Source organism: Vibrio genomosp. F10 str. ZF-129 (genome assembly GCF_000287055.2).
In the GTDB taxonomy this organism is placed as follows: domain Bacteria; phylum Pseudomonadota; class Gammaproteobacteria; order Enterobacterales; family Vibrionaceae; genus Vibrio.
On the sequence record NZ_AJYQ02000030.1, the window covers coordinates 1 to 57671 of the forward strand.

The following is a 57671-nucleotide window of genomic DNA, read 5'->3' on the forward strand; positions in this document are numbered from 1 at the left end:
CCCTCTATTTGTTGAACATGAGACTATCATCACCTCTGCTGGAGTAGCAGCTTCACTCGATTGCTGTCTGCACATAGTGCGCCGTTTGTGTAGTAGTGAGCTTGCGAATGATCTCGCTCGTAAGATGGTGACTGCACCATCTCGTAATGGTGGGCAGCAACAATACATACCAGCACCAGTCAACATAAAACCCCTCACAGAGACAAGTATTAACCTTGTGATTGAGCAGGTTGAGCAGAGTCTCATTCACTAGATGAACTCGCTGAGCGCTGTGCGATGAGTAAACGTACCTTTACACGCCAGTTTAAATCCACCTATGGTTGTACATTTGGTGAATGGCTGCAAAATCGACGTTTGGTGTTTAGCCAACGTCTATTAGAAACCACGAAACTATCGATACCTCAAGTTGCAGAGCAAGCGGGTTTTGGCTCTGACAGTGTATTTAGAAAGCACTTTAAATCTGCTTTTCATGTATCGCCGGTTCAGTGGCGCACGACTTTCAAGCAATAGAATTCATTTCATTGAGGGCATTTTTGCGTTACATGCTACCGCCAGCATACCTTTGGACATAATGTGCTAGGCCTATTGAACTAAAACATTTCTATCGGATTAGGAAAAGTATTCTTCATACTCTCCTTCAAACTTTTCCATCGACATTTTTTTTACATTGCTGCTGCGATACTGGCCATCAACCAATACCAATAAACTAACTATTAGGCCTATTGTTGATGACAAGTTTAAAAATTCTGCCTTCTCGTCGAATTCCAATGAGTATGACTACCCTCATTGTATTGTGTGCTGTGTATTTTGGTACGGTGATGAATTATCCCGTTCTCAAAACAATTTTTCATCTCAGTGCTGATGTTTCCAACCCATTTTTTGCGTACACTGCGCCTATACTGCTCACTTGCGCATTCATCATCATTTTTTCACTTTTTGCATGGCCTTATTTCTTTAAGCCATTCATGTTTTTCGTCGTACTCACGTCAGCGGCAGCCTTGTACGCCGAAATAAATTTCCAAACACTGTTTGATTCCACGATGATGGAGAGTGTTTTCGAAACCAATTCATCCGAAATCTCTTTTTACTTCAACATTACTACGGTGCTCTATTTGTTAGGTTTTGGTTTTCTACCTTGTGTTTTTTTAGCATTTGTTCGCATCACTCCTCATCGCACATGGATGAAAGCCGTCATTTCACGAGTGAGTCTTGTTTTCGTTGCCATTGTAGGAATCGGCCTCATTGCAGAGACTTGTTACAAAGACTATGCATCTGTCGGTCGTAACAACCACTATTTAAATAAAATGATTATTCCGGCACACATTTATAATGGCGCAAAATATTTAAAGAAAACGTATTTAGAAACTAAACTGGAATATCAAACTATTGGTGCCGATGCTCAAATGGCGGCAGCACCTAATGGTAAACCAACTCTTATGGTTATCGTTTTAGGAGAAACCGCCCGTGCTATGAACTTCGCTTACAATGGCTACGAACGTGACACGAATCCTTACACGAAAAATATGGGCTTAATCGCATTTCAGGATGTGTCTTCATGTGGTACTTATACCGCACTCTCTGTGCCGTGCATGTTCTCCAATATGACTAGAGGTTCCTATGATAAACCTCGTGCAGCAGCACAAGATAATGCTCTGGATGTCCTTCAACACGCTGGCGTCGACATATTGTGGATAGATAACGATGGTGGTGATAAAGGCGTAGCTAAGAATCTGACATACAACACTATTAACTCTTCATTAAAAAATGAGGACTGTAACGGTTCAACGTGTTTTGATGTCGCGATGCTAAAAGATGCCAAAACTTTTATCGACAATGGCTCTCACAACAAATTACTCGTATTACATACGATTGGCAGCCATGGTCCGACATACTGGCAACGATATCCGGATGCTCAAGCGCCATTCCAACCTGCTTGTAACAGAAGTGATATAGAAAACTGCGATGACAAACAGATTGTGAACGTATACGACAATACTCTGGTTTACACCGACTATGTGCTGGCACAGGTTATCGAAGAATTGAAAAGCGTTTCAAGTGACTACAATGTCATGATGACATACATTTCAGATCATGGTGAATCGTTAGGTGAGAGCGGCCTTTATCTTCATGGCACTCCATATCCAATTGCACCAAAAGAGCAGACTCATGTTCCTTGGTTAATGTGGATGCCAGATCAATACGCTGAGCAAAAAGGCATTAACAAGAAGTGTCTGGAGGCGAAAGCACAAAACAGTAGCCTATCACACGACAACTTATTTCATAGCTTACTGGGTTTATATGGCGTTGATACGAAAGCCCACGATTCAGAATTGGATATAACGCAAAGCTGTCAGTCTATCTCTTAGCAATCATTCAAGAGTGTTTATAAAATGCAACAAGAAGTAATCATAAAACGAACGGGTATTCATCGTATCTTTTATACCTTCATTCATAGTTTTAATGGGTTTAAGTGGATCTGTAAAAATGAGACCGCTTTTCAACAAGAGCTGATGTTATTCATACCACTAACGGTATTCGCATTCTGGCTGAATTTACCAATAGTTCACACCCTAATGGTAATGCTGAGTATGGTGTTTGTTTTATTTGCGGAAATGGTCAACACCGCAATCGAGGCAGTCGTAGATAGAGTAAGTTTGGACTATCACGAGTTATCTGGCGTGGCTAAAAACATTGGCTCTGCTATCGTTCTCCTTAGCATGGTCTGCTCGCTTACAGTTTGGGGGACAGTATTGTATCTACGGTGAAAAAGTCCTCTGTCTAAATACTGGTATTCGAACCGTCATTTTATTAGAAATAACAGCGCCGGATTAATTTATTCGGCGCTGTTGTTTGACATCACCTATCATCGTACCCCATTGTTCATTTCTGCTAGCCATGTTTTGTTACACAGAAGCGGGTCAAGTTATTGTATAGTTCGAGATAACAGACATACCTCTAATCTGGCGGTATTGATGGCTGGCTTGTATAGCGCTCAAATTGATGTGATATAAAAAATAAGATAAGTAATGTAAGCGTGAAGATGAAAAAAATATTATTGGTTGAAGACAATCGGGAAATTGTCGGCATTTTATTTGATTACTTCGAGAGTGAAGGAATGGTTATCGATTATGCAGACAATGGCGAGCTAGGGTTAAAACTGGCTTTGGAAAACACCTTTGACGTGATTATTCTCGACCTAATGCTTCCTCGTATGAGTGGTTTGACTGTCTGTGAAAAACTCAGAGAAGCTGGAAACGTCACTCCTATCCTTATGCTTACTGCACTTGATAGCCGGGAAGATATGCTAAGTGGATTTAAGTATGGTGCCGATGAGTATGTAACGAAGCCTTTTGACCTCGAAATACTTGAAGCTCGTCTGCTTGCGCTGATAAAACGTTATCGAAGAAATGTTACGGATACTTGGCTTGAATTTGGTAGCTTGCACATAGATCAAAAAACACATCAGGCGTATCGTGATGGAATCCGATTAACTTTAAACCCAACCACTTACGCCATCTTAGAACTGCTTTGTCAACGTGCCCCTGACGTGGTGGCAAGAGACGAAGTTATTAATATGCTTTGGCAAGACAATGAACCGGATACGGACATATTACGTAGCCACATCTACAACCTTCGTAACCAGTTAGATAAGCCATTCTCGTCTCCTATGCTAGTTACCGTGCCCAAGATAGGCTTTCGTCTGGAGAATCTATAATGCGCAAAACCAGTTTATCCAGCGCTCGAACGCTAACCAGTCAGTTAGCCATATTTTTTACGTCAGTCGCACTCATTATGGGCTTGGCGAGCTATATCATCTTCTATGCGGCCTTACACTGGTCAGAAGATAAGGTAGGAGAGCGACGAATTGAAATCGACAAGAATGAAGCTATACAGCGCTTTATGAATGGAGAAAATGGTGAAATTGCCATTGATGTTTTAACTCACGCGTATGATGACATCAACTTAATTCCAACTAGCTATCATCATTATTTAAAAGATAAGGATGAATTCGTAGGTGAAGTAGGTATCGGAACCGAGTCACGAATGCTCTACTTAGGCCATTATCTGAAAGATGGATCTAAGAAGCCAGTCATTTTGCTGTCTGATATTAATCAGATAGAGTTCGGTCCATACGAAACCGTGTTTGCTAGCGTAATCGTCATTACCAGTATTGCCGGACTGCTTGTTATTTTTGGTACATTATTATCTCGTTTGTCTCAACATCTCATTGCGCCCCTGAATGATTTAACCAATCAATTGACCGAACAAAGTGGCAACTCTGCCCATGTATTTGATATTCCAGCGGGGGGAGCACAGGAATTCCGAATATTAGCAAACCAGCTCAATACCGATCGACGAGAAATTCATAGTCTAATAAAGCGTGAACAAGCCTTTGCCCGCTATGCCAGTCATGAGCTAAGAACGCCGTTAACTATTGTAAAAGGAGCAAGCAAACTCTTAGAGCGCGATAGTTCAACTGAATTCCAAAAGCGTCAGATTTTACGAATTAATGAAGCGACCACCCAAATGAGCACGATGGTAGACGCCCTATTAGGGCTGGTGCGATATGAACGTAGTCAAGATGACGCTGTAACCAGAGAAGTCAGCCAATCGGAATTTCAAACAATCATTAACAACAATAGCCCTCAAGCCAATGACAAAAATCTTGAAATCGAACTACTTTTTCATAGTTCTCCCAAATTAAAAGCTGCACCAGCAGTACTTAATATGGTAGTGGGGAATTTAATTAGAAATGCCATCGCGGCATCAGAAGAGGGTAAAGTCACACTTAACGTCTCTTCTGAATCAATAACAGTAGAGGACAACGGACCTGGTCTTAATAACTCTACGAATGACGAAGGGCATGGTTTAGGTTTAATGATAGTGGAAGCTCTCTGCCATCGATATGGCTGGGAGTTTTCGATAAAAAATAGAAAATCTATAGGGTGTATAGCTACAATTGCCGTAAAGACAACCTAACTAAATGTGCAATTAAGAACGGGTAAGTATGAGATATAAAATACAAAACAAAAAGCCATTTAGCCCCGATGTTTACGCCTTAATAGATTACTAGAACTAACTCTGCCAGTAGACTACTTGCTGTTACAAATATCTTTTCTAACAAACTTTGGGGCAAAAGTTTGCTACAACAAAAGACAGACTACGACAAAAAGCATCGAAAAGTTTCTAACTTTATTGTTACTTCTTGCTTTGAGTTGGCCTATTGAGTGAAATTGAGTTTTGATCTTTATTGTCAAATCTTTGCTATAGCGTCACGTAGCAATCAGCCCTGCGTAACAGAAAAGTTTCAATCTTTGTTGTTCACCGACACCAATATCAGCGATAAGTGCAAGTCTATCTTGTGAAATTTGTTTGTGCTTACGTATTACCCTCAGTTGTTTACCAAAAGCTGCAGCTAAGTCTTTCATTTGTCTTCACCTAAAGACTATTCTAAGTTGCCGCATACATATCCACGGACTATTATCCTCATTTAAGTGTTATTCATCGCGGTGCCGATCCAAAATGATTACCTTACCTGCTTCTCTTAAAAAAATTTAGTCATAACTCCGCTGATTTTTTGGATTATCTATTTGCTAATTTTGAAAACGAAATACATCAATAATTTGCTGCCTAAAGTCACCAACGATATCAAAATAGTGGTTGTGAGTTTCAGCGTATTGATTCGTTGGACTTGTTATTTCTTTCTTTTCTTGGGGAGCTTGTGATGTATCCCATCCTCCCATATCAAGTGATTCTACTGGGCGAGTGTCGCTTGATGATTTTGGCTCACGCTTGTCTGTAACTGTCGATATGCAACTAGGCACAAAACCACGCAATACGACATTGTGTTCAGGGATCTCTTCATCGATTCGGTGTCCATATTTCATCAAGTTGGGTTCGGCTAAAATGTATAACCACGCCTCTTGGTTTTGTCCTTCGTTCACTCTCAGTATTCGACCTAATACCTGCCTGAAATAAAGCTCTGTTTTTACTTTGCTTAGGTGGCAACAGACTTGAAGCCTTGGAATGTCTGTACCTTCGCTGATCATTCCCACGCTAACGATCCAATCAATATCATTGCTTCTGAAATCATTAATAATGCCAGATGGGTCATCATGCTTATAAGTAACGACAACCGCTTTCTTGTTAAACTCATTGGAAAGAATCGCGTTTATTCTCATCGCATGTTCAATCGATGACGCCACAACTAATCCAGCTGCATTCGGCTTCTGTTCTTGAATAGCTTCTAGTTTTGCTATGCCCAATTTAAGCAGGTACCTCATGCAGGTATCATCGGTGATGATGCTTTGATAACGAGCAAAAGGTTCATCGAGGTACTTACTAATCGATGAGAAATGGCGCGATTCGAATTCTCTAGAGGTTGCAGTGATCTGGTCGTTATCCACCAAAACTATATTGGGTAAGCGACACACTCCATCTTTAACAGCTTGACTTAACCCATAAACATAATCGCATTCAATCTCTGTATTGACGTTGTTATAGCGCGATAGGCTAATAGGGGCTTTATCTGAACGCCATGGCGTACCGGTTAATGAAAGAGTGTATCGAGCATGAGATTGAATATGTTCAATGATCACTTTACCCCACGCATTCGCTTCCACAATGTTTAGCCCTGCGCAGTGGTGAATCTCGTCAAATACCGCCAGTACACGGTGGTTGCGTAGTAGTGTCCAAAAAGACTCATCAAGGAATGGCAAACTCTGATAGGTATACGAAGCACCTAGAGCACCGATCACGCCATCAAAGCGGCAATGAAGGCGAGACTGAAAGGTGCGCTCTAATCCTTGTGATATGGCGATGGAGGGTGAAAAACAGAGCACAAAATCAATATTCTCTTCTTCAAAGAGTCGGGATGCGACTTCTGCAGCCATGATAGATTTTCCAGCCCCTGGCGTAGCAAGGCAAAGAAAGTGTTGTTGATCTTGTTGGTAGCGGTTTAAAGCTAACTCTACGCACTCAGATTGCCATTGACGCAAAAGTGTCATGACAAACTTAGTGCCATTTTGATAGCTCGTATTTCACCGACCAGCTTTGAGCTCTGCATTTTAGTTTTACGCCTTACATCATGAAGGCTCTCTTTTAGATGGGGGAACTCTGAACTAAGGCCCTGGTAGGTTTCAAACTCATGTAAGCATGCCAAGAAGTCACTTTCACACTGTTCGAGCCTTTCTTGAAGTATGGTTTTAGGAAACGCTCGCTTGTTTTCACAAGATATATCGCTCCCGCTTAGACTAATAGTTTGATCATCCCCAGTGATCTCCCATGATGTTTGGGAAAATCGAACGGTCTTTTGGTACGTGGTTTTCTGGCATCCATCAATGGCTACTTTATTGAGTAGCTGTTTATTCACTAGGCGTAAGATGTGTCGGTATACAAAACGTCTTGCTGTTACTTTATCGATCTGAGATTCAGAAAGTGCCATGAAACGGTCTCTAAGTTCTAACACTGAAAAATCATCAAGTTGCTCTTCAACGAGTATTTGATAAAGCGGCTGAATTAAGGTGATTGGCTTGCTTGACATTTAGTTGACCAGAATTTCGAGTTAGATTTTAAATGCGGATTATAGTCCGTGGCTTTATATACCGCAACTAAGGATAGTTTTCGTTTTTACTTGGACTGAAAATGAAAGACTTAGCGGCTGAATTTGGAATGAAATTACGTAAAGTGCGCAAAGAAAAAGGCATATCTCAAGATAAGCTCGCACTGATTGCCGACATCGACAGAAGCTATGTTGGCCGTGTTGAACGTGGAGAAGTGAACATCACGCTAGAAAAAGTCTACGGTTTAGCGCAAGCTTTAGAATGCAATGTAGCAGAGTTACTGCCTGCTGCTTAGCTGCTCGAAATGTTCGGTCTGAATAGTAACTGATTTATCTAGATAACGTTACAGTTGGCATTTTCTCAATCGAAAATGCCCCGAAGTTTGTTACGACTCACATATGAACGCGGCAAGTTTGAGGGGAGCTCAGTTAGCCTTTCAACCACCCAGAAACGACAAGAGCCACTAGAAGTGGCTCTATTACGCGCTACCTGCGATCAATACTCAATGAGCGGAAGAGAACAGGGCTATCGAATGTCCTCGGTGGGCTGCTTTGCAATTACGCCAAGTTCAAATTGATGCTATTACTTCTGGCCAGACAGTAAATAGCAGCTCAATGAAAAAGCAGAGATACCCGAGGCTCTCAGGAATAGTTTACAGCCGTGAACCAAATGGAACAAGCTTACTTTTGCCCCATTCCTGCTTAGAACATAAAATCATTCATATACTGTTAATCGGATTTTCCCTACAAAAAGTAATTTGAACGGTCGGGTCTATCGTTCTATAACGAGTGCCAGTGAGAAGAATAACGCTCACTGGCGCTTTTGGTAGTATTTTGTGAAGAACGCTAATTAATATGTACACATTGAGAACTTTTTCGTAGGTGTAGAGCACTTTTACGAACTAGTAGTCTTCTTTTGTCAGATGCCATCCCGATCTATATTTGCACTTATAGGCACGCAAGCTAATACCCTGTTCTTCGTAGATGATCTCCGCTCTAAGCTGAGCTTCTCGTTTAGAACGATAAGAATCCTTGTAAAGCCCGTCTCTACCAGTACAACGGTCGCATTTTTTAGTTGGCGTTAGTCTATTCCTTGGAGACAAGTGCCAAAGGCCACACTTGGTGCAATTGTATGGAGTTAAATCATTATCGTAATTCTCCTTGGAATACTCTGCTGCATTTTTAGCATCTTCTTCGGTGTAATATTCAGATAAGGGGTGACCGGACATTTTGCTAAAGCATGTTTCACTTTTCATTCAGACCTCCTTAAAGCTCTACAACATCGATATCAGCTTTACGATATCTTGAAGCAAAGGTTCTAGGATTAAACTCTATTTGAGTTAGAGCATTCTCTACACCACATAGATTAATGCTCTCGCTGAATGTATATCCTACTTTGTTGGCGAAATTTTGGTAAAAACGACCTTGTGGGTCAATCATCAAGTATGACTCTGTCATCGTAGAGTTAGATTCTGAAAAGATAGGTAACCCCAGCCCACTGTGCCTTTCGACGAAGCTGTCAAACTGCCTTTTAGAGATGAGTAGTTCATCGTTACCATTTGGCATTACATGCAAAATTTTCCATTTGTAGGGCTTCAGTTCCATCATAAGCTCAGAGAAATCTTCGTCTAAATTAACGCTATTCACGACCGTATTAACCTTTGTCTTGATACCTTTTTGAGACTGGGTAAGGTTCGCTAATGCCCGCTTCAGATCTTCAGTTCCGAAAGAGTTTCCTTTTCTGTCTTTTCTCCCAATTTTGTCCCGAGTGTCTAATCTTTGGCTGTCAAAGCTAATTCCGATCATATCTAGTGTATTTTCAGGCAAAGCTAATTTACTGTTAACTAAGTAATGCCCGTTAGTTATGATTGATGTCTTAAAGCCTTTTTGTTTTGCCAACTTCAAAGCAGTGATAAAAGTGTTTCCAAGCATCATTGGTTCACCACCCGCAAAATTAAGGCGAACTCTCTCGTAACCAAGCTCGTCTTTTAAGGTTGGAGTGCCTTTGATGAAATAGTCAGCAAGGTTATCTAATAACGTAGCAACTTTTTGACTGGAACGATGGAGTTCATTAGGGCGTCCCCATTTGGCGAAGCAGTATTTACAACCGTAATTACAGACTTCTGTCAGGTGCCAATTGATGACTAGTTCTTTTGTTTTGCCAGGTTGGATAGTTGTCATGGTTTTGTTCCTCATGTATACAAGAGGCTCAATTATGAAAACATCAGCTCTGTGGAAGAATGAAAAGCAAAGTCCCCCCCCCCCCTTAAACCCAAGAGAGGAGGTCGCTTTAAAGTCTGTTTTTGAAGCTGAAAAATAAAAGAAAATGGGTGTTCAGTGGCGACTTTTCCAACCTTCGAATCGGTACTTCTACAGATTGCCAAAGCGCTTGGTGCTAATCGCAAGATGACTTCAAAATCGAAATCCAAGTTTAAATATGTCGATATGTCTATGGACAATTTGTCCGAGACCTGGGAAAGCATCTTGAGTGAAATTGCTGATGCTCTTGGGCTTGATGACGGTGTCAAAGACGATTTGATTTCTAATATCTTTGCTGATTACCAGATGCACAAGGCCATTGAGCTTGATATCTATTCTTCGAGGGCGACACAAAGAAAAATCATTTGGCAATACTTGGCAAGAGTCCTTGTACCCGCTCTGGCAAGGCATACAGTATTTTGGCAAATAGAATCAAAAATGGATGAAGGCATGCCTGGTGGAAGATTCTGGTATCTTCCTGCTGTTGACTCGCCGGTTGAACCTACCCAACTCTATCTTCCTGTTCCGCAAGTCTTGGATTGGTTAATTGATTTAATTCAAGACTCTAACGTAACTATTGCCAGTAACCTTGAAGACGATTTACGTATTTATGATAGTTCCGGCACAGTACTAAAGAACCTATACAATTGGCAAAAAGCAAAGAGTACTCCTGAGATTTCAAGTATTAATAATACGTTTCCGGATGAAGTAAAAATTCAGTTCTTAGGTTGCTTTGAACCTGATAAAAAGTCCCCGAAATTCGAACAGGCACTGGCGTTTATTGAAAAAAAAGGATTGCAGCCAGGCGTTCTACAGCATGAAATTGCCATCAATGAAGCTGATTTAAAACGAATCATAAATACGGAATGCTCAGTAGAGGAAGAGCAAGATTTCGTGCAAAAGCTGAAGTTTCGCTACCAGGCTCCAAGTACTAAAACAATACGTCGCAGATTGCTCATGGCCAGAGCGATTCAAGAGGGATATGAGCAACTAGTTAAATTCCTAACGCCCACAATTGATAAGTTATGCATTGACTTAAATGAGAACAAGGCACTTCAACTAGTCCAGCTTTATAACGACGTTTATAATCGTACACTTGATGCTCATCTAGAGAAGCGACATATAGACGGTAAACTAAGAGAGTTTGCTGAGAATGAATATTTCACAGAAAACCTTTCCCCTTTCTTGCGTTACGATTTATTGCTTGCTTTTACTTCAGACAATGAACAACCGGCTCTGTTGGTCTCTGATCAACTCAATAGTATTTTTAGTCGTCATGGTGAAGAAGATAACCTCGACAATATTTTACCGACATCTGAAGACGATATTAAGTTGATGGTGAATGTTATAAGGGAACAGGGACAGCAATCAAATAATTACTTTATTCAATTACAAGCCTTAGTGGAGAAGTTAGCGCAAAACAAAGCCCCATATAAGCAACTGCAAAAAATGGATGATTTTGAAGTTGTATATGGAGCAATGGGCCACCATTATCCCATCCCCAAAATCTGTGAAATGATAATAGGAAGATTGAATGAACTAGAAACGACGCCTGAGCAATCGATGAAGCGTATATTGCTAGAGCTTGAATATCATTTGCTCATCAAATTGTTTGATTCAAAGACAGAAGGAAAAGTCAGTGTTCTGATTGAGGAAGCGAAAGGAAATGATGATTATGAGTGCTCAAAAGCACAAGTACTCCGGTTTGAAGCATTTCACTTTATTGCTCAGAATAAACTTTCTGACGCAGAGAAAAACCTCAATATAGCTATTGATGAATGCAAAAAATACAGCTTTGGCAAACTTCGTGGGGACTTGGCGAGAGATGCATTTGCACTCGCTATCGCAAATCAAAAGCTTATTCCAAACAACCATGAGAAGTACTTCAGGGATATGATTCACTGGGGGAATTTAGATGGCACAAACAAAATTGATATTTATAATGTTTCGCGAGAACTACATGAATATTTTTGGGAAAGCCTATATAAGTTCTACCCTGGTTATAAACCACTCTTTGCTACCTCTCGCAGTGATTTCGAAGCCTTCAGTCGTGACATACTGCCATGCATTGAAAACAATAATCCTATTGCCCAATTACTCAAAAAGCACAAAGATCTTAAAAAGAAGCAATTGAAATATCCGCAAGCAGATAGTGTCATCATGCTTATGATGAAGATGAGCTATGAAATGCTAGGTAAACTAAGGTATTACAGGCAGAGTATGCCGCCTGAAGTCGAGAGTGAGATACATAGCGTTCTTATCGGGATAATTAAGGCTGTCCGGGAAATTGTTCAAGAATGGCCAGATATTGTTAATGTTTCTGATTTCAAACAGCAAACACCTCTGATGCTTGCTGCTCACAACAAAGATTACGAAACTGTAGAAGTATTGCTAAAAGCAAATGCAGATACTGATCTGAGAGACTTTACTGGCAGAACGGCACTTCATTCATCTGCTGCAAGTCGATGTTTAAAGTCTGCTTCACTTTTATTGGAGTTTGGTTGTGACGGAAAGGTTGTAAACGTGGATGGTTCTACAGCATTACATACGGCAGTTCGTTTTGGGGAGGTTCCGATCGTAAAACTAATAATAGAAAAGCAACCTGATCTACTTGAAATTAGAGATTCGAACGGAATTTCTCCTAAAGAGTTAGCCAGCAGAATTGCTTCTGATTATGATTTGTACCAGTACCTAAATGGCTACTTTAAGTCAGAAGGTAGAACAGTTGTATCTCACAGTAAATATAAACAATTACTGGATATATTATAAGGTCAAAAACAGGCACTACGTTCACTACTAGAGCACTCCAAAAACTCAGGAAAGTATCAGGTGATCTGCCTCTTGTGATACTAAACTCTCGACTAAATGAGTGTCTCAATACTTTAGCTAATTCATTTTTTGCTAAATTAGAATAAACGCAACTCAGAAATGTCCAGATGCGTGCTGACGGGGCATGAAACATAAAAATGGCCCATTTCAAGCTGGAGTTTTGTTCATACATATCTTATTACATACATTTTTCATACTAAAAGTTATCCATTCTTATAATTCTGTTGGCGGTGAATTCTGAGATGTATCACGAGGGTAAATTCAACATACCAAAAAGGTTTATAAATACTAACAAACCAATTTTATATCCATATATTGAGTATTTACTATCTTATTGATTTAGTACAAGTATAATGAGGTCATCCCAATTATTGAGTAATCAATTGACGCATGACACTTCACCCGCTAGTTAACGAACAGAAGCAATTGATATTGCCACCTGAGTTGGCACGAATATTTGTCGAAAAGCTAAAGGCCATGGACAAATATGATGAGGCATCAGAATACATTCGAAGAGAAGATGGCGAAGGTCCGATTGGGGGAGATACCCTTAAGGCAACAGAAGAGCATTTCTGTACTCGTTTTTCAAACTCTTGCATTCGTCTTCAATATGTAATGATTGACCCTGATAAAAAATTTGTAGAAGCAGCAAGTCAATTTAGTACATCTTTCTTCAATGGAGACGTCTGCCTGGTAGATATCCCTTGTGGTACCGGAGCAGGTTCATTATCTTTGCTCCATACCCTATGCGACTTACGCGACGCAGAACTAGCGCCGACCACAAAGCTTAATGTACACATTTACGCAGCAGACTACTCAAACCACGTTTCAGATATTTTCTCGGATTTGATAAATGCCTCTCTATCTCGGTTTGCTGCATGTAATATACATGTGACGTATGAGATTAATCATTGGGATGCGTTCGATATAACATCTACTTCTAACCTTGTTGATAACGTCAAAGCTATAAAATGTGAAGAATATTTTATTTTAGTTTCTGCATTTAATGGTATCGGTCATGACAAATATCAAGAGATCAAACCATCATTAGACTTAATTCAAGGTTCATTTGCTAATCGGAACTTTACTTTGATACATATCGAGCCAAGCTCAAAGAAAGGTATGAAATTTTTGGATCTTATTGAGGGGGCAGTATCTACAATATTTAAAGGCAAGATATTTAGTAAAATCATGAATATCAAACCACGTTTTGAATGGGTCGACCCAGTTAATGGTCGCGTTGTACAAAGCTCTGTTTCTGTTCATTTAAATACGAGGAGTGAGTAATGAGCGTTGCAAAGAAAATTGCAGTTCGAGCAATCAACAATTATAAGTATGTCTCGCCAATTACCTGCCTCGGAATCAAATGTCTACTGAACCAATTCGATGATAAGAGCATTGATTCGATGCTACCAAAGCTCTTAGACAGAAAGCTAAAAGTCAGTCATTCGTTTGATAAACGCAAGTATCAAATATACAAGGATGGTCTGCAGGATAAAACATATCGTTCGATGTATGTCCCTTCACCTACTAATGCATTAATTGAATCGACTTTTTTATATCGGTTATCCGATAGTGATTACGACGTATCGAAATCAGTTTTTAGCTATCAGTTGCCAAGATCCGGGGCCAAATCTTTTAGTAGTTTTGAAAACTACTTCAAGATGTACACCAAAATGAATGATGGGATAACCACATTCATGAATGATAATAAAAATGAAGGCGTTTTGATCGTTGATATTAAGAAGTTTTATTCATCTATAGATGATGGTAAAGCTCTAAATGAATTTGACAGACGTCACGGAAAGCTAAATTTATTACGAGATGCCGTGGTTGCTGACGACGGTGGTTTGACTATTGGAATAAACTTTTCGCATATAGTAGCACAAGAGTATTTACGTGAATTCGATAACCTTATGGTTGCTCAATTTGGTCAAAGATACTTTAGGTATGTCGACGACATTTCAATACCTTGTGACCGAGATGAATTAGACACTATCGTCGCTTATATAAAGAATTACTTACCACAAGAGCTTAGCGTCAATATGGATAAGTTAGATTTTATCACGAGTGAGAATTGGTCAAATTTAGTTGAAAGTCAAAGTGATCAAAATAATCACATCAAGTTTTTTGAAATAGTTAACCTATTCATTTCAGGTAACTTAGACCGATTAGATGCTCTAGAGTCTCACTTACGCAATAAGAATATATTTCTGCCAATTAACCGAGTGCGAAGTGATGTAACGACTCATAGCTTTGATTATTTTTTGAAACATATAAGCAAAATAGATATTTTCAGGACAAACCCAAGACGTTGGACGTTCAAGCATTTCGACCAATTTTTATTGAAGCGTAAAGAGTACCACTTAAACAGCCTAAAGTGCGTGATTAAAGGTTTTGGCCATGACCTAGATTCCAAGAAAGTAAAAGCACGGATTTGTATTAGAAATATCAACTTTCATTTAAGCAGCTTGTACTATCTGCTAAATGATGAAGAGCTGTTAAAAGTTGCGAAAATATTACCAGAGCATGAAGGACTGTACCCAGCGCAGTGCATTATTTCTTGTTTAGTAGAGCATACGTTTGAGAGTTTAGTTAAGCTTAGTGCAAAGCATGTGAGTCTCTTGGCAGAGCTTTGGATATCTCGCGGCAAAGTCCCTTGCCAGTTTACTTGCTCAATCGAGGATTCAGACTTTATAGAAAACATTACTTACTTAAAGTTAATGAATGTTATTACTTTTAATTTAGAAGAAGCCAAGTCGTGTCTTGAGAAAGAGTCTTCAGATTTTCTTTCTGCAGTCTTTGATAAAGAAACTAGAATAGAGGCGCCATCTGATTACAACGAAGAATTGCAGAGCTTATTGATTAAATACACTGAGCAAGAATTGAAAGCACTAATACTTAAACCCCTAGATGTTGCTTTAGAAGCCAATTATTCTCTAGAAAGTTATTCTTTGTATTAGACAAAAATTGTCGAGTACTGATTCTCCAAATAAAGAAGCCGAAATCAATGAGTTTGGCTTCTTTATCCTTGATATGATCAACAAAGAAGGATCGGTTAATCCACCAAACAAGGTACCTCTTTATTATAATCAAAGACACCTTCTGCAATAGCCATTGTACGGTGAATTTGCCCACCTATTTACAGAGGAGCAAAGTACACCCACAGCCATCTGCAACTCTTGACGTTATCCGAAGACAATTATTAGGACTGAATCTCTAAGTAAGTTTTGTCCAGGTGCTACTCAGCAACGTTCATCGCTAGTTTGTGATCACCAAGGGATTCTATCGTACTTTAATTACCAAGCGAAAATAACAAGAACTGCTTTTGGTAACAAAACTCGCCATCGAGAAACTCTCCTACTTCACAGGACATAACTGATTAACCAGAACCATCGAATATCTATTGTTGACCAATAACACTATAAATTTTTAGAAATCTTGTATTCAATATATTGGTTTCAACCAATATTGATTAGAATAATGCTCCTTTTTTAGAAATGCATAAACTCATTACAAACAACCAGTTGGATTTTTTCTAAATTCTAAGAATAAGGGTATGCATGTTGCTGTATAGCACCGAGTATATCGTCTGCTATTCCTGGTATGCCAAAGGGGAAGCCAGCGGGAGAACGCTGCGTTCAGCTCAATGAAGACAACCTCTGTAAATTATTTGGCAAGCCGGAACGTCCAAAGGTGTGTCATTTGTTTAAGCCTTGCCCGGACATTTGTGGCACGACAAACCATCATGCCATCACATTACTGAACGAGCTTGAACGACTCACTTAAACTTTTTTCTGTTTTGCTTCAAAAGCAGCCAACTGCTCTGGGGTGGCTTTCGGCTGATGGTTTTGTTTCCACTCATCATAAGTCATGCCGTAGACACGCTCGCGAGCATCATCGATATCGAGATCCAAGCCGCTTTGCTCCGCTTCTGCTTTATACCATTTACTAAAACAGTTGCGGCAAAAGCCTGCCAAAACCATAAGGTCGATGTTTTGAACGTCTTTATTGTCATCTAGATGAGAAAGCAAACGACGAAATACCGCCGCATCCAATTTGTCTTGATCTTGTTGAGATAGATTTTTGTATTTAAATTCAGCCACTTTTGATTCCTTCTTATTATGTGCTTTCTGATTATGATCTTTTGAATTAGAAACTCAAATAAAAAAGCGCTCAGACTTGAGATCTGAGCGCTTTGACATGACTAAATTGAGTAACCATCTTTAAGGTGAGTATTAACCTTGAATACCGACGATCAACCAAGGCGAATTCGGTTGCGTCAAATCACGCTCTAAATGCCAAATATCTTCGATGTCTTCTTCAACGCCTTCTACTGTGTCACGGTATCGGCCGCTAAACTGCAGACTCAACTGTGCTTTTGTTGCGTCACAGTCGGCGCGAACGATTTCAGCATCAACGTACATAACATCGGTATGTTGATCACCTTCTGCTTTAGCACGCTCTGCTTTGAGATCTTCAAACAAACTTGGAGAAACATATTCTTCAATGGTGTCGAGTTGGTTGTGGTTCCAAGCGCCTTGCAAAATGCGGTAGTGTTCACGAGAACCGTTGACAAACCCCGCTTGGTCAAAAGACGGCGGAAAGTTAAATGGAACATCATTTTGCGCGCCAAAACCAAAGCCACCTGTTGAGCTATTCGTTGCGGTATGCGATGCAGTTGTGTTTGGCTGTTGTTCAAAATTATGAACATTTGGCTGTTCAAACTTTTGGCCTGCTCCACCGTACGCCGGCTGTTGACGAGCCTGATTCATACTGCCTTGTTTGGCTCCAAGCATGCCGCGTAGAAAACGAAAAGCGAGAAATGCGATAAGCCCCATAATGAGGATGTCCATGAACTGGATACCTTCAAAAGCACCACCAAAGAATGCTGCAAGTAGACCGCCCGCTAAAAGACCACCCATTAGGCCGCCCATCAAACCACTTTTACGGCTGTTTTTTTGAGCTGCGCCCTGATCTCGGGTAACGTTACTGGTATTCGTTGTCTGCTGTTTTGGAGCCGGTGCGGTTTTAAAGCTCTTTCCGAAAGATTTACCACCACCAAATCTTTTCGCCTCTGCAAGCGGAGCTACAGCAACTGACACCATGATGAGTGCTATCAGTGAAAAAATCTTTTTCATGCTTTTCCTTAATGTAATAATTATAGAAGCACGTTAATCATAACCATTTAGTGAATTTATTAAAACAATCAACTCAATTTGTATGTATCAGAATATTGCAAAAACACACAGACTTAGTTGACGCTGTCCTATTGCTTCCCTAAAATATTGAACGTTGTTCATAATTGTAAATGTATCATGGCCCGTAGAAACGATCATACCCGCGAAGAGCTTATCACCCTGACTCTTGAAACTGTTAAAGACTTTTTAACGGACAAGCCCCATCACGATCTCAGCTTACGTAAGATAGCGAATTTGATTGGCTATGTTCCTAGTACCTTGGTTAATGTCTTTGGTAATTATAATTTACTATTGCTTCATGTCGTGGCGCAAACTTTAGACGAATTAAGCTCTGAAGCACGAACAGTGGTGGAAAAAAGCCGCGATACGCAAACTGCTCTTTATGAATTGGCTTATTGTTATCATGATTTTGCCCAACAGAATCCCTATCGCTGGCAACTCATTTTTGCTCATAACATGAATGGTGAAGCATTGCCTCAATGGCAATCGGAACGTATCGATAATATGACTGGTATGCTTGAAAGCTTGCTGGGTATTATGGCGCCTCAAAGAACTGAGAACGAGATCCTGCAAGCGAGCCGAGTATTGTGGTCTGGGGTACATGGTATTACACTTTTAAGTGTTGATGATAAGTTCTTTGCTTCCGCTCCTATAGACGGCAAAGAGCTGATTGAAAATTTACTGTCTAACTACCTATCTAATTGGTGACAATAAGGACCTGCAATGCCAGAGCATCCTCAATCTTCGTTACTAACTAAAAAGCGATTTTTACCTTATTTTGTCACTCAATTTTTTGGCGCTTTTAACGACAATGTATTCAAAAACACGCTATTACTGCTTGTTGCTTTTGCAGCAGTAGGCAGCCTACCGTTTTCAAGTAACTTATTTATTAACTTAGCTGCTGGGCTATTTATTCTTCCCTTTTTTCTTTTTTCCTCGACGGCGGGTGTATTAGCGGATAAGTACGAGAAATCACAACTCATTCGCATTACAAAGCTATTTGAAATTGGAATCATGTGTTTAGGTGCGGTTGGATTTATCACCGAGAGTTACTTTATTCTATTGGTTCTCTTGTTCTTGATGGGGACGCAATCGGCATTTTTTGGCCCGGTAAAATATGCATTGCTACCACAGCATTTAAAATCTGATGAGCTTGTGTCTGGTAACGCTTTAGTTGAAACAGGAACGTTTCTCGCTATTTTATTGGGCACACTCGCCGCTGGTGTAATTGCATCGACAGACCATGCGAAATACATTGCTGCATTGTGTGTCATTGCCTCAGCGATCATAGGCTACCTCTCAAGCCGAAAAATTCCAGAAGCACCGGCTAGCGCACCTGAGTTGGAATTTAAATGGCAGCCCATCAAACAAACAAGAACAACATTAGCCATTGCCAAATCTGATCGCGTCATTTTCCAATCCATCATGGCGATCAGTTGGTTCTGGTTTTTGGGTGCCACCTACCTCACTCAATTTCCTAATTTCACTAAGCTGCACCTCAATGGTCAAGAAAGTGCGGTCTCCTTACTTTTGGCGCTTTTTTCAGTTGGCATCGCCTTAGGGTCGTTAGCTTGTGACAAGCTGTCCAATCATCGAATTGAAGTTGGTATTGTTCCGCTGGGCAGCCTAGGTATTAGCCTGTTTGGTTATTTAATGGTAGCGGCTATTCCTGAAGTATTACCTGAATTTACGAGTTTTATTGATTTCATAGGCTACAAGCCACTATGGCCGGTGTTTACTTACCTGCTTCTACTCGGAGCATCGGGGGGAGTGTTTATTGTCCCTTTGTACGCTTTATTGCAATTACGAGCCCAGCCTAAGCAAAGAGCACAAGTCATCGCCGCTCTGAATATTTACAATTCCCTATTAATGGTTGGCAGTGCGATATTGGGCATCGTATTCCTGAGTGTTCTTGAATTTAGCATACCTCAGCTATTTGGCTTACTCGCGGTGTTAAACCTGTTAGTTGCGGTTTACCTGTGTATTCAAGTCCCCGTTTTTGTCGTGAGATTTTTGGTTTGGATCTTAACGCACACCATGTATCGTGTTAAACACACCAATGTTCAGCATCTTCCCAAGCAAGGCGGCGCACTCATCGTGTGTAACCATGTCAGCTATATGGATGCCCTTCTTTTGAGTGCGGTATGCCCTCGCCTTATTCATTTTGTTATGGAAGAGGACTATGCAAATTTCCGTCCCATTAAAGGTTTTTTAAAACGAGCCGGTGTTATTCCAATTTCAGCCAACCGTAAAAGTTCTCTTAGACAAGCGTTTCAAGAAGTCGAAAAATCATTAAGTGAAGGTCATATCGTGTGTATATTTCCTGAAGGTCGCTTAACATCAGACGGCGAAGTAGGAGAGTTTATGCGTGGCATGGACATCATATTGAAGCGAAGCCCAGTTCCAGTTATTCCAGTGGCACTTAAAGGCCTATGGGGCAGCTACTTTAGCCGATTTAAAGGGCGCGCTTGCAAAGGGTTGCCTCGCCGATGTTGGTCTAAAATAGAAATTGAAATCGGGGAGCCTGTTGCATCGAGTTCCGCGACAACCCAACTTATGCGAGAAAAGGTGTCGCAACTTCGTGGTGAGTTTAAGTAATCATCAAACCAAAACGCTGGTAGAACTGCAGCCCGCCTTTTTGCCAGCTTTTATACCAGCGTTCAATTTATCTTAACGTTTGTTCAAATCATTAAGACTCGTTGATCCTATTTTTCTTATACACTACACACTCTGTTTTCAAATGACCGATTAATATGAATCAAATAAAACACCAAGTCCCATTTTGGCTAGCAGGCGCCTTTTGTTTAACGCCTTATGTTTCTTCTCCGACTGCTTTGATTATCGGTTTTTTCCTCGCCAGCTTTGGGCTTATTCCTAGCCATTTATCGATAGGGAAATTGACCAAAAAACTATTGGCCATTTCAATTGTAGGCTTAGGATTCGGTATCCAATTTGAAGAAGCGCTAGCAGTCACTAGTCATGGTATTGGTATTATCATGACGACCATCATAGGGACGCTTGTCATTGGGTGGTTTATCGCGAAAATGATCAGATTAGATAAAGTCACAGGGTACTTGATTGCGGCTGGAACCGCTATTTGTGGCGGAAGTGCCATAGCTGCGGTTTCGCCAGCCATTAAAGCCGATGATGAAAAGACGGGGTTAGCGCTGGCGACAATTTTCGTTCTTAATTCGATCGCGTTGTTTATCTTCCCTGTCATCGGCCACGCGCTAGGCTTAGATCAACACACTTTCGGTACCTGGGCTGCTATTGCTATTCATGACACTTCGTCGGTTGTCGGAGCCGCTTCTGCCTACGGAGAAGAGGCGCTGACAACTGCAACCACCCTCAAACTGGCGAGAGCTCTTTGGATCGTGCCTGTGGCGTTGATAAGTGCGTTGATTTTTAGCAATGAATCTAAAAAAATCACCATCCCTTATTTCATTGTGTTCTACTGCGTAGCGATTTTTGTCAGCGACTTATTGCCACAGTTTGAAGATATCTATCAGGGGATATTTGCTTTAGCAAAGCAAACTTTGGTGCTGTGTCTTTTCTTAATTGGGTGTGGTATTTCAGTGGAGAAGCTCAAAGCTGCTGGGCCAAAACCTCTACTCTATGGCATTGCACTGTGGGCATTAATATCCACAACGTCACTTGCATGGTTAATGCTAACGTAAGGATGAAGGGCTTTAAACGGTGTTTGAACATCATGCTTTTAACATACTGTTTAAACATCGTGCTTTAAAACCTGAGGTAACAACAACAGTTGGATGACAGTAAGATTCAAAGCTCTTCTGCTTCTATTTTCACTTTAGATAATGTCACTTTGTCGCTTTTCTTACGCTTTACATTAATAACAAGCCCAACCACACAAAGAAAGGCCGACAATTCCGCCAATGATCGGACTAACCCTTGTGTGTTTATCGCAACCGCAACCAATATAACCACGGCACTCAATAAAACAGCTTTCATCCTTCTACCTATATGCACTTTCAATCCATTAATACGTTCTATTATGAGTTGTCGCTATATAGAGAAGAAATGATGTTTTGGACTAGGTAATACCAAAATTAACTAAGTTCAGAACTTGCTAGTTCAAATATCCTTCAATCCAGTTGATGAAGGTGCGTATTTTGGGTCGGTTTTCACTGCCTAAAGGGCACAGCAAATCATAACCTAAGTGTGTATTCATACTAGGGTATGGTGTAACAAACTCGCCCGAATCAATCCTATCTTTGACAAAATGATAGCGGCCCATAGCAACACCAAGGTGACTTCTTGCCGCTTCAATCGTCATAATTCGCTGACTGACGCTGTAAAACCGTTCAAAGACATCAATATCTAGATGATTCTCGTTTATCCATCGCTGCCACGCGTTTGAGTCAGACGCATGAATAAAGTTGATTCGTTTTAGAGACTCTAATCCATCTTCATAAATATGATGCTGCTTAGCATACTCAGGGGTACATACTGGAATATACATTTCACCAAATAGCCGCTGTTTATGCACGTTCGGGGAGTCATCGGCAGCAAAATAGATAGCAACATCAGCATGAGTACTATGGAATTCTTGCTGCTGCTCATGAGCAAATATATTTAAGTTAAATTTAGGGTATTTTGCTTTAAAGTCACCCAAACGAGGAATTAACCAGCCATTGGCAAACGCATTCGATGTAGCGATGCTAATCTCACCAATCATGTCAGTCGTATTAATATCATTAATCTCAGAAAAAATACTGTGCAGAGACTTAGACAGCGTTGTATGAAATCGCTTACCTTCTTCGGTCAGCTCTAACTTACGTGTCCCCCTAATAAAAAGCTGAAAGCCCAACTCCCCTTCCAGTACTTTTATTCTATGGCTTACAGCACCTTGTGTAAGGTGTAATTCTACGGCTGCCAGAGTAAAGCTCAGCGTTTTAGCTGCGATGTTAAATGTATGCAGATTTCTTAATAATAATTGTTGATTTGCCATTATGCCCCCAGGATATCATCCACATATAGATTAAATTTTTTAATTCATAGTACTCTTAATTTAGTTTGTTCGCATCACTAAATAAGCTTCTAATACTCTTCGATTTAAGCACATAAACTAGAGAGGACTCTTAGTCCGCTCACCACATAATTATTAGTTTCAAACAAAATTTAGGGGTATACATGAATATTCTTGGGTATATGCAAAAAGTAGGTAAAGCGCTGATGGTGCCAGTTGCTACCTTACCAGCTGCAGCCATTCTTATGGGGATCGGCTACTGGCTTGATCCTGTGGGTTGGGGGTCAGAAAGCATTCTAGCCGCGTTCTTAATCAAATCGGGGGCGGCCATCATCGATAACATGGCTGTACTCTTCGCTGTTGGTGTCTCATTTGGATTAAGCCGAGACAAAAATGGTTCAGCGGCGCTTTCGGGCTTCGTTTGCTTCCTAGTCGTAACCACCCTTCTTGATCCTGGCTCTGTAGCGCAGCTGATGGGTGCTGACATAAGTGAGGTTCCTGCGGCATTTGGCAAGATTAATAACCAATTTATCGGTATTATCATCGGTATTCTTTCTGCAGAAATCTATAACCGATATTCAACCGTAGAATTGCCTCAGGCTCTCGCATTTTTCAGTGGTAAGCGCTTAGTACCAATCCTGACTTCTATTGCAGGTATGCTCCTTTCTTTTGCTCTTTTGCACATCTGGCCTTTTATTTACGATGCATTAATTCTATTTGGCATCAAACTGGAAAGTATGGGGGCGATTGGCGCAGGCCTATTTGGCTTCTTTAACCGTTTATTCTTATCTGTTGGTATGCACCATGCACTGTATCCTGTGTTTTGGTTCGATGTCGTCGGTATTAACGATATTCCAAACTTCCTTGGCGGCGCACAATCTATTGCAAATGGAACCGCGGTTATTGGTAAAACAGGTATGTATCAAGCTGGATTCTTCCCTGTCATGATGTTCGGCCTCCCTGCTGCTGCTCTCGCTATGTACCACTGTGCAGACGCGAAAAACAAAAGCCAGGTATTCGCAATTATGGTTGCTGCGGCTATGGCGTCATTCTTTACGGGTATCACAGAGCCACTAGAATTTAGCTTTATGTTTTTAGCTCCAGCACTCTATCTAGTTCACGCCATTTTGACCGGCCTTTCTTTATACATTGCAGCGAGTATGGAATGGATGGCAGGTTTTGGGTTCTCAGCTGGATTTGTCGACTTTGTCCTATCAAGCCAAAACCCACTTGCGAACAAATGGTACATGTTGATCCTTCAAGGTCTTGTGTTCTTTGGGCTTTACTACAGCATTTTTAGATTTGCTATCATCAAGTTCAACTTGCCTACTCCTGGACGTGGAGAGCAGATGGAAGATGAACAATCTACGTCAAATGCCGAAGGCTTAAGTGAGCTCACACAAGATTACATCGAAGCTATCGGTGGTGCTGAAAATATTCTAGAGGTAGATAACTGCATTACACGTCTGCGTTTGACCGTAAAAGATTCATCACTTGCTGATTCTGACAAACTAAAGAAGCTTGGCGCTGCTGGTGTAGTGAAAATCGGAAAAGGCGGCCTACAGGTTATCATTGGACTGGGAAAAGTGGATAAAGTTGCCGAGCAAATGAAAGTCGCTTTAGCGAACTAACTTTCTCAAGTATAGCGAAACATATGTGATGGCTTCACCTCCATCACATTCCCCCTGAAGTGCAGAAGCGGCTAGTCATCGGATTTGCACTTCATTTTATTTAGCTTCTAACTTGAACTTCTAACCATTGCTTTAATTGCTTACGGGACACTTTAATACCTGACGCGAATAATTCAGGCGGTATCAAATAGTAAGCAACTGGCCACTTAAACTTTTCTAACCTTTTTTTTAAAAAGACATCCATCTCTATTTTGGACGGTAAGCTTTCAGCATCAATAATCGCTACTGGTCTATAGCCAAACTCTTTATCAGTGACTGGAACAACAAAAGCTTGGTTTATCACTGGGTGACGGTTTAGCTCCGCTTCTATTTGCTCACAATGAATATTTTCGCCACCCGAGATGAATTGGTTATCAACGCGGCCAATAACCCGTAATTCATTGTTTTCCCAGCAACCAAGATCTTTGGTATCAAACCAACCGTCGTTATCGATGATCGGCGTGATATTCCCTTGAAAAAAATACCCTGCCGCTAACGTATCACCACCAACGAAGATCCGTTGATTTTCAATTTTTAGCTTCCTGTTTGGTATGACACTGCCTGCCGTCGAACTGTTATTCACCCGCTTTGCTGTGACCGTTGACGCTGCTTCCGTCATGCCATAACCAAGCCACGCATCAATGTGTAATTTGGCACACTGCGCTGTCAGGCTTTCTGGAATATGGCTGCCACCCAGTAACACGCGCGTTAAAGTCAACGGTTGTTTCATCTCGATCAATCGGCTCAATTGTGTCGACACTAACGATGCGTGGGTGACATCTTTAATGTCAAGGTTGAGATTCCCTTGCCCTACTTTTAAGCAGCCACCCGCAGAGAGCCATCGATACAAGATCGCCAATCCAGACACGTGATACAGCGGTAAACTCAAAAGCCAGGTATCGCCAAAGCCGTAATCAAATTCTTGCAATAGCCCACTGGCTGAAGCGAAGTGTTGAGCAAAGCTATGGGCGAGCGCTTTTGGGGCACCAGTAGAGCCTGACGTGAAAATGATCGATGCTATATTTTTGGTGTTGAATGAATCGACTGAGTTGTCTCCATCAACACTGATGCCGTTATCCGATTGATTTCCATTGATAACTAATCGCGTGCAGAGGGTATGCAGAGTCTGTTGCTCTTCGACTGTAAAGCTCTGCCAAACCGTGTCTGTTAACCAAACAAGCGGTCTTGCTTCTCGCTTATACAAACGTTCAAATTTTTGCTGAAGTAATGCCAAAGGTTGTGGCATGGTCAGCGCGCCGATGGCGCCAATATGGCAGCACGCCAAATACACGAACACGATTTCAGGCTGATTTTTACCAACGATAGTGACAACATCGGATCGCTCTACACCTTGAGCATTTAACTGGTGTGCATAAGCCAATACTTCTTGCCACAGCTCATGCCAATTATAGCGTCTGGTTGGTGTAACTAGCGCACAAGATAATGGGCTCTGTTGAGCCCATCTTTGAATGCTTAACGAAGTCGTTGACACTAGGATTGCCACATCACTTGTTGATCGCTGAGTTTGTAGATTGGCAATGTTGAACCAGGCCAAGCCGTCTCTAACTGGCACTGAAATAAATTTAAAGTATCGAGACCTGGAACTTCATCTGGCAATAGCCATAAAGAGAGACGCGCAAGCTGATCAAGCCCAAGACTCGATTCAATACTTGAGCTGATCACGGCTTGAATACCTAGTGTATTAGCCTTTTCAATCAGGTTAATGCAACGTGTAACCGAACCAATCAGAGTCGGTTTAATCACTATGGCTTTTGCACCGGTTAAGTCTTCTAAACAGAAATCACGTTTTTGAATCGCGTGCTGCAAGGTTTCGTCCCACGCGATGGCGATACCAGAGTCAATGGCAAACGAAAAGCTGTCGCCAGGCACCAGACAAGGCTCTTCTAAGTAGTGAATACGCTGACGCAGTGAAGGAGCTATGTACTTAGCGAATTTATGCGCTTTTTCGAGCGACCACGAGCGATTCGCATCTAAACGCAGTGACAGATCGGGTATCGATTCAAGCAATAAGCTGACGATCATGCCATCACGAATTGGTTCATACAGCCCCACTTTGACTTTGGCTACCTTTTTGCCTTCCATCGCGCTAAGTACCGGTAATACTTCATCAGGATCACCACTGCACAAAGGAGCAGAGCGATAATTTCCCTCTTTCGGTAACTCGCCAGCCAGCTCTAGTTCCGCCATTGATAACCCAAAGGCGACAGAAGGATAAAGTTCATCATAATCAGCATTCTGCCCAGCTACCCACAACTCAAGCTGTTTCTGAGCTTGCAGCCCTGCTTCTTCCGTTGTTTCGACACTAAAGCCAATTAAAGGAGAAATTTCACCTCGACCGACCCGACCATTTTCCGTCAGTTCCACGATAAACCCAACACGCTCTGTGAGCTTATGATTTCTTAGAACTACACCGCTATCCATAGGTAACTGATAACGATAAAGCTTAGCTGATTTCATATAAGATTCCGCTGTGATAATGCGCGAGCGCAACTAGTGCATAGACCATCAAACCAGGTCATAAGTTCACTCTTAATCGTAGATAGCCATTGTCTAAGAGTGTTTTTCTGCTGCGTTTTTTGAGATTATTTTGCTTAACGTACTAAAGCAAAACGTACTAAAGCAAAACAAGCATAGTCGGCAAAGTACGCAAAGGTGGTTTTATTCACATAAACACACCTTTGCTGACCAATGCTGTGCTGGCTTACTCAAATTTATTAAGGGTTACGAGGGAACTTATCAAAATCTGGACGACGTTTTTCATTAAACGCATTTCGACCTTCTTGGCCTTCTTCTGTCATGTAGAACATCATCGTCGCATTGCCTGCCAGTTCTTGAAGACCGGCTTGGCCATCACAATCCGCATTAAGGGCCGCTTTTAAACAACGAAGGGCCATTGGGCTGTGCTGAAGTGTCTCACGAGACCAACGAATCGCTTCTTTTTCAAGATCGTCAACAGCAACCACCGTATTCACTAATCCCATATCAAGCGCTTCCTGGGCATCATAGAATCGGCATAAAAACCATATTTCACGCGCTTTCTTTTGGCCGACAATTCTCGCCATGTAAGACGCGCCCCAACCACCGTCAAACGATCCGACTTTAGGACCCGTTTGACCAAATTGGGCATTTTCAGCCGCAATGGTTAAATCACACATCATGTGCAAAACATGACCGCCACCCACAGCCCAGCCAGCGACTGCAGCTATGACAGGTTTTGGACAAGTGCGAATTTGACGTTGAAAATCAAGCACATTGAGGTGATGCGTACCGCTATCATCTCGGTAACCACCGTAGTCACCACGAATCTTTTGATCACCACCAGAACAGAAGGCTTTCTCACCCAAACCCGTGAGGATAATAACGCCCACTTGTTCATCATAGCGAGCATTGGCCAATGCATCGATCATCTCTTTTACCGTTTGTGGGCGAAACGCATTATGAACTTGAGGACGCGCGATAGTAATTTTCGCAATGCCATCGGCGGATTTATGATAATGAATATCTTCATACTCGTTGGTGCAATCTTTCCATTCAACGGGTGCGTAAAGCTCTTCTTCGGTAATGCCTACTGTCTTTGCCATTTTAATTATCCATTTGTCCGATTCGTGCTCTGCTAATCGAGCATCAATTACTGTTTCGTGATCAATGACCGTTTTGTCATCAATAGCTATTTCGTAAAGTTCTTTATCTGTTGCGCAAATACATGTGGGCTTTCTTGATGCACATTATGCCCTGCGCCTGAAACAAAATTAAATGACAACCCGCTCGTGCGCGCTATCTGACTAAATTTATGGTCATTCTCACCGCAAATGTAATGCATGCGTATGGGCTGTTTTTTAAGTGCAGTTAACAAGTATTCTTGCTCGGCTAATGAGGTTGCAAGTAGCATCTGCGCAATTGCAGGGCCAAGATTAGCATTGCGCTTTAGCTGGAAGATTTGTTTCTGCTCATTGTTTAGTGAAGAAAAAACACCTTGCTGATACCAGTCGATTAACACCTGTTCAATTGGCTCATTATTGAAGCGATTTGCCCAGCCTCGATCATTGACCGCTCGTGCAAGCTTTTGGGCTGTGCTCTCTAATCCCAAGTGGCTCCCTTCTACGATGAGCCCTTGCAAATTAAGTATCGAAAACAAACCATTCGCCACACCGTGCATCGCAACCCTCCCCCCCATAGAGTAGCCAATCATGACCACTGGCTGGTTGGGCGCGAGTAATGCTGAAACAGTATTGGAAATCATATCGCAGCAATCGTCAAAGCCTGTACATGTAATATGTGCACTTTGACCATGACCAGGAAGGTCAATTGTCAGGCATGAGTATTCCGTTAGCTGTTCGATACTCGATTGCCAATCATCGCCATTTCCGAGTAAGCCATGAAGAAAAACCAATGTCGGTTTGGTTGTGTTACCCACATAATGATGTTCACTATGCAGCATGCCGTCGTTCACTTTATTTTCCACAATCTCAGCTCCATAGGCTTAGCTCCATTGACCAAGAGCCATAAAATGAGGGCCATAATCTAGGCATCATGAAGTAAACGGGAAAATTCGACGAGTTGTTCTGAGGCTTGATTCGAAGGCGTTATAACCTCGACAACCAAGGCACCACAGCCCTGATTAAGGTGTGTTGAGATACTGAGCAAACATTGAGATAGCGTATTTGGCCTATCGTAGGCCAAACCAAACTGCTTTGCTGCGTACTCAAACTGATAGCCATGAGGCATTTGATATAGGGCTTCTTTTTGCTGTTTGGGCACGGGTAATAAATCAAAAATTGCCCCGCCATCATTGTTGGTCACAACGATCACAACCGGGCTCTTTTGATGGCTTAATAACGCCAAAGAGTTCAGATCATACAGCAATGAAGTGTCACCGATAAATACCAGCATGGGTGTTGATAAGGCTCGTTGAACACCCACGGATGTCGCGACTAAACCATCAATCCCTGACGCGCCTCGATTAGTATGCACACGGAACGAGTCAATCGATGAAAACATATCAACCAAGCGCACAAAAAGACTGTTTCCGAAGAATAACGTCGCCTCTTTAGGTACGTTTTTTAATAATTCAGGTATAGCATAACTCAAGCCAACTTCAGTCAAACAATCACCATGTTCTAAAAACGCGTTTGCTTTTGTCGCGACCACACGGGAAAGAACTTGTAACGCATCGCCCCAACCAGCTGTTTCGCTTTTTCCAGACAATGGCAATTGAGATAGCTGATTGAGTTGCCATTGGCACCAGTCAGCGACCTCAGAGCGATAATGGGTTTGCTGTAGATGTGACTGATTATTTCGATCGGCACTTGGGTCTACATAAATGTAGTCACAAGATGAGGTGGAGACGTGCTGATCTAGCCACTGGTTTAAGCGCTTAGAGATAATTCGAGAGCCGAACTGAATAACGGCAGTACATTGATTCAATAAATTTTTTTCTGGGTGAGAGGCGCTTGATAATTGTAACCACACATCATAGTGTGCCCAATCACTACTCACCCCAGATTGTGGGTCACATAAAACCGGCCAACCCAATCGGTGCGCAAATTCAATAGCCGAGGCTGCCTGATCCCGTTCAACACGGCCAATGATCACTAAGCCTTTTTTTGAAAAAAGATCCGTACAAAACCGATGTGGATACTGAGCCTGAGTGCCATATTGTAGACAGTAAGGTTCGTGGCTTTGACGCCATCCAGATACCGTTTCCTGGTAATCTTTAAACAGTGTCTCATCGACCTCTCCATACAACGGCTCTGGAAAGGGACAATTGATATGAACTGCAGAGCCCTGTTGCGCTTGCTGGTGCATGACCTCATCGAGGCTAGAAAGAAGCCAAGGTAGACCGAACTGCTCAGATGGACTGGGTAGATTAAGCTCCGCGCGCGTATGCGGTGCAAAAATACCACGTTGCTCGATAGCTTGATTAGCACCGCAGCCCACCAATTGCTGAGGTCTATCGGCACTTAACACAACCAGCTTTTCCCCAGTCAATTTAGCTTCGGCGATAGCAGGCAGCAGGTTAGCTACGGCTGTACCCGACGTCACGATAATGGCAACGGGAGAATGGCTTGCCTTCGCTAGGCCCAACGCCAAAAACCCGAGTCCACGCTCGTCAAAATGAGTGTGAATATTGAGTTGCTGATTGGCATCGGCTTCGAGAGTTAAAGGGGTAGAACGAGACCCCGGTGCAATGCAAACTTCCGTCACACCAAATCGTGTTAATTCTTCGAGTATGACACGGCACCAAATACGGTTCATCACCGCTTGGTTGTTGATCATGATGCGACCTCAACCAGTGGCGGCGCATCGGAAAACAACGACAGTAATGTGGACATTTTTTTGTCTAGCTCTTGCCATTCATGGCTGGCGACAGAACCTGGAACAATACCCGCACCAGCGAATAATTGAACTTGCTCATTCACCACCAACGCACTGCGTATCGCGACGCAAAACTCGGCTTTTCTATGGCTCACATAGCCCACTGAGCCGGCGTACCATCCTCGAGCAAAGGGCTCATTATTGCGAATAAACGCCATCGACTCTTGTCGAGGAAGCCCAGCAACGGCCGCTGTCGGTTGTAGCGCACTTAGCAACTGAACCCCGTTGGTTCCTTTCGTTAAATGAGCCCGAATGCTGCGCTTCAAATGCTGCACTTTTCGTAATCGAATCAAGCGTGCATCTTGCTCCACATGAATCTCTTCCGAATGAGGGGTTAATCGTTCGACAATATCATCAACCACATATTGATTTTCATTCAAATTCTTTTCATCTTGCGCCAACCAATTCGCCAATTGCATATCTTGTGTGGCGTTGACTCCTCGGCCAATCGTACCGGCCAATGCTTCGGTATGCAGCTCTTGGTCGAATCGAGAATATAAACGTTCTGGTGTTGAACCCATGAAGCTATGCTTCTGGTCAAGAGACATCAAAAAATGAAAGCTATGGTGATTCTGGTTATAGCTTGCTTTGAGCAATTGCGCTGCGCTGACCGGCTTATCTAATTGAAGCACCGTCTTTCTTGCCAATACCACCTTTTTAAAGTCACCTGACTCAATACCATCAAGCACTTTATCCACCAAGTGCTGCCACTCATGCTCCGTTGGCGTATGATCAATATGATTAGTATGTGAGGATAATGACGGCAAGGGCACCACATCGCACTGAAGTTTGCGTAGTGACGTTAGCGTTCTATTGTTATCAGGTGTGATATTGACGGCAAGCGCCCAGGAATCATCAAAACGAATCAGTTCTATTTGCGGCAGAAAGAAAAAGGACGGCATACATCGACGATTTTTTTCAGTGTTACCATCAAAAGAACGCCCACCCCAAATTCGTTGATCCTCACCTAATATCGCATAAGCGGGGGCTGGATCCGAAAATGTGTACAACTGCCCCAGTGCAACCACTTCTTCACGAGTGTCTCTCGATTGCCAATAGAATTTGGGAAAAATAGGTTGCGCTTCCAACCAGTCGATAAAAGCAATGTTCGGGTTTTCCTCAAGAACTTGAACTAGACGTACTTCACCTTCTTTGGCGCACTTTACACGTTCAATAAGTTCACAAACTGCTTGATGAAAAGAAGACAATTCAACCTCGTATATCGATGATATTGCTATTATTAGACGGCTACTTTATTTACAGACTCCGTTCAAATCAAGGCTGTAGCTCTATTTTTACATATTCCTGTGATAAGAAACGTACAAAGATCAATCATCACCAAAATAAATACCAGATTTTCATTCTATCAAACCCGAAATTGAGATACTTTAAATATAGATTTGAATCATTTTTAGGGATTATGCAATGCAAAATATCGAGATGTCATCGAAACTCGATAATGTCTGCTACGACATTAGGGGTCCAGTACTCAAACATGCTAAACGCATGGAAGAAGAGGGGCATAAAATTCTTAAACTTAATATTGGTAATCCCGCCCCATTTGGTTTCGATGCCCCAGATGAAATTCTTGTTGATGTTATTCGTAATCTTCCGACCTCTCAAGGGTATTGTGATTCGAAAGGCATTTACTCTGCGCGTAAAGCCGTGGTTCAACATTACCAACGGAAAGGCATCCACTCTTTGGATGTGGAAGATGTCTACATTGGCAATGGTGTGTCTGAGTTGATTGTCATGGCGATGCAGGCGTTACTCAATAATGGCGATGAAATGCTAGTACCGGCGCCTGATTACCCTTTATGGACCGCTTCTGTTGCTCTTTCTGGGGGTAAAGCCGTCCATTATCTCTGTGACGAAGAATCTGACTGGTACCCGGATCTTGACGATATAAAAAAGAAGATTGGGCCTAAAACACGTGGCATTGTTTTAATTAATCCAAACAACCCCACTGGCGCGGTTTATAGCCGTGATTTTTTACTGGAAGTGATTGAAATTGCCCGTAAGCACAAGCTGATCATTTTCGCTGATGAGATTTACGACAAAGTTCTCTACGATGGTGCCACTCACACTTCTGTGGCGACGCTCACAGAGGATGTTCTGGTTGTGACCTTTAATGGGCTATCAAAAGCGTATCGAGTCTGTGGCTTCCGTGGCGGTTGGATGTTCTTAACTGGGCCTAAGCATCTTGCTAAAGGCTATATTTCGGGCTTAGAAATGCTCGCTTCCATGCGTTTGTGTGCCAATGTGCCGATGCAACATGCGATTCAGACAGCACTTGGTGGGTACCAGAGTATCAATGAGCTTATTTTGCCAGGTGGACGTTTATTAGAGCAACGTGACAAAGCATGGGAACTGATTAACCAAATCCCAGGCGTTTCTTGCGTTAAGCCAAAAGGGGCAATGTATCTGTTCCCGAAAATTGACACCAAAAAATACCGCATCAAAGATGATCAAAAGATGGTACTCGACTTCTTGATTCAAGAAAAAGTATTGTTGGTACAGGGAACTGGCTTTAATTGGCCAAAACCGGACCACTTCCGAATCGTCACTCTGCCTCATGTTGAAGACCTAGAAATCGCCATCGGACGATTTGAACGATTCCTTTCAACCTATAGCCAGTAAGTACACAGGCTAATAAGTACATAAGCCAGCAAGTATATGGGCTACCGTAGCGATACATCCCATTTCGGTGTTTCTAAATGGATACATTTTCATAGACTGAGAGAGTGTCCATTTTTGTTTAGGTGAAGTTCATATAGTCTAGGAAGTGTGGATCTTTCGAGCTGATTTTTACAAAAGTTAACCGCGAAAGATCCACACGCCCTAGCTCCCTAAGCTCAGGATAATTTAATGATATTCAAGGATGTTTATTATTATGAAAGAGAATGATTCCCCAAAAGAAAGCCACTTTTTCGCGCATCTCGCTCGTATGAAACTGATTCAACGCTGGCCGTTAATGCGTTCGATTTCAACCGAAAACATTTCCGAGCATAGCCTTCAAGTTGGGTTTGTCGCCCATGCTCTCGCCGTGATTAAAAATAAAAAGTTCAATGGTCAACTCAACCCGGAACGCATCGCCATTTTGGGAATGTACCATGACACCAGCGAAGTACTCACTGGCGACCTCCCCACCCCTGTTAAGTATTACAACGAAGAAATAGCCAAGGAATATAAAAAAATCGAAGCGGCAGCAGAAAAAAAATTGTTATCGATGCTACCAGAGGAGTTTCAACAAGACTTCGCTCCCTACCTTGTCACCCAAGAAGCACACCCTGAAGACGCGGCGATCGTCAAACAAGCAGATACAATCTGTGCTTATCTTAAATGTTTAGAAGAACTCAGTGCCGGCAACCATGAATACGCACTAGCAAAAAAGCGCCTTGATATCACACTAAAAGAACGACGAACCGAAGAGATGATCTATTTTTTGAATACCTTCGCTCCAAGTTTTGAATTATCACTGGACGAAATAACGTAATTGTCCACCGTTTGGGTAAGACTTAGCTACACTTTGATTAATCACTAAAAACTTTGATTACAAATTTATAGGTATTATGTGTCAATAACGAGCGACCAAAAATTACTACGGTTAATTAAGTACTTACCAATGGTCATCATTGGGCTTTCTCTTCTGGTACTCATTACTATCGTGTTATCAGCCAATCGAACGGCCTTAAAAGAAGATCTTGCCACCCTTCATACTGGGTTTTATCAAACACAGCGTGACACAATCCAATACCGAGTGGCGAATGTCATAGAACAAATTGAATTTGAAAAATCAAACACAGAGAACATCCTAAAAAACGATATCAAAAACCGGGTTGATGAAGTAGTAGCTGCGGCAAATAATATTTATGCTCAAAACCAACACCTCGACAAATCCATCGTCAGTAAAATGATCACCGATGCTCTAAGGCCGATACGCTTTAATAACGATCGCGGATACTTTTTCATCTATCAGCTCGATGGCACCAATGTTATGCACCCCATTTTGCCTCATGTTGAAGGAAAATCGCTTTGGGATTTGCAAGATGCCCGCGGCGCCTATGTCATCAGAGACTCGGCAGAGCTAGCACAAACACAAACCCAAGCATTTCACCGCTGGTGGTGGGTTAAGCCCGACGCCATTGATCAGGAATTTGATAAAATCGGCTACCTCTCACTATTTAAGCCCTTTGACTGGTTCATCGGTGCTGGTGAGTATGTTGTGGATGTTGAAGAGGATATTCAACATCGTCTAATACAGCGGTTTTCAGATTATAGTTATGGTGAAGGTGGTTACATCTTTATTATGAACAGTAAAGGCGAATTGATCTCGCATCCCAACCAATCCCTGATAGGGGTAGATAGATTGGATGCCCAAGATGGTAACGGAACGTATTACGTACAGGAACTGATTAATCAAGCGCGTAATGGCGGCGGCTTTGTCGAATACCAATCCAGTTATACCCCTGTTGGCACCATGACCCCCGATAAACTCAGCTATGTGAGTTACCTGCCCGATTGGGACTGGGTAATCGGCACGGGTGTGTATACCGAAAAAATAGACAGTTTTCTTGCAGAAAGAGAAGCGTTGATCCAGCAAAAAAATTCGGAAGAAGTATTGAAGATCACTTTTCTAGGCGTCGTGGTTTCTCTAGTATTGGCGGCTCTGTCTTTATTTATTGGTAATACGGTTGGCCGTCGATTTTTACGCTTACAACATAAGATTAACCAAGATTTCCACGAGTTAGAAGAAACCAAAAATCAGCTTCAATATCTCGCGCTTCACGATAGCTTAACTAAACTGCCCAATAGGGTCTTCCTCATCGATTTTATTAATCAGCAAATTAAGCAGTGTCAAGGGAATGGAAAATACACCGCCATCATGTTTGTTGACCTCGATGATTTTAAGAAAGTCAATGATGCCTTTGGGCATTCAACTGGCGACCAACTTTTGGCGCAAATAGGGGCGAAATTTGAAACCTTGCTTAACCAGAATGAAATCGTGGCTCGGTTTGGTGGCGATGAATTCGTCTTCTGTTTTTCTAACCTTTCTAATGTCTTAGAAGCGGAAAATCGAGGTCTCGAGATTTGTCAGATCTTCCAGGAAGAGTTCCTTATCGCCGGTAAAGTTATTTCATCGAGTTGCAGTGTGGGTGTCTCCATCTACCCGCAAGATGCTCGTGACGCAGAAGATCTTATTGCCAAAGCCGATACGGCACTTTACACATCAAAAGCCCGTAAGAAAGGGAACGTATTATTTTATGATGAGTCTATTAACCGCCAAGTCCAGTATGAATTAAGCCTTGAGAATGAGCTTCGCTGCGCTCTAAAACTTGGGGAACTCTACATGGTGTACCAACCACAAATCGACTTAAACACAGGGAAGTTACAGAGTGTTGAAGCACTGATTCGCTGGAATAATCCGCTGCTTGGTCATGTGTCCCCTGTTGAGCTTATCCGAAAAGCCGAAGAGATCGGGCTTATCCACGAAGTGGGTCTGTTTGTTATCGAACGCTCGTGCCAAGAGATCATCAATCACTATCCAAATGGTGATGACAGCCTTGCTCTGTCAATCAATGTGTCACCTAGCCAACTGATCGCCAAAAACTTCATTCACGATTTAACATCAACGGTGGATAAGCTAGGTATTGATCGACACCGAATCACGGTAGAAATCACTGAAAATGTGTTAATTAATGATTTGGAGATAGTGACGCCGATACTCAAACAACTTCGCGAGAGTCAATTCTCTATTTCTTTGGATGATTTTGGTACTGGGTTCTCATCACTCAGCTACCTGTCTAATTTGCCAATAACGGAGATAAAGATCGACCGAAGTTTCATCGATAAGCTATTGGTCAGCAAGCAAAGTGACGCCTTGATTAAAGCCATTATCGCAATTGGTGATTCACACTCGTTAAAAGTAGTCGCAGAAGGTATTGAGTCTTTAGAGCAATACCAAAAACTCAATGAATACCAATGTAATTTAGGTCAAGGATACTATTTTTCTAAACCTATCCTTATGAATGAGCTTGTAAACTACCGGAATGACCGTACATTAGCTTAGAGGTGAACGCTATTGTTATTATCGCAATCGGGAGCCATGTATTTCGGTGATAAGTATTTCGGTGATAAGCATCCAGGAAAAAGGACAGTAGGCATGGATACAGAGATCAGCCCTCTTTGGCAAGATAGACACGATGATGAACATAAAATTAGGCGCGATGATCACCGAAGCCCATACCAACGTGATCGAGCGCGAATTTTACATTCTGCGGCGTTTAGGCGACTACAGGCTAAAACTCAGGTACATGGTAATAGTGTGGATGACTTTCACCGCACCCGCTTGACTCATTCCTTAGAAGCGGCACAACTCGGCACTGGCATTGTCGCTCAGTTGAAAAAGAAACAGCCCAAATTTAAAGACTTACTTCCCTCAGACAGCCTTATCGATTCTCTCTGTTTAGCGCATGATATTGGGCACCCTCCCTATGGACACGGAGGCGAAATCGCTCTCAATTATATGATGCGTGATCATGGTGGATTTGAGGGTAATGCGCAGACCTTCCGCATTGTCACTCAGCTCGAACCTTATACCGAACATTTTGGTATGAACTTGTCTCGCAGAGCCTTATTGGGGCTGATTAAGTACCCGGCCTTTTTGAGCCAAACTCAAGCCAAAGCAAAGCCTAAAGCCACCTTTGATCAGCGCCGCTTAAAAGCAACCGACTGGCTTCCTGCTAAAGGTATTTATGACTGCGATAAGCATTTCTTTAATTGGGTTATCAAACCCCTTTCAAAAAAAGATCAGGCGTTACTGTGCGAACTTCGCAGCGCCCCTTTATCGAGCCACCAACACAGCAAAACTCGTTTCAAATCTTTAGATTGCTCCATCATGGAATTGGCTGATGATATAGCCTATGGTGTTCATGATCTTGAAGATGCCATTGCACTTGGCATGATTAATCGAAACCAATGGGTAGAAGCCGCAGCCAGTCGATTATCAGAATGCGGAGAGCCTTGGTTTGAAGCGCATATTGCCTCAATTACTGAGATGCTATTCTCAGGAAAACACCACCAACGTAAAGACGCTATCGGCGGCATGGTGAACGCACTACTCACCAGTGTCACCATTCAATCCGTCGATGCTGATTTTGAGACCCAGTTACTGGCCTATAATGCGTATTTAGATGTAAATATGAGTAAAGCGCTGAATATCTTAAAGCACTTTGTCAGCCAGTACGTGATTCAAATTCCGCAAGTACAGATTGTAGAATACAAGGGCCAGCAAATTATTATGGATTTGTTTGAAGCGCTCAGTACCAACGCGGAACGCCTACTTCCTGACGTTGAAAAAAGTAAGTGGCAACTCTCGAAAGGAGACCCTAGCCAAAAGCTGCGAGTGATCGCTGACTATATTTCCGCAATGACCGATGGCCACGCGCAGCGGCTTCATCAACAATTGTTTTCCAACACATAGAGTGAAAAGCTACAGACTAAGCTAGTCGTTAAGGCTACGGAGATAATTTCGCTCGAAAACCCCTTCTGGCATCTGATCTATTTGAAATTGAATCATGTTGTCAAAAGTGGCCAGTAGCGGTGAGAAATCTTGCTCTGGCTGCAAGATACTGAGTAAGTGATACCCAGCCTCCACTGTAGACAGGCTATTGTCACTCGGCGCTTTTCTGATACGGTAATTCCCTTTCAGCCCTTTAGGTAAATGCAGCATCGGAAGAGCGTGTAAGTTAGCGGACAATTGCCACATTTTATACGCTTTCTTCCATGTGCCATCCAGCAAAATGACTCGAAGTTTTGTTGGATTACCATCACTCCTTTCTTCCTCTCGGTCTTGTCCGGCATCATCGGTGAGTAATGTTGACACACAGCGTGATTGATCACAGGGGTACATAATGTAATGGGCGTAATCGGCATCATTCAATAACGCATTGAGTTGACGATCTTGGCTAAAGTCTTCACCAATAAAACTGTGACTGTTCCCCAAGGATAGCGTCAAAATTTTCGCCGTTCCCATCGGTCTTTGTACTTCGCTAGAATGTTGTAGGATGATCAATTCCACATTCGATGGTAGTCTTTTGATCCAACGACAAATACAAGCTTTGTGTGATTTTCCACATTCTAAACAATATCGGTACATATCTTGCGCGTTTACCTTCTTTTATCTGTCATCAGCATTATCTGCTTAGGCTTACAATTTGAGCCATTAAGCTCTTACGTCGAGTGGAATGCTGCTGCCATTCATTCTGGACAATGGTGGCGGATCCTAACAGGAAATTTCACTCACACCAACTTTGCTCATTGGGCCATGAATCTTATTGGATTATGGTTTATTGGCTTCATTTTTAAACCTAACCTTCTAACCCTACTCCTCCCTCTATTGCTAACCAGTATGGCCGTTGGCATTGGCAACCTATTTACCGACATGCAGATCTATGTAGGACTATCCGGATCGTTACACGGGCTGTTTGGCTACTACGCTCTGCGCGAAAGCTTACACGGGCGTAAGAGCAGTGGGTTATTAGTGTTCGGATTAATGGCGAAGATAGTATGGGAGTTCAGTTTTGGGGCGTCTACAGTGACCAGTGATTTGATTGATGCTCGTGTTGCCATTGAATCGCACTTATTTGGTGCTGTCTCTGGGCTTTCACTCGCTTATTTCTCTCATTGGTACGGTAGAAAAAAAAACGCCTAACCGTCATTCACTGTTAAGTGTTCTGGCTAGGCGTTTAAGCTTGAATGGCTGTTTTTTATTACATGGTTTAAATAAGCCATCGGCTTTAGTTAAACAATCGGCTTTTGCCCGCGGCTGATCAGTTTCATTAATACATTGTCTGCGGCTTCACCTGCAACGCCAGCTAATTTGTCGGTTAACTTCTTTTTCTGCACATAGTGAATAGACAGAACGGTTTTATCTTTACACGCTTCCACGACAACATCATCAGACGTTCTGATCTCATCAACCAAGCCCAGCTCTTTCGCCTGTGTACCAAACCAGTGTTCGCCAGTGGCCACTTTCTCAAGATCGAGTTCTGGGCGACGTTCACGAATGAAGTCTTTAAATAAGCCATGTGTTTCTTCCAGCTCTTGCTTGAATTTATCACGGGCTTTATCGCTGTTTTCACCAAACATGGTCAATGTACGTTTGTATTCGCCTGCTGTTAACTGTTCAAATTCAATATCATGCTTTTTAAGCAGTTTATTGAAATTGGGTAGCTGAGCGATCACACCGATCGATCCAACAATGGCAAACGGTGCTGAGATAATTTTATCCGCGATACACGCCATCATATAACCGCCGCTCGCTGCGACTTTATCAACCGAAATACTCAGTGGTAAGCCAGCGGCTTTAATACGATCCAGTTGAGACGATGCCAAGCCATAGCCATGTACCATGCCACCACCAGACTCTAAACGTAATAAAACTTCATCGCCTTCTCGCGCCACCGCCAAAATAGCCGTCACTTCTTCGCGTAATGACGCCACTTCTTTTGCATCAATGCTGCCATTAAAATCCAACACAAATAAATGCGACTCTCGTTTTGCATCCAACTCACCATTTTTGACGGCTTGTTTTATCTCTTTCTCACGAGATTTTGTTTTTTCTTTGTCACTTTTCTTCTCGGCTTTATCACGGGCTTTAAGAAAAGCGTCATCATGTAAGTGATGCTCAAGTTGTTCAACACGTGCTTTGTGCTGTTCGGTCAAATTAGTAATCTCTAGCTCACCTTTATCACCGCTGCCTTTACCACCAACGGCTTTAGCTATCACTAAAATCGCAATAATCGCGACGACGACAGTCGCAATCTTGGCCAAAAATAGGCCATAGTCCAACAAAAATTCCAATGTCATTATCCTCAAATGTACGAATTAGTGTATTGTTCGTTCTACTCGGTTATTGTAACCGTCTTATCGCATAGAAAAAAATAAAATCACGACAATAAGGAAGCTTACGGTGGATTATTCAGTTTCTGCAAACGCCCTCAAAGACAAAGTTATCCTCGTTACAGGTGCTGGCGCAGGCATCGGCAAACAAGCAGCCATGAGTTTTGCCGAACATGGCGCGACGGTAATTCTGCTTGGCCGTACCGTTAAAAAACTTGAGCACACTTACGATGAAATCGTTGAAGCGGGTTATTCTCAGCCAGCCATTGTGCCTTTAGACATGAAAGGGGCAACAAAACAGAACTACATTGATATGGCCGACACGATTCGAACGCAATTTGGTCGTCTTGATGGTGTTTTGCATAACGCCAGTATTTTGGGGGTTATCAGCCCTTTCGCTCAAATTGGCGAAGATTCCTTTGATGATGTGATGCAAGTGAACGTCAAAGCTCAATTTTTGATGACTCAAGCGCTGTTGCCATTGCTGCTGGAATCTGAAGATGCACGTGTCACCTTTACCACCTCAACCGTTGGGCATTCTGGCCGCGCTTACTGGGGAACGTATGCGATGTCGAAGTTTGCTACCGAAGGCATGATGCAAGTCCTTGCAGATGAGTTAACCGATTCTCCCGTTCGTGTTAATGCGATCAACCCTGGCGGCACTCGTACAGGAATGCGTGCTAAAGCTTTCCCTGCAGAAGATGTTGAGTTACTCAAAACACCAAAAGATATTATCCCTCTGTACCTTTACTTAATGGCGCCAGAAGGAAAAGACATTCACGGTCAATGTATTGATGCCCAGCCCAAATAACATAACACCTGTGTTGCTCTAAAAAATAAAAATGCCTTGTTACGCTTAACAAGGCATTTTTATTTTCTGCTTATTTTTTCTGCTTAATGCATAGACGCTTACCCATTTTACAAGGGTCAAGTGCACTCTCATTCCAATCTTTTTATTGCTGCTTTTAATACATGATATATACTGTATGTATATACAGGTGATTTTATGCGTGAATTGATAGAAAAACTCAAAAATAATCAGCTGATATGGCAAGGTACCCATACCCCCGTATCAGGTGAATACCTCTCTACGGGCTTCAATGTTCTCGATCAGAAGCTAGAAGGCGGCTACCCAAAACATGGCGTGGTTGAAATTCAATCGCTCAGTGGGATTGGAGAAGTACGCTTGATCCTACCTCACATAAAAAAAACAGAATCGAAACGATTATCTGTCTTTATTCAGCCTCCTGGTTATTTGTGTGCAGAGCAACTTGAAGCCGAAGGCATTGATAACAAAAACGTACTCATTATTTCACCCCACAATCACCAACAGGCGTTATGGGCGGCAGAACAATGCTTAAGAAGTGGCGCGTGTAGCCGAGTCTTTTTATGGAACACGGATCTTGAAGTTCATCAGGCAAGGCGGCTTCAAGTAGCCAGTGAAGAAGGCGACTGCTTGCAGTTTATTTTTCGCCCTCCACAAAAAGGGCGATTTTCGCTTCCCGTCAATTTAAGTATGACCCTGTTCCCTCATCGAAATGGGCTCGAAGTGACCATCACCAAGCGAAAGGGAGGCTGGCCTCAAGGACGTTTTATCCTATCGATGGATCACTTATGGCCAAGTTTAACCCTGGATCAGGCTTCCCCAGTCATTGTTCCTTTCCCGTTACGAAAACAAGGTTGAATCGTGCAGCTGTGGCTCTATTTACATTTCCCTCATTTGCAACTTGATGCGCTGTTTTCTGAGCAGTCGGAAGCGCCCTTAGTGATTGTCGATGAAAAGAAACATCAAATAGTGCAGCTCAATGATGCTGCGCTAAATCAGAGCCTCAATATTGGGATGGGATTAGGCAGCGCAGCCACCTTGTGTTCCCATTTGCAAGTGCACGCTTATGACGTTCAAACAGAACAGCAAACGTTAACTCACATTGCTCAATGGCTCTATTTGAAAACATCAGACATCACCCTTTTTCCACCTAAAGGGATACTGTTAAAGGTGTCCAATATGCTGTCTCTCTACCACGATTTAGACACCTACTGGCAAATAACCTGTCAGCACCTTGAACAGCTTAATTATCGCTATCAGTTCGCCACTGGTTTTTCCCCTTTCTCGGCAATGTTGCTGGCAAAATCGGCGAAAAACCGCCTTTATGAAGATAAAGAATCCATCATGGCACAGATCAATAACCTTCCTCTGTCCATCAGTGACCTCGATAGAAAACAAGTAGAACAACTTCGTCGTATTGGGATTGGTACATTTCAAGAGCTTCTCTCGCTGCCCATGCAAGAGCTTGCCAGACGCTTCAACATTGATCTGGTGAATTACGTGGGTCGCCTGTTGGGTCAGTTCAAACATCCGGTCACCTTTTATCACCCACCAGAAACCTTTGAGAGCCACTTAGAGCTGCTGTTTGATATTGATAACGTGCAATGGATTGAAAGACCGTTAATGAGGTTGCTCAAGCAATTAGAGCGCTTTTTAACATTACGAAGCCAGGTAGCTTATGAGTTGTGCTTAATCCTATATTTGAGAGATCACAAAGAACAGAAGATTTCTTTTACATCAGCAAGCGGAGACTACCTCTCAGATAGGTGGTCGGTGTTGTGCCATTTGTCTTTAGAATCATTAGCCCTCAATGCCCCTACCCACAGTATGAGGCTGATCATTGTTCGATACGGCGATCGCCAAAACGCGACTCAAGATATTTTCTGTGGATTTAAGGGGCAGCAGACAGAGTTAGAGCTGATCTCTTTACTGCAAGCCAAGCTAGGTAACGACACTCTTTATAAAGTGCATAAAACCCATGACCCAAGACCAGAGAAATCCACCGCTTTCTACCACCCAAGTAATCCGCCTATAACAACGAAATCTATGCCAACTAAGTCTATGCCAATTAGGTCTCAATCAGCGTCTTCCCGATTTCGCCCGACGTTCATGTACTCCTCACCTCAACCGCTCACCGAGAAAGCCAATATCATCAGTGGGCCTGAACGCATCGTCACAGGCTGGTGGGATGGCAATGACATAATCCGTGACTATTTCATTGCTCGTAGTGCTGAAGGTCGCTGGCTTTGGCTTTTTCGAGATCAGCAGAAAAACTGGTTTGTTCACGGTCAATTTAGTTAATGTTGATATGAAATACGCCGAACTTTTTTGTCAGAGTAACTTTTCTTTTTTAACCGGTGCTTCACATGCGGAAGAGTTGGTGATTCAGGCTGACTTTTTACGTTATCAAGCCATAGCCATTACCGATGAGTGCTCTGTCGCAGGCGTGGTTCGTGCACATACGGCCATCAAAGATCACCATCTTGCTATCAAACAGATCATTGGCAGCATGTTCTGGCTAAACGCTGAATGCCAGCTGGTATTGCTTTGCCCTAACCGACAAGCCTATGCCGAACTGTGTCGGATTATCACCAATGCCAGAAGACGCGCTAACAAAGGAGAGTACCAACTTTCAGAGTGGGACATCATGTCGGTGCAACATTGTTTGATCATTTGGTTACCTTGCCATCACTCCATCGACCGCCATTGGGGAAAATGGCTTAATCAACACCACGCTGATAGGCTATGGCTCGGTTTGCAGCGTCATCTCAATGGGAATGACAAAGAGTACACTGCGCACTGCCAAACTCTAGCCACCGAATTTCAGTTACCCATCACCGCTTGCGGTGGCGTGTTAATGCATACTGCAACAAGGCTTCCTTTACAACACACACTCACCGCAATTAAACATGGCAGCACACTAGATGCCATCGGTGAGCATATGTTAACCAACACAGAAAGAGCGCTGCGTAGTCAGGAAAAGCTGGCTCGAATATTCAAGCCTGAGTGGCTGGCTGAAACGGAACATATTGCTCAACGTTGTCAGTTCGATTTAGCGTCTTTGCGTTATGAATACCCGAGCGAACTCATTCCTAATCAAATGACGCCTATCGGTTATTTACGTCAACTGACCGCGCAAGGCAAACACTTACGATTTCCAAATGGCGTACCTGATTCCATAGATCAAATCATTGAAAAAGAACTCACGTTAATTGAACAACTCGATTACGCGTTCTTCTTCCTCACTATTCATGACATCGTTATGTTTGCCAAGAGACAAGGCATTCTTTACCAAGGAAGAGGATCCGCCGCCAATTCCGTTGTGTGCTATTGCCTTGAAATTACCTCCGTCGATCCAAGGCAAGTCTCGGTATTGTTTGAACGTTTCATCAGCAAAGAGCGAGCTGAGCCACCAGATATTGATGTGGACTTTGAGCACGAAAGACGCGAAGAAGTGATTCAATATATTTATAAGAAATACGGTCGAGAGCGTGCAGCCTTGGCCGCATCGGTGATCTCTTATCGTTTGAAAAGTGCCATTCGAGACATTGGAAAAACACTCGGTATTAATGACACTCAATTAGATTTTTTCATTAAAAATATTAACCGACGAGATCACCAATTGGGGTGGCAGGCTCAACTTATTGAATTAGGGCTTAAACCCGACTCATTAAAAGGCGAACATTTCATTACGCTCGTCAATGACATCATCGGGTTTCCACGTCACCTCTCTCAGCATGTGGGAGGCTTTGTTATTTCCTCTGGCCCTTTGTACGAGCTTGTCCCTATTGAAAACGCAGCAATGGATCAACGTACGGTGATTCAGTGGGATAAAGATGATTTAGAAAGTCTTGGGCTACTTAAGGTCGATGTGCTCGCGCTGGGTATGCTCACTGCCATTCGTAAGTGTTTTTCACTCATTCAGCAATATCATGGTCAATCGCTCTCTATCGCGGATATTACCCGAAAAGAAGACGATCCCAATGTCTATGGCATGATACAACGCGCCGATACCGTTGGGGTGTTTCAAATTGAATCACGAGCACAAATGAGCATGTTGCCACGGCTTAAACCCAAGTGTTACTACGACCTAGTCATTCAAATAGCAATTGTTCGTCCTGGGCCTATACAGGGCGATATGGTGCATCCATTTTTGAAACGGCGTGACGGTATTGAGCGCACCAGCTACCCATCAGAAGAAGTCAAAGAAGTTCTGTCGCGCACAATGGGGGTCCCTATTTTTCAAGAGCAGGTCATTAAACTCGCGATGGTGGCGGCTGGATTCAGTGGCGGTGAAGCCGATAAACTTCGACGAGCAATGGCCTCATGGAAAAAAAACGGTGAACTGTTCAAGTTTAAAACGAAGCTCCTTGATGGGATGCTAGCTCGTGGCTATGAACTCGATTTTGCTGAAAGGATATTCGATCAAATTTGTGGGTTTGGTGAATACGGATTCCCAGAAAGTCATTCCGCCTCATTTGCTGTTTTGGCGTATTGCTCGGCTTGGTTAAAATATTACTATCCAGAGGCTTTTTATACGTCGTTGCTCAATAGCTTACCGATGGGCTTTTATACCGCCTCGCAACTGATTCAAGACGCCAAGAGGCACCATATCACCGTATTACCCGTATGCATTAATCATTCAGATTATGATCACCTTGTGGTGGCTCATTCCTCTGTGTTGGCGATTCGTTTAGGATTACGGCAAATCAAAGGGGTTACGCAAGATGGTATGCAACAATTGATCAAGGCAAGACCACCTCAGGGTTATCAATCCCCATCTCAGCTGCAACACATTGGTATCAATAAACGAGATATAGAGCTATTGGCCTCTGCGAATGCCATGCACTCATTCGCCCATAATCGTTACCAAGCCCGTTGGAGTATGATGGACTCCATTACCGACTTGCCCCTTTTCCAGCACGAGATCGAGACTGAAGACGACAAGATGCAAAACCATCCTATTCAAAACCATCGCCTTGAGACGCCAAGTGATATGCAGACATTAATGGAAGACCTCTCCTCAACCGGTGTCTCTCTCGATCTGCACCCCATCACTCTCCTCGATAATGCGCGTCAGTTAAGCCCGTTCACTCGCATGACAGACCTGATGAACAAAGATCATCAATCCATGGTGACGGTGGTTGGATTGGTCACAGGAAGGCAGTCGCCAGGTACTGCGGCTGGGGTGACGTTTTTCACCCTAGAAGATGATACCGGCAACATCAATGTCGTTGTCTGGAAAGCGACAGCAAGAGCTCAAAAACAAGCCTACTTAACCGCAAAGATATTAATGGTAAAAGGGATATTAGAAAAAGAAGGTAATGTCACGCATGTCATTGCAGGGCGATTAATCGATCTCACCCAGCATTTTGAGCACCTAGATACTCGATCCCGAGACTTTCATTAAACTTGCAAGAAAATTAGGGAAAAGAAATTTACCGGGAGCAATACATTCCCGTTGATTTTCCAACCTTGAACCCGTATCGCCCTTCCTTTAACCCTGTAGCAAATTTCGTAATCGATCTTGAGCCACTTCAACCAAGAGGTCCGGTTGGAATTTAGAAATAAAACGATCACAACCCACTTTTTGTACCATCGCTTCGTTAAAACTGCCACTTAATGATGTATTGAGCGTGATATACAAATCCTTCATTCGAGGGTCGCTTCGTACTTCATGAGTCAGCTTATAGCCATCCATTTCCGGCATTTCCGCATCGGTTATCATCATGAGCAATTCTGAATAGATATCTTTTCCTTCATCACACCACGATTTGAGTAACGTTAACGCTTCGAGGCCATCACTACACTCGATGATGTTGAGCCCAAGTTGAGATAGCGTCCCTTTCACTTGATTACGAGCCGTGGAAGAATCATCGACAATCAACACGTTACGTCCAATCATTTCAGATGCAAGTTCAGTATCTAGCACACCTTCAGAAATAGACACATCATAGTCAATAATCTGAGCGAGCACTTTTTCTACATCAATGATTTCAACGATATGAGACAAATCATCTTCTTTCACATGGGTGATCGCCGTTAAGTAGTTCGCTCTTCCCGCGGTCTTTGGGGGCGGCTGAATTTCTGTCCACGCGGTATTCACAATATTACGTACTTGCCCAACCAAGAACCCTTGAATAGAGCGGTTATACTCGGTAATGATTAAGTTTTGCTCTAGAGACGTATCATGATTCGCAGGGAAACCTATCGCCGCGCGCAGATCAATCACAGGCAGTGATTCCCCGCGTAATGACGCAACTCCGGTAATATGGTGGTGAGAACCAGGCATCTTGGTCAGCACAGGCACTTTAAGCACCTCCCTGACTTTAAAGACATTAATGGCGAAGATCTGTCGGCTATTCAAGCTAAAAAGTAATAGCTCTAGACGATTCTCACCAACCAAATTGGTTCTCTGATCAACGGTATTTAGAACTCCAGACATACATACTCTCAGAATTACTGGTCTATAAATAACATAGCCCATAGTATTGGGCTTAGACAGAAAATAAAACCCATATAACGTCATGTCACATGGGTTTATTATCAATATTGTAGATAAGTCTTGTTAACCTTCAATGACTTTCATTAAAAGTAGGCCATCAAAAAGCGCTTGTTTAATCAGCGCAGCGCCCGGCATCGTTGCTTGTTTATAAAAGCGCGACTCCACCAGCTCTAAATCTTGATGATACACTGGAAGACTCTGCTCTTTGATACACGTTAACACCGCCGGATAGAGCACATCTTTTGCTTGGTTAATAACACCACCAATCAAGATTTTTTCTGGGTTGAAGAGATTGATCACAATCGCGATTGCGCCACCCAAATAACGACCAAGTTTCTCTATAACATCAACGGCTAGAGGATCGCCACTGGCGGCGGCAGCGCAAATTGATTCAATGGTCATTTCTTCGAGTGCACTTAATTCCGAAGCTTCACCGTTATCGATGCGCCTTACCACCTCTTCTCGAATCGCTTGAGAGCTGGCAACCGTCTCAAGACAGCCTCGATTACCGCAATGGCATCGTTTTCCGTTAGGGTCGATTTGAATATGACCCAGTTCGCCAATGTTTCCATGACGACCTTGTAACACTCGACCGTCTAGAATAATGCCCGCGCCTAACCCATGGTGAATAGAGATAAGCACTGAATTATCATTGTCTTGTGAGTGGCCGAACAATTTTTCGGCCAAAGCCCAGGCTCGGGTATCGTTAGCGACGAAAACAGGTAGCCCAGTCGCTTTATAAATTTCAGGGCCCAACGCCAAGTTCTGCACATTGTAGTGCGGCATTTGCAGTACGATACCGTCTTCCGAATTAACCAGCCCTGGCAAGGTAATCGCAATGCTGGTCACTCTATCAAGCTGCTCTGAATAAGTTTGAAAAAATTCATCAATTTCATGCAATAAACGCGCTAAGACATCATCTTGATCGAGTTCATGAATGTCAATTTTGGTATCGATTAGAACATCACCACCGAGCTCATGAAGCGCAATGGTCAAATAACCGCGGCCTAAACGCATCGACAGAAACTGCCAGCCTTGATTATTCACTTGCAAGCCAACCGCAGGGCGACCTCGACTGGTCGATTCCTGAACCGTCGTTTCATGAATAAGATGAGACTCTATTAACTCACGAGTAATTTTAGTAATACTTGCAGGTGCAAGTGAACTCTTCTTCGAAAGATCAATTCGAGAAATAGGACCATTTTGGTCTATGAGTTTATAGACACGACCAGCGTTGACCTGCTTAATATGATCAATGTGACCGGGTTGAGCCATGTACATGATGTACTCCAAAAATCAGCAACATATTAATTTTTTTACTTTGCGAAGTAATTGTGAAGTGCTTTGATAGTATGCCGTGACAGGTATCACGGAGAAAAACCCATCTTTGCGGAAGACGTCGAATTGTTAAGGATTATTCACCCGCTTTTTTTTCCAGTCGCAAAGTAATTATCTGATCAATGTTGAAATATCAATGATTCACCTCACCAAATTACCCACACTGCATATACTTAGAAAAGCAATGGAATGTTTAGGAGAACAGGATGACCTCAGCAACACGAAGAACAAAGATTGTAACGACCCTTGGCCCTTCTACCGATAAAGGCGATAACCTCCTCGAAATAATAAAAGCTGGAGCCAATGTTGTCAGGATGAATTTTTCCCATGGCACGGCCGAAGACCACAAAAATCGAGCAGCAAAAGTACGCGAAATCGCCGCAAAATTGGGAATACACATAGCCGTGTTAGGCGATTTGCAAGGACCTAAAATTCGTGTCTCAACGTTCAAAGAGGGAAAAATAACACTCAACCCAGGCGATCGATTTACTCTGGATAGCGACCTAGGACCTGGTGAGGGCGACCAAGACGCCGTGGGGCTGGATTACAAAGAACTGCCCAATGATGTGGTAGCCAATGACATTTTACTTCTTGATGATGGTCGAGTTCAGCTAGAAGTTGTCTCGGTGGAAGGCAACAGAGTCCACACTATCGTCACGATTGGTGGTCAGCTTTCAAATAACAAAGGCATCAATAAGAAAGGCGGTGGCCTTTCCGCTGACGCATTAACTGAAAAAGACAAGAGAGATATTCTTCTCGCCGCTGAGCTAAAAGTGGACTATTTAGCCGTTTCATTCCCGAGAAATGGGGAAGATATGAACTATGCGAGACGCTTAGCAAGAGATGCAGGTTTAGAAGCCAATTTAGTGGCCAAAGTGGAGCGCGCTGAAACCGTCGCAACCGTAGAAAATATGGATGACATCATTATGGCTTCAGACTCAGTCATGGTGGCCAGAGGAGACTTAGGGGTTGAGATTGGAGACCCTGAATTAATCGGTGTCCAAAAACAGCTAATACAACGCGCTCGTGCCTTAAATCGTACCGTCATTACTGCAACTCAGATGATGGAGTCAATGATTTACGCCCCAATGCCAACTCGTGCTGAGGTGATGGATGTGGCGAACGCTGTCCTCGATGGTACTGATGCCGTCATGCTTTCAGGAGAAACTGCAGCAGGGGCTTATCCAGTTGAAACGGTAAAATCAATGGCGGAAGTGTGTGTCGGTGCAGAGAAAAAAGCCCTAGAAAGCACATCAAGCTACCGGATTGACCGACGTTTTGTGACGGCTGAAGAGACCATTTCAATGGCAACCATCTACTCGGCTAATCATATGGAAGGGATCAAAGGCATGGTGGCCTTAACGGAATCTGGCCGAACGGCCTTAATGATGTCTCGCTTAAGTTCAGGGTTACCCATTTTTGCTCTGTCTAGAAATGAAGGTACGTTGAATCGTTGCAGTATGTATCGAGGTGTCACACCGCTTTATTTTGATACCTCGGCAGAATCAGGGTTTGACGTCGCGTTAGAAGCGCTTCAATCCCTCAAGGAGCGTAAATTGGTTGAATTTGGCGATATTTTGATCATCACTCAAGGCGATATTATGGATGTCGCAGGTTCAACCAACTGCCTAAGAATATTGCCCGTCACCTAATCACGGCTCTTTAAGGCAAGTAACGAAAATGATTTAGCTTCTCGCTTAATCGAAATCATAAAGTAAAGGCTCACTGTGTGGGCCTCGCTTTATTCCCTCGTTTGGCTTTATCTTCGAATACATTTCAACAAACTTTTGACCTGCATCTAAACCAAGCTGATAATCGTGCTGAAGATCTTCTTTTTTACTCATCAATGAATTGGATTTTAAGGGGCTATCTGGTTTTATCTGTACAATAAAGCAATCATCTGGCGGGTGATGTAAAAAGTCTCGCGTTAATGAATAGGTTTGGTAATGCGCCATCAACATATCAGCCAGACCTGAATCAAATTTATCCCCAACTAAATGACTTAATCGATAGATATCGTCAGCACCAAATAACCATCGCCCTCCATTGACCAACTCAAGATGATTAGCGTCGTTTTTTTGCTGCTTTGATTTAGTGATCTGCTGTTGAAAAAAACCGTTCCAATCTAACTTCCACTGATCCAACTTTTCTTGCCACTGCTCTTGAATGGCATTCAATGATTCTCGGTACCACTCCACACGACGAGCAGGAGTATTATGAAGAGAGGCGGAGTTAAGAGAAACAGTCGTAGAAGGCTCAGGCTCTATCCCACTGCCTTCTGTGCGAATAACAACGATACAACGCGCTTCATTGCGCCACGCTTGCTGCACTGGGATTGCCGCTGAAACACCACCATCCACGAATGGCTCACCTCCGACCATCACCTCATTCGGATAAAGACGAGGTATCGCACAGGTAGCAACCATCACCTTGTACCAATCATCAGCGAGCATGGGTAAATAGTGGTCATGTAACGTGGTGCTGTGGGTGACCGCTGCGAACGCCTTTCTCTCACCCAACACCATACGACCCATATCAATATCGAGTTTATATGGGTAATGACAGATACTATCGATGGCCCATTCCAGACCTAAATACTGCTTACGACGAATGTAATGAAAGAGATTAAAAAATCGAGGATCCGTCGTGAGGTCAACAAGAAATGAGTGGCCTAACCCTTTTTGACGACAAAGAAAGGCACAGAGGTTCAATGCACCTGCCGATGTACCATAAAACTCATGAAAAGGGTCAAAATTTGACAGTAGGAATGCATCTAAGACGCCAGAGGTAAAAATACCGCGTTGCCCTCCCCCTTGTGCAACAAGCGCATGTTTCCCACCAATGTAATGCGAGAGCTGATTGGTATCAACTTGCGTCAATAAATTCGTCACAACGCCACTATTTCTCATCAATAATGCACCGTTAATGGGTGATAACAATCGCTCCATAACCCAGCAAAACCGTAAAGATTGTTGCTGTGATAATGAGTGAATATTTTAAGTCTTGATCCATAAAGTCCTCCTTGCTCTTCTAAAAGTAATAACAGCAGTGTGAAGTATCTTCAAATTATGTGTATTTTCTAAGCACAATTATGCTGTTAGCCTCACACTTGGGTACGAGACTCAGAGATTTACACTTAGATATCACACCGACGTGTCAAAAAGCAGCGAGGGCCATTCATTATGTACAGTTTTACCAAAGTCTTGGGGCTAGGTATGTTACTCATGAGTTCGGTGGCCGAAGCCGATTTCTACCTGACTCCCTGGGTAGGTTACACCGGGGGAGGCGCAGTGGTTGACCAAAATGATATTGAATACGATATCAAAGAATCCGAAAGCTACGCCATTACCTTAGAAAGTACCCTCGAACAGGGTCGAATTGGCGTATTTTACAGTCAACAAAATAGCCGCATTGAAACGCTCAATGAAAGCAGCACGATTCAGTACCTGCACTTTCAAAGCAGCATCTATTATCCAGTCCAAGACAGATTCAAAACTTATGTTGGCGTCGGACTTGGTATGTCTTATGTCGATGTGGATTGGGCCAGTGACAAATATGGCTTCTCAGCCAGCATGTTTGGTGGATTTGAATATGAAATCAACGACACCTTTTCACTCAATAGCCAGTTGCGTTGGCTGGGTACCGTTGTTGATAACGAAACATCGGGGATTTGTAATCTACCGACCGAAGAATCTTGTACAATTCGATTTAAAACCGACTGGATGAATCAATTTTCAGCCAATGTAGGGCTAGTCGTACGTTTCTAGCTTACGTTCAAATCCAACCGATTGATGCTAAAAAGTGATGATATTATAGTCATACACTCTAAATGACAATTCAGTCCATTAAGTTGCCCTTTCAAACCAATACAGAGCATGAGTCTTATATATCGCCATTATTTAACATATAAACCCAGTTTTTCTGCTCCAGATCAACATATTCACTACATACATACCAACTCCCATATCGCATATTGTGTTGCACTCAACTCATTATATCGGTAGTCTCCCAATTAATGCGTAGCTGAATATTTCAGTTTTTGCAAACACACATGACACAATAAAGAACAATATTCTGAGTTTTCTTGTGGTAGTTAGAATAAAAAACTAACTTTTAACAATATCACGGATGATAGAGCAAATATTCAATAGAAATATAGCTGGCAACATTTATCACTCCTATTTATCGTTAAATTAGCCGAAGAAAAGCTTCATTCCTCAGGGAGTTGTAAAGGAGTTTAATATGAAGCGAGAACAATGGGGATCACGTGCTGGATTTATTTTGGCGGCGGTAGGATCGGCAATAGGCTTAGGAAATATTTGGCGTTTCCCTTATATGGCCTACGAAAACGGCGGTGGCGCATTTTTTATCCCTTACCTTTTTGCCATGCTGACTGCTGGTATTCCATTTATGATCATGGAATTCAGTATGGGGCAGAAAAACCGCGGTTCAGCACCCATATCACTGTCTAAGATCCATCATAAGTTTGAATGGCTCGGCTGGTTCCAAGTAGGTATCGCAGCCTCAATCGCCGTTTACTACGTTGCTGTTATTGGCTGGTCAATTTCATACCTTGGTATGTCTTTCACACAGAGCTGGGGAACGGATACGAACGCGTACTTCTTCAGTGAATACCTGAAACTGGGTGATAATTCCCCTTCTAATCTGGGTTCTATTCAGTGGAAGATCGCAGCGGCTATGCTTATTGCCTGGGCTGTGACCTACGCTGCTATCGTTGGCGGTGTAAAATCAGGCATTGAGCGAGCAGCCAAGATAATGATGCCAGTGCTATTTATTATGGTTATCTTATTGATTGGCCGTATGATCTTCCTTCCAGGTGCGCTTAACGGTGTGAACTATCTGTTTGAACCTGACTTCAGCAAGATATGGGATCTGAAAGTTTGGGCAGCAGCATACGGACAGATATTCTTTACGTTGAGCATCGGCTTTGCCATCATGCTTGCCTACTCAAGCTACTTACCAGAGAAGTCCGACATCAATAACAATGCCTTTATGACGGTATTGATCAACTGTGGTTTCTCGATCCTTGCTGGTATCATGATTTTCTCAATTTTGGGTTACATGGCACACGAACAAGGAAAAGAGCTCACTGACGTCGTATCTGCAGGGGTGGGACTTGCGTTTGTAACTCTACCAGCAGCAATCAACGAGCTGCCTGCACCATACATTTTCGGCCCGCTATTATTCCTAGCATTAACGATTGCAGGCTTAAGCTCGCACATATCAATCATTGAGGCGGTCACTTCAGCTATCATTGACAAGCTTAATTGGGGTCGTAAAAAAGCCGCTACCGTTGTTTGTGGTGTTGGTGCCGTTGTTTCACTGGCGTTCGCGACTAACGGCGGATTACTGCTTCTTGATTTAGTGGATTACTTCACGAATAACATCGGTATTGTTGTTAGCTGTTTTGTTGAATTGTTGCTAATGGTTTGGGTATTCAAGATCTCTAACGTACGCAGCTACGTGAATAAAGTATCCGACTTTGAAGTGGGTAGATGGTTTGACATTTGTCTACGCTTCATCAGCCCAGCAATTCTGGCGGTGATTGTATTCAATACATTAAAAACAACCTTGGCTGAAGGCTATGGTGGGTACGCTCAATCTGATCTATTACTACTGGGCTGGGGCTTGCTAGCTCTGCTATTTGTCGGTGGCGTGATCATTAACCTAACAAGCAAGAAGGAAGCTTAATTATGACGACGAGTGCAATTATTATGATGGTACTGGGTTTAGGCATTACGTGGGGCGGAGCTATTTATTGTATCCGTCGAGCGATGAATAAACAGTAACCCTAATCCAAATAAGAAAAGCCAGCTTGAATGCTGGCTTTTTTGTATATAAGCCCATACTGTTGGCTGTCACAATTAGAACGCGTATTTGATCCCCACAGCAGCACCAATTTGAAGTTCGGGGCTTTTATAAAGGTTTAATTCCGGGTGCACTTGTGAGTACATATCCCAACCTTTTGGTAACTCTACACTCAAGCCTAAAGGCACACGTACACCGAAGTCATGCTCCCACTCTCCCCAAGCGCCGGCACCAACATACCAAGACAGTGGTGAATCAGATTCAAAAACACCACGTTCGATGATGTAGTCAAATGCCGCCCCTGTATTACCAATGGTAAAACGATATTGACTGTCGAGCTCAACGACGACGCTCAGTTGCTGGTCGACGGCCATACCAACAGAAAAATGAGTGGGACTAGATGCTTCCTCTGAATATGAAGAGAAAGAAGCAACAAGAGTAAAAAAAGGAATAAGCTTTTTCATCAGGTTCTCCAGAAATCACGCATTCTATTCTGAATCAAACCAACAGTGTCAGGGCAAAGTCAATGCGGTATCCAAACCAATGGTAAACGAACGCGTCATCAAGGAATGGCAAAGGAAAGGAGCAAATAGCAATAAAAAAAGGAGGCCGAAGCCTCCTTATATCATCAGTATGTGGGATTAACCGTTAGAGCGAATCCACTCATCCATATCTGTTTTAAGGTTATCTGATTTAGTACCAAAGATAGCTTGAACACCACCAGATACAACCACAACACCAGCGGCGCCAAGTTGCTTAAGTTTGTCTTGATCAACAATCTCTGTATCTGCAACAGAAACACGTAGACGAGTGATACAAGCGTCTAAGTTTGTAATGTTAGCTTTACCACCGAATGCAGCGACAAGTTCACCTGCTAGTTCAGAACCCGTTGCAGTGCTTGCAGCCTCAGCAGACTCATCTTCACGACCCGGTGTTTTTAGATCCATCGCCTTGATCACTGCGCGGAATACTACGTAGTAAATAACAGCGTAAACCAGACCTAGACCAACCATTAATAGCATGTTCTGTGCATTACCAGACAGTACTGTAAAGTCAATCAAACCGTGTGAGAACGACGTACCGTGAACAATGCCAAACGTGTTAGTTAGGAAGAATGCAGAACCCGCTAGTAGAGCGTGAATAGCGTAAAGCACTGGCGCTACGAATAGGAAAGAGAATTCAATTGGTTCAGTAATACCTGTTAGGAATGACGTCAGTGCAGCAGAAGCCATGATACCCATTACTTTAGCGCGGTTCTCTGGTTTAGCAGAGTGAGCGATAGCAATAGCAGCGGCTGGTAGACCAAACATCTTAAACATGTAACCACCGGCTAGTTGACCAAAGCCATTACCAGCAGCACGAGTGGCCTCATCAGCAACGAGGTAACAAGTAAGAACACCAGTTTGAGCTTCACCAGCAGCATTTACACAGCTACCTGCTTCAAAGAAGAATGGTACGTTCCAAACGTGGTGTAAACCAAATGGGATAAGTGAACGTTCAACAATGCCGTAAATACCAAATGCCACTTGTGGGTTTTGGTCCGCCGCCCAATGAGAGAAAGAAGCGATCGCTGAACCAATTGGTGGCCATACGATAGAAAGAACAATAGCAAGACCAATCGCTGAGAAGCCAGTAATGATCGGCACAGCACGCTTACCAGCGAAGAAACCCAGATATTCAGGTAATTGAATTTTGAAGAATCGGTTAAATGACCATGCAGCCAAACCACCGACCAAAATACCGCCTAGAACACCCGTATCAATGCTCTCGACACCCATTACGCCAGCCATAACACTTAATGTTGCTGTCATGATGCCGTACCCTACGATTGCAGCAAGACCAGCTACACCGTCATTATTTGTAAAGCCAAGTGCTACACCAACGGCAAAAAGCAGTGCCATTTGACCAAACACTGAACCACCAGCTTGTTCCATTAAACTAGAAACGATCTCTGGAAGAAAACTTAGATTGGCAGCACCCACCCCAAGTAGGATACCTGCAACCGGTAAAACTGATACTGGCAGCATCAGCGATTTACCGACTTTCTGCAAGTTAGCAAAAAGGTTCTTAAACATAATTGTGCTCCTGAATGATTATTAGAATTTTTGGGCGCTAACTGCATACCCCCGTAGCTTTGATGTTAGCACCTACGATAATGTAACCGTGTGTTACATTATATTTTTCGCCTCTAAATATATATTGATGTGTCTCATACTTTCTATACGGTTACGAAATTTAGTTTCAAAACATTAAATGGGTCACAGTCGGCGACACACCGAAAAAGCGCATTATCAAAACTAACCTATTGATATAAATAAAAATAGCGTTAACTAGCATTAATTTCACTAAGTAAATAAAATAGCG

The 57671-nt window shown here is 42.7% G+C and carries 49 protein-coding genes and 1 pseudogene; 27 read left to right on the plus strand and 23 right to left on the minus strand.

The window, feature by feature from the left end:
* The 5 genes and pseudogenes from A1QO_RS20725 to A1QO_RS04480 form a co-directional block, all read left to right on the plus strand.
* A pseudogene (locus A1QO_RS20725) lies at positions 1-510 on the plus strand (GlxA family transcriptional regulator); the annotation flags it as partial.
* 263 nt (positions 511-773) lie between these two features.
* Positions 774-2366, plus strand: coding sequence for a phosphoethanolamine transferase (locus A1QO_RS04465; protein WP_017041016.1), 1593 nt, complete (start codon positions 774-776; stop codon positions 2364-2366).
* A gap of 24 nt (positions 2367-2390) precedes the next feature.
* On the plus strand, positions 2391-2765 hold the full coding sequence (locus tag A1QO_RS04470; RefSeq protein ID WP_017027856.1) for a diacylglycerol kinase: 375 nt from the start codon (positions 2391-2393) through the stop codon (positions 2763-2765).
* Between the two features lie 275 nt (positions 2766-3040).
* Entirely contained in the window at positions 3041-3715 is a 675-nt protein-coding gene (locus tag A1QO_RS04475) for a response regulator transcription factor (protein ID WP_017041017.1), read from the plus strand.
* Positions 3715-4980, plus strand: coding sequence for a sensor histidine kinase (locus A1QO_RS04480; RefSeq protein ID WP_017041018.1), 1266 nt, complete (start codon positions 3715-3717; stop codon positions 4978-4980). Before A1QO_RS04475 ends, A1QO_RS04480 begins: the two co-directional genes overlap by 1 nt.
* Before the next feature lie 293 nt (positions 4981-5273).
* On the opposite strand, the gene A1QO_RS20750 is transcribed toward A1QO_RS04480, so the two are convergent.
* The 3 genes from A1QO_RS20750 to A1QO_RS04490 form a co-directional block, all read right to left on the minus strand.
* Positions 5274-5429, minus strand: a complete 156-nt coding sequence (locus A1QO_RS20750) for a hypothetical protein (RefSeq protein ID WP_017041019.1) — start codon at positions 5427-5429, stop codon at positions 5274-5276.
* A 165-nt stretch (positions 5430-5594) separates the two neighbouring features.
* Complete coding sequence (locus A1QO_RS04485; protein ID WP_017041020.1) at positions 5595-7007, minus strand: DEAD/DEAH box helicase; 1413 nt, start codon at positions 7005-7007, stop codon at positions 5595-5597.
* Positions 7004-7543, minus strand: coding sequence for a hypothetical protein (locus A1QO_RS04490; RefSeq protein WP_017041021.1), 540 nt, complete (start codon positions 7541-7543; stop codon positions 7004-7006). Before A1QO_RS04490 ends, A1QO_RS04485 begins: the two co-directional genes overlap by 4 nt.
* A 101-nt stretch (positions 7544-7644) precedes the next feature.
* On the opposite strand from A1QO_RS04490, the gene A1QO_RS04495 reads away from it, so the two are divergent.
* A complete protein-coding gene (locus A1QO_RS04495) occupies positions 7645-7857 on the plus strand; it encodes a helix-turn-helix domain-containing protein (RefSeq protein ID WP_017041022.1) in 213 nt (70 codons plus the stop codon).
* 606 nt (positions 7858-8463) lie between these two features.
* Here A1QO_RS04495 and A1QO_RS04500 read toward each other — a convergent pair.
* Together A1QO_RS04500 and A1QO_RS04505 are read right to left on the minus strand one after the other, a co-directional pair.
* Complete coding sequence (locus A1QO_RS04500; RefSeq protein ID WP_017041023.1) at positions 8464-8817, minus strand: hypothetical protein; 354 nt, start codon at positions 8815-8817, stop codon at positions 8464-8466.
* A gap of 10 nt (positions 8818-8827) precedes the next feature.
* Positions 8828-9742, minus strand: a complete 915-nt coding sequence (locus tag A1QO_RS04505) for a viperin family antiviral radical SAM protein (protein ID WP_017041024.1) — start codon at positions 9740-9742, stop codon at positions 8828-8830.
* 156 nt (positions 9743-9898) lie between these two features.
* Here A1QO_RS04505 and A1QO_RS04510 point away from each other — a divergent pair, with 156 nt between their 5' ends.
* The 4 genes from A1QO_RS04510 (at position 9899) to A1QO_RS20015 (ending at position 16438) form a co-directional block, all read left to right on the plus strand.
* Entirely contained in the window at positions 9899-12589 is a 2691-nt protein-coding gene (locus A1QO_RS04510) for an ankyrin repeat domain-containing protein (RefSeq protein ID WP_017041026.1), read from the plus strand.
* 537 nt (positions 12590-13126) lie between these two features.
* On the plus strand, positions 13127-13936 hold the full coding sequence (locus A1QO_RS04515) for a hypothetical protein (protein WP_141707115.1): 810 nt from the start codon (positions 13127-13129) through the stop codon (positions 13934-13936).
* Entirely contained in the window at positions 13936-15612 is a 1677-nt protein-coding gene (locus A1QO_RS04520) for an RNA-directed DNA polymerase (protein WP_017041028.1), read from the plus strand. Before A1QO_RS04515 ends, A1QO_RS04520 begins: the two co-directional genes overlap by 1 nt.
* A 643-nt stretch (positions 15613-16255) precedes the next feature.
* Positions 16256-16438 (plus strand): Fe-S-cluster oxidoreductase, encoded by a 183-nt coding sequence (locus A1QO_RS20015; protein WP_241790399.1) that lies wholly within the window; start codon positions 16256-16258, stop codon positions 16436-16438.
* On the opposite strand, the gene A1QO_RS04525 is transcribed toward A1QO_RS20015, so the two are convergent.
* A complete protein-coding gene (locus A1QO_RS04525) occupies positions 16435-16755 on the minus strand; it encodes a DUF1244 domain-containing protein (RefSeq protein WP_017036940.1) in 321 nt (106 codons plus the stop codon). The genes A1QO_RS20015 and A1QO_RS04525 overlap by 4 nt on opposite strands.
* A gap of 132 nt (positions 16756-16887) precedes the next feature.
* Positions 16888-17790: a Tim44 domain-containing protein gene (locus A1QO_RS04530; RefSeq protein WP_017034015.1), complete on the minus strand. Its 903-nt coding sequence runs from the start codon at positions 17788-17790 to the stop codon at positions 16888-16890.
* 177 nt (positions 17791-17967) lie between these two features.
* On the opposite strand from A1QO_RS04530, the gene A1QO_RS04535 reads away from it, so the two are divergent.
* From A1QO_RS04535 to A1QO_RS04545, 3 genes are all read left to right on the plus strand, one after another.
* On the plus strand, positions 17968-18558 hold the full coding sequence (locus A1QO_RS04535; RefSeq protein ID WP_017040533.1) for a TetR/AcrR family transcriptional regulator: 591 nt from the start codon (positions 17968-17970) through the stop codon (positions 18556-18558).
* Positions 18559-18573: 15 nt separating this feature from the next.
* A complete protein-coding gene (locus A1QO_RS04540) occupies positions 18574-20448 on the plus strand; it encodes an MFS transporter (RefSeq protein WP_017036943.1) in 1875 nt (624 codons plus the stop codon).
* 155 nt (positions 20449-20603) lie between these two features.
* Positions 20604-21527 (plus strand): YeiH family protein, encoded by a 924-nt coding sequence (locus A1QO_RS04545; protein WP_017041029.1) that lies wholly within the window; start codon positions 20604-20606, stop codon positions 21525-21527.
* A gap of 106 nt (positions 21528-21633) precedes the next feature.
* Here the strand turns inward: A1QO_RS04545 and A1QO_RS04550 are convergent, their stop codons facing one another.
* The gene (locus A1QO_RS04550) at positions 21634-21822 is read right to left on the minus strand and encodes a hypothetical protein (RefSeq protein WP_017040632.1); all 189 of its coding nucleotides are present in this window, start codon (positions 21820-21822) and stop codon (positions 21634-21636) included.
* A gap of 118 nt (positions 21823-21940) precedes the next feature.
* Positions 21941-22822, minus strand: a complete 882-nt coding sequence (locus A1QO_RS04555; RefSeq protein ID WP_017034020.1) for a LysR substrate-binding domain-containing protein — start codon at positions 22820-22822, stop codon at positions 21941-21943.
* Positions 22823-23004: 182 nt separating this feature from the next.
* Here A1QO_RS04555 and nagE point away from each other — a divergent pair, with 182 nt between their 5' ends.
* Entirely contained in the window at positions 23005-24471 is a 1467-nt protein-coding gene (nagE, locus tag A1QO_RS04560; protein WP_017034021.1) for an N-acetylglucosamine-specific PTS transporter subunit IIBC, read from the plus strand.
* Between the two features lie 100 nt (positions 24472-24571).
* On the opposite strand, the gene menE is transcribed toward nagE, so the two are convergent.
* The 6 genes from menE to A1QO_RS04590 form a co-directional block, all read right to left on the minus strand.
* Positions 24572-26002 carry an o-succinylbenzoate--CoA ligase gene (menE, locus tag A1QO_RS04565; protein WP_017040631.1) on the minus strand — a complete coding sequence of 477 codons (1431 nt, stop codon included), beginning with the start codon at positions 26000-26002 and terminating at the stop codon, positions 24572-24574.
* Positions 26002-26988: an o-succinylbenzoate synthase gene (menC, locus tag A1QO_RS04570; protein WP_017040630.1), complete on the minus strand. Its 987-nt coding sequence runs from the start codon at positions 26986-26988 to the stop codon at positions 26002-26004. Before menC ends, menE begins: the two co-directional genes overlap by 1 nt.
* 257 nt (positions 26989-27245) lie before the next feature.
* Positions 27246-28112 carry a 1,4-dihydroxy-2-naphthoyl-CoA synthase gene (gene menB, locus A1QO_RS04575; RefSeq protein ID WP_017034024.1) on the minus strand — a complete coding sequence of 289 codons (867 nt, stop codon included), beginning with the start codon at positions 28110-28112 and terminating at the stop codon, positions 27246-27248.
* A gap of 86 nt (positions 28113-28198) precedes the next feature.
* Positions 28199-28969: a 2-succinyl-6-hydroxy-2,4-cyclohexadiene-1-carboxylate synthase gene (menH, locus tag A1QO_RS04580; RefSeq protein WP_026026996.1), complete on the minus strand. Its 771-nt coding sequence runs from the start codon at positions 28967-28969 to the stop codon at positions 28199-28201.
* Positions 28970-29052: 83 nt separating this feature from the next.
* The gene (gene menD, locus A1QO_RS04585) at positions 29053-30807 is read right to left on the minus strand and encodes a 2-succinyl-5-enolpyruvyl-6-hydroxy-3-cyclohexene-1-carboxylic-acid synthase (RefSeq protein WP_017040628.1); all 1755 of its coding nucleotides are present in this window, start codon (positions 30805-30807) and stop codon (positions 29053-29055) included.
* A complete protein-coding gene (locus tag A1QO_RS04590; RefSeq protein WP_017034027.1) occupies positions 30804-32114 on the minus strand; it encodes an isochorismate synthase in 1311 nt (436 codons plus the stop codon). Before A1QO_RS04590 ends, menD begins: the two co-directional genes overlap by 4 nt.
* Before the next feature lie 217 nt (positions 32115-32331).
* On the opposite strand from A1QO_RS04590, the gene A1QO_RS04595 reads away from it, so the two are divergent.
* The 4 genes from A1QO_RS04595 (at position 32332) to A1QO_RS04610 (ending at position 38389) form a co-directional block, all read left to right on the plus strand.
* Positions 32332-33546 carry a pyridoxal phosphate-dependent aminotransferase gene (locus tag A1QO_RS04595; protein WP_017034028.1) on the plus strand — a complete coding sequence of 405 codons (1215 nt, stop codon included), beginning with the start codon at positions 32332-32334 and terminating at the stop codon, positions 33544-33546.
* A gap of 241 nt (positions 33547-33787) precedes the next feature.
* Positions 33788-34402, plus strand: a complete 615-nt coding sequence (yfbR, locus tag A1QO_RS04600; protein WP_017040180.1) for a 5'-deoxynucleotidase — start codon at positions 33788-33790, stop codon at positions 34400-34402.
* Positions 34403-34531: 129 nt separating this feature from the next.
* Positions 34532-36976: a bifunctional diguanylate cyclase/phosphodiesterase gene (locus tag A1QO_RS04605; protein ID WP_017034030.1), complete on the plus strand. Its 2445-nt coding sequence runs from the start codon at positions 34532-34534 to the stop codon at positions 36974-36976.
* A gap of 93 nt (positions 36977-37069) precedes the next feature.
* Positions 37070-38389: an anti-phage deoxyguanosine triphosphatase gene (locus A1QO_RS04610; RefSeq protein ID WP_017040179.1), complete on the plus strand. Its 1320-nt coding sequence runs from the start codon at positions 37070-37072 to the stop codon at positions 38387-38389.
* A gap of 21 nt (positions 38390-38410) precedes the next feature.
* Here the strand turns inward: A1QO_RS04610 and A1QO_RS04615 are convergent, their stop codons facing one another.
* Positions 38411-39064 (minus strand): tRNA-uridine aminocarboxypropyltransferase, encoded by a 654-nt coding sequence (locus tag A1QO_RS04615; protein WP_026026466.1) that lies wholly within the window; start codon positions 39062-39064, stop codon positions 38411-38413.
* A gap of 3 nt (positions 39065-39067) precedes the next feature.
* On the opposite strand from A1QO_RS04615, the gene rrtA reads away from it, so the two are divergent.
* Positions 39068-39619 (plus strand): rhombosortase, encoded by a 552-nt coding sequence (gene rrtA / locus A1QO_RS04620; protein WP_017036952.1) that lies wholly within the window; start codon positions 39068-39070, stop codon positions 39617-39619.
* Between the two features lie 89 nt (positions 39620-39708).
* Here the strand turns inward: rrtA and sohB are convergent, their stop codons facing one another.
* Entirely contained in the window at positions 39709-40770 is a 1062-nt protein-coding gene (gene sohB, locus A1QO_RS04625) for a protease SohB (protein WP_026026943.1), read from the minus strand.
* 109 nt (positions 40771-40879) lie between these two features.
* Between sohB and A1QO_RS04630 the strand changes: the two genes are divergently transcribed.
* The 4 genes from A1QO_RS04630 (at position 40880) to A1QO_RS04645 (ending at position 47045) form a co-directional block, all read left to right on the plus strand.
* Positions 40880-41620, plus strand: coding sequence for a YciK family oxidoreductase (locus A1QO_RS04630; RefSeq protein WP_017036954.1), 741 nt, complete (start codon positions 40880-40882; stop codon positions 41618-41620).
* Between the two features lie 195 nt (positions 41621-41815).
* Entirely contained in the window at positions 41816-42493 is a 678-nt protein-coding gene (gene imuA / locus A1QO_RS04635) for a translesion DNA synthesis-associated protein ImuA (RefSeq protein ID WP_017036955.1), read from the plus strand.
* A gap of 3 nt (positions 42494-42496) precedes the next feature.
* Positions 42497-43936, plus strand: coding sequence for a Y-family DNA polymerase (locus A1QO_RS04640; RefSeq protein ID WP_017040177.1), 1440 nt, complete (start codon positions 42497-42499; stop codon positions 43934-43936).
* 7 nt (positions 43937-43943) lie between these two features.
* The gene (locus tag A1QO_RS04645) at positions 43944-47045 is read left to right on the plus strand and encodes an error-prone DNA polymerase (protein WP_026027035.1); all 3102 of its coding nucleotides are present in this window, start codon (positions 43944-43946) and stop codon (positions 47043-47045) included.
* A gap of 87 nt (positions 47046-47132) precedes the next feature.
* On the opposite strand, the gene A1QO_RS04650 is transcribed toward A1QO_RS04645, so the two are convergent.
* Together A1QO_RS04650 and mlc are read right to left on the minus strand one after the other, a co-directional pair.
* The gene (locus A1QO_RS04650; protein ID WP_017034039.1) at positions 47133-48080 is read right to left on the minus strand and encodes a chemotaxis protein CheV; all 948 of its coding nucleotides are present in this window, start codon (positions 48078-48080) and stop codon (positions 47133-47135) included.
* Positions 48081-48203: 123 nt separating this feature from the next.
* Entirely contained in the window at positions 48204-49421 is a 1218-nt protein-coding gene (gene mlc, locus A1QO_RS04655; RefSeq protein ID WP_017041032.1) for a sugar metabolism global transcriptional regulator Mlc, read from the minus strand.
* Between the two features lie 263 nt (positions 49422-49684).
* Here mlc and pyk point away from each other — a divergent pair, with 263 nt between their 5' ends.
* Positions 49685-51130, plus strand: coding sequence for a pyruvate kinase (gene pyk / locus A1QO_RS04660; RefSeq protein ID WP_017034041.1), 1446 nt, complete (start codon positions 49685-49687; stop codon positions 51128-51130).
* Between the two features lie 45 nt (positions 51131-51175).
* Here the strand turns inward: pyk and A1QO_RS04665 are convergent, their stop codons facing one another.
* On the minus strand, positions 51176-52387 hold the full coding sequence (locus A1QO_RS04665; protein ID WP_017041033.1) for a patatin-like phospholipase family protein: 1212 nt from the start codon (positions 52385-52387) through the stop codon (positions 51176-51178).
* Between the two features lie 13 nt (positions 52388-52400).
* Positions 52401-52490 (minus strand): YnhF family membrane protein, encoded by a 90-nt coding sequence (locus tag A1QO_RS20215; RefSeq protein WP_017034043.1) that lies wholly within the window; start codon positions 52488-52490, stop codon positions 52401-52403.
* Between the two features lie 170 nt (positions 52491-52660).
* On the opposite strand from A1QO_RS20215, the gene A1QO_RS04670 reads away from it, so the two are divergent.
* From A1QO_RS04670 to A1QO_RS20220, 3 genes are all read left to right on the plus strand, one after another.
* Positions 52661-53245, plus strand: a complete 585-nt coding sequence (locus tag A1QO_RS04670) for an outer membrane beta-barrel protein (RefSeq protein WP_026026978.1) — start codon at positions 52661-52663, stop codon at positions 53243-53245.
* A 475-nt stretch (positions 53246-53720) separates the two neighbouring features.
* Positions 53721-55190, plus strand: a complete 1470-nt coding sequence (locus A1QO_RS04675; RefSeq protein WP_017034045.1) for a sodium-dependent transporter — start codon at positions 53721-53723, stop codon at positions 55188-55190.
* A gap of 2 nt (positions 55191-55192) precedes the next feature.
* Positions 55193-55288, plus strand: coding sequence for a MetS family NSS transporter small subunit (locus A1QO_RS20220; protein ID WP_017034046.1), 96 nt, complete (start codon positions 55193-55195; stop codon positions 55286-55288).
* Between the two features lie 75 nt (positions 55289-55363).
* Here the strand turns inward: A1QO_RS20220 and A1QO_RS04680 are convergent, their stop codons facing one another.
* Positions 55364-55771: a hypothetical protein gene (locus A1QO_RS04680; RefSeq protein WP_017040508.1), complete on the minus strand. Its 408-nt coding sequence runs from the start codon at positions 55769-55771 to the stop codon at positions 55364-55366.
* 177 nt (positions 55772-55948) lie between these two features.
* Positions 55949-57382, minus strand: a complete 1434-nt coding sequence (gene ptsG, locus A1QO_RS04685) for a PTS glucose transporter subunit IIBC (protein ID WP_017040507.1) — start codon at positions 57380-57382, stop codon at positions 55949-55951.
* Positions 57383-57671 lie beyond the last annotated feature (289 nt).

What these genes read in the sequence shown, in the direction of transcription:
- A1QO_RS04465 (WP_017041016.1), top strand. Translation starts at nt 774, where the DNA reads ATGACTACCCTCATTGTATTGTGTGCTGTGTATTTTGGTACGGTGATG.
- A1QO_RS04470 (WP_017027856.1), top strand. Translation starts at nt 2,391, where the DNA reads ATGCAACAAGAAGTAATCATAAAACGAACGGGTATTCATCGTATCTTT.
- A1QO_RS04475 (WP_017041017.1), top strand. Translation starts at nt 3,041, where the DNA reads ATGAAAAAAATATTATTGGTTGAAGACAATCGGGAAATTGTCGGCATT.
- A1QO_RS04480 (WP_017041018.1), top strand. Translation starts at nt 3,715, where the DNA reads ATGCGCAAAACCAGTTTATCCAGCGCTCGAACGCTAACCAGTCAGTTA.
- A1QO_RS20750 (WP_017041019.1), bottom strand. Translation starts at nt 5,429, where the DNA reads ATGAAAGACTTAGCTGCAGCTTTTGGTAAACAACTGAGGGTAATACGT.
- A1QO_RS04485 (WP_017041020.1), bottom strand. Translation starts at nt 7,007, where the DNA reads ATGACACTTTTGCGTCAATGGCAATCTGAGTGCGTAGAGTTAGCTTTA.
- A1QO_RS04490 (WP_017041021.1), bottom strand. Translation starts at nt 7,543, where the DNA reads ATGTCAAGCAAGCCAATCACCTTAATTCAGCCGCTTTATCAAATACTC.
- A1QO_RS04495 (WP_017041022.1), top strand. Translation starts at nt 7,645, where the DNA reads ATGAAAGACTTAGCGGCTGAATTTGGAATGAAATTACGTAAAGTGCGC.
- A1QO_RS04500 (WP_017041023.1), bottom strand. Translation starts at nt 8,817, where the DNA reads ATGAAAAGTGAAACATGCTTTAGCAAAATGTCCGGTCACCCCTTATCT.
- A1QO_RS04505 (WP_017041024.1), bottom strand. Translation starts at nt 9,742, where the DNA reads ATGACAACTATCCAACCTGGCAAAACAAAAGAACTAGTCATCAATTGG.
- A1QO_RS04515 (WP_141707115.1), top strand. Translation starts at nt 13,127, where the DNA reads ATGGACAAATATGATGAGGCATCAGAATACATTCGAAGAGAAGATGGC.
- A1QO_RS04520 (WP_017041028.1), top strand. Translation starts at nt 13,936, where the DNA reads ATGAGCGTTGCAAAGAAAATTGCAGTTCGAGCAATCAACAATTATAAG.
- A1QO_RS20015 (WP_241790399.1), top strand. Translation starts at nt 16,256, where the DNA reads ATGCCAAAGGGGAAGCCAGCGGGAGAACGCTGCGTTCAGCTCAATGAA.
- A1QO_RS04530 (WP_017034015.1), bottom strand. Translation starts at nt 17,790, where the DNA reads ATGAAAAAGATTTTTTCACTGATAGCACTCATCATGGTGTCAGTTGCT.
- A1QO_RS04535 (WP_017040533.1), top strand. Translation starts at nt 17,968, where the DNA reads ATGGCCCGTAGAAACGATCATACCCGCGAAGAGCTTATCACCCTGACT.
- A1QO_RS04540 (WP_017036943.1), top strand. Translation starts at nt 18,574, where the DNA reads ATGCCAGAGCATCCTCAATCTTCGTTACTAACTAAAAAGCGATTTTTA.
- A1QO_RS04545 (WP_017041029.1), top strand. Translation starts at nt 20,604, where the DNA reads ATGAATCAAATAAAACACCAAGTCCCATTTTGGCTAGCAGGCGCCTTT.
- A1QO_RS04550 (WP_017040632.1), bottom strand. Translation starts at nt 21,822, where the DNA reads ATGAAAGCTGTTTTATTGAGTGCCGTGGTTATATTGGTTGCGGTTGCG.
- A1QO_RS04555 (WP_017034020.1), bottom strand. Translation starts at nt 22,822, where the DNA reads ATGGCAAATCAACAATTATTATTAAGAAATCTGCATACATTTAACATC.
- nagE (WP_017034021.1), top strand. Translation starts at nt 23,005, where the DNA reads ATGAATATTCTTGGGTATATGCAAAAAGTAGGTAAAGCGCTGATGGTG.
- menC (WP_017040630.1), bottom strand. Translation starts at nt 26,988, where the DNA reads ATGAAATCAGCTAAGCTTTATCGTTATCAGTTACCTATGGATAGCGGT.
- menB (WP_017034024.1), bottom strand. Translation starts at nt 28,112, where the DNA reads ATGGCAAAGACAGTAGGCATTACCGAAGAAGAGCTTTACGCACCCGTT.
- menH (WP_026026996.1), bottom strand. Translation starts at nt 28,969, where the DNA reads ATGCTGCATAGTGAACATCATTATGTGGGTAACACAACCAAACCGACA.
- menD (WP_017040628.1), bottom strand. Translation starts at nt 30,807, where the DNA reads ATGATCAACAACCAAGCGGTGATGAACCGTATTTGGTGCCGTGTCATA.
- A1QO_RS04595 (WP_017034028.1), top strand. Translation starts at nt 32,332, where the DNA reads ATGCAAAATATCGAGATGTCATCGAAACTCGATAATGTCTGCTACGAC.
- yfbR (WP_017040180.1), top strand. Translation starts at nt 33,788, where the DNA reads ATGTTTATTATTATGAAAGAGAATGATTCCCCAAAAGAAAGCCACTTT.
- A1QO_RS04605 (WP_017034030.1), top strand. Translation starts at nt 34,532, where the DNA reads ATGGTCATCATTGGGCTTTCTCTTCTGGTACTCATTACTATCGTGTTA.
- A1QO_RS04610 (WP_017040179.1), top strand. Translation starts at nt 37,070, where the DNA reads ATGGATACAGAGATCAGCCCTCTTTGGCAAGATAGACACGATGATGAA.
- A1QO_RS04615 (WP_026026466.1), bottom strand. Translation starts at nt 39,064, where the DNA reads ATGTACCGATATTGTTTAGAATGTGGAAAATCACACAAAGCTTGTATT.
- imuA (WP_017036955.1), top strand. Translation starts at nt 41,816, where the DNA reads ATGCGTGAATTGATAGAAAAACTCAAAAATAATCAGCTGATATGGCAA.
- A1QO_RS04645 (WP_026027035.1), top strand. Translation starts at nt 43,944, where the DNA reads ATGAAATACGCCGAACTTTTTTGTCAGAGTAACTTTTCTTTTTTAACC.
- A1QO_RS04650 (WP_017034039.1), bottom strand. Translation starts at nt 48,080, where the DNA reads ATGTCTGGAGTTCTAAATACCGTTGATCAGAGAACCAATTTGGTTGGT.
- mlc (WP_017041032.1), bottom strand. Translation starts at nt 49,421, where the DNA reads ATGTACATGGCTCAACCCGGTCACATTGATCATATTAAGCAGGTCAAC.
- pyk (WP_017034041.1), top strand. Translation starts at nt 49,685, where the DNA reads ATGACCTCAGCAACACGAAGAACAAAGATTGTAACGACCCTTGGCCCT.
- A1QO_RS04665 (WP_017041033.1), bottom strand. Translation starts at nt 52,387, where the DNA reads ATGAGAAATAGTGGCGTTGTGACGAATTTATTGACGCAAGTTGATACC.
- A1QO_RS20215 (WP_017034043.1), bottom strand. Translation starts at nt 52,490, where the DNA reads ATGGATCAAGACTTAAAATATTCACTCATTATCACAGCAACAATCTTT.
- A1QO_RS04670 (WP_026026978.1), top strand. Translation starts at nt 52,661, where the DNA reads ATGTACAGTTTTACCAAAGTCTTGGGGCTAGGTATGTTACTCATGAGT.
- A1QO_RS04675 (WP_017034045.1), top strand. Translation starts at nt 53,721, where the DNA reads ATGAAGCGAGAACAATGGGGATCACGTGCTGGATTTATTTTGGCGGCG.
- A1QO_RS20220 (WP_017034046.1), top strand. Translation starts at nt 55,193, where the DNA reads ATGACGACGAGTGCAATTATTATGATGGTACTGGGTTTAGGCATTACG.
- A1QO_RS04680 (WP_017040508.1), bottom strand. Translation starts at nt 55,771, where the DNA reads ATGAAAAAGCTTATTCCTTTTTTTACTCTTGTTGCTTCTTTCTCTTCA.
- ptsG (WP_017040507.1), bottom strand. Translation starts at nt 57,382, where the DNA reads ATGTTTAAGAACCTTTTTGCTAACTTGCAGAAAGTCGGTAAATCGCTG.